Consider the following 41,452-nt stretch of genomic DNA (forward strand, 5'->3'; position numbering starts at 1 on the left):
ACTATCCGCATCAATATCGTTGATAATATCCACGCCGATATTCGCGTCGTAGAGCGCATCATAGAAACGGCGGAAAATATCGTTATAAACGTTGGTTTGCGCCTCTCCCGGCTTAAACCAGTTGAAGGCTTCCATCGCCGAATTGCTGATTAAGATAGCCACGTCGTTTTCACAGCGCAGGGCGTCGAGCGTGGCTGACAGACGGGCAAAATCAGCGCCGATGGTTTTTGCCTCCAGATAGGTGGGATTCGCCGAGAAATCATGGCTTAACAGCCCTTTCCAGTAGGTCTCAAACGAATTATGAATCGAATGCCAGTGCCAGTACGACACCATTTTGGCCCCGAAGGCAATATGGCTGAAGGCCTGCAAACGCAGCTGGCCGGGGAACGGCGTCCACTGAGCAAAACCCTGCGCCTGAGTTTCCAGCACCAGGTAGTTTGCCCCCTGTTTTAGCCCGCGCGTCACATCGCCGCCAAAGGCGATCTCCCGGCCGGTCAGCTGCTGCTGGGAGGGATGATAGATATCCACCCCGGCAATGGTCAGTGCCTCAGCCGCAGCAAAATGATCAACCCGTGGTTGAATGCCGTACGAGTAACCGCGCCACTCAAAATCAAAGTTGTGGGTGATAAACTGCTCTGGCTGCTTATATTCAGCGACAATCCGGCTTTGCCAGGCCAGATAATCCGTCACTTTCTGACGCTGGAATGCCGCAAAGGCACTGCCCAGACTGGCGTTGATGGTGCTCTCTGGCGGCGGGAAATCCTGCCAGTTATCAATACGATTGCTCCAGTAGTCCAGCCCGAAGTCGGCATTCATCTGGCGAATATCCGGGTAGCGCTGTTGCAGGCTGAGAATAAACTGCTGCCGCATCTCCGGGCCGACGTTATCGTAATGTTTGGTTTCGTTATCCAGCTGGTAACCGATAATGGCAGGATGATGCTGCACATGGCCCAGCAGCACACGGATGATGTTTTCGGCATAACGCAGAAACACCGGGCTGACGATATCCATAATCTGGCGGCGACCATATTTCTGCTGCCCGGAGGCGGTGGTGACCATCACCTCCGGGTATTTTTGTGCCAGCCAGGCGGGAATGGCGTAAGTCGGGGTGCCGATAATCACATGGATCCCGGCCTGATGCATGGCATCCAGCACACGATCAATGTGCCAGAAGTTGTATTCCCCTTCCTGCGGCTCCAGCGTGCTCCATGTCGACTCCGCGATACGTACCACGTTAATGCCGGCATCGAGCATCATGGCGATATCTTTTTCCAGCCGCTCCTCCGGCATATATTCGTCGTAGTAAGCCACTCCGTAATAGAGCTGAGACATCTTCTCCCCCTTATTCAGTAATAATATGATTGCGGCGGGCAAACAGCCGCGTGCCTTCCAGCGTGAAGAATGAAATAGCGGTAAACACCAGTGCAACGCTGCCAAGAATGATATAGCTCTCGGCAAAGCCCATATTTTTGTACATATGACCAATAGCACTGGAGAGGAAAATTTCGCTGAAGCGTTTAGAGAACTGGAATCCAATAAGATAGACGGTAGCGGACAGCCAGGGATTAAAGTTGGCGATAATATATTTTAATCCTGCTACCAGAAACACCGAACTTTCGAAACCATGCAGCATTTTCACGGCGCTGATCGACACCGGGCCAACCGCATAAGCGGAGCCGATAATACGCAGGCTCATAATCAGACCACAGTAAATCAGCGCATTTTTAGAGCCTATTTTATTGACGAACCAGGGCGCAAAGAACATCACCACCGCATCGAGGAATATTTGCGCGGTATACAGATAGCCAAACACTTCAGCACCCCGCGCTTTCGACGAGAAGAAATGGCTGTAGTAGATGGCAAACTGCTGGTCGTAGGTTTCATACACTGCGCCGACGCCGACCATATAGAGGCAGAAGAACCAGAATTTACGCAGTTTTAGCAGGTTGCGCACATCCTGCAACGTCACGGGGGTGCGGGGTGCGGCGGCTGCATTGGCAACACCAGCCACCTTCGGATCGGTTTTCCAGACAATCAGCATCAGGGCGATACCGCCTGCACTGGCCATCCAGAAAATATAATCCTGATTAATCCCGTAAAGTTCACCCGCCAGGAATGTCCCAATTGCGGCACCAATGCCGCCAAACATACGGGCACGGCCAAACTCAAAGCCGGTCATACGACTGACTTTATCAATATAGGCTTCGCAGACTCCACATCCGGCACCAAATGCCAGGCCGATATAGACACCACCGGCAAACGCACCGAGGATCACATTATATTTTAACAGCGGAGCAAAGACCCAAATCCAGTAAGGAGCAAAAAGCGTAATAATCACCGCCAGCATCCACATCAGATGCTTACGAAATACCAGACGGTCAGCAACAAAACCAAATATCGGTTGCACGCAGACAGAGACAATAGCGGTAAAGGAATAAACCAGCCCCACATCCGCATAATCAATGCCGATGGTATCGGTCAGCCATAATGAAAGATACGGATAACAACTGCCCCAGCCAATAAAGAAAAACAAAAAAAACAGGCAACACATCAAATAATTTTTTTCAATCTTAAACATGATGCACCTCTTCCATATGACGGCCTGATTACCGTTTTGAGATGCGCTAACTTAACGCCAATTAATTCGACAAAGCAGGAGTGACACGCTGGCAACATAGAAAAATCTGCTGCTACGGAAAGGTTTGTGAGGTAACTCACGTCGGGGGAGAGGCAAAACGTGTGGGAAAGCACGCTGACGCGCTGGCATGATGCCAGCGCGTCAGCAAAGACTCAGAAGTCGTAACGCAGACGGACCACGTTCATATCACCCAGATCGTCAGTGCTGGAGGTGAATACGTGTTCATAATCAATACGGAAACCGTAATCCAGTTTGAGGGTCACACCCACACCGTTATCAATACGGTGGTAATCACGCCCCGTCACATACTGCATGCGGTCACCCATCACGTACGGCATCACGGATTTCAGTCCATAAGCACCGACCGGCACGGTATAACCGGCAAGGTATTCAATCCCCCACGCGTTACCAGAGAAGTAGTTATTCACATCCGCTTTTTTGGTCGTGAGGAAGTTATCGTACCAGCCACCACCGGCGGTGAAGGTCCAGTTATCTGGCGTCCAGCTCAGCGCCGTACCGATAATGTTCTGGTCGTAGCTCTTCTCATCGTCGTTACCCGGATTACGCATCTCTGCGCGAACGTAGTTCCACGCCCCACCCCACGTCAGGTCTTTGGTGATGTGGTAATCCACACCCAGAGAACCGCCGCCTTCACGTTTATATCGCAGACCGTTACCTGGCAAGTAATCGCTGTCAGAGAACAGATAGGAGGCGTACACATCGGCATCGCCAAAGGTGTTTTTGTACTTCAGCATTTTACGACCGCGATAAGAACTATCGTAATCACCGTTAATGCCGTTACCCGGTGCCTGGGCGAGCATATCGTAATCCCAGATATCGGTTTTCACCCCCACGACATCGTAATAAACGCTGTTCTGCTGGCCAAAGGTCAGCTGGCCCCAGGTATTACTTTTCAGGCCGGTATATAACATACGGCGCGAGGTATTATTTGCCCCATTAGCATGATGGTTATCCCAGCTAAAGACGGCCGGAATATTCACGCCCAATTCGTAATAACTGATCCAGCTAACATCATCGAACAGATAATAGTCAGCGGCGAAACGGAAACGGGTACCGCCATCAAAACCATTTCTTTTATAGGAACCTTTATCGCCATCGCCGGTCATATTATTGAACTGAGGACGAATACTGCCGCCCACGGTAAAGTTCAGACGGCTTAACGGATCACCGGCCTGCGGGTCCTGTTTCAGAAGGGTAATCTCAGCGTGTGCAGCAAATGGGGTACTGCCGACAATCAGCCCCAGACCAATGGCCTGAGTGATAACTCGCATCTTTGTTAACATTTTTATTCCTGCGTAATATAGTCAAATAAATAGCACAAAAATATTATCCTGAACCGCATTAAAAAATACTCACCGACGTTACTGTTTTGTGCTGCTTGCGCAGCAAAGAGATTAAGAAAAAGCTTCAAAAGGTAAATTACGTTATAATTACAGTCATGTTGTGCTGTATTTTATAAAACTGGTAAATATATATGACTAACACCGAAAAACAGGTAACCCAATTTATTGTGCTGATATTTTTTGTACACCGTTATTTTTACGCTCCACCAACACAGGTTTGCTAAGAGGTCACCTGACCAGAAAGTCGAAGCCCCTCCGTCAGCACACCCTGCTGATCCATTATTCGGATTTCCGCACGCTAACTTAAACGAAGGCTAAACCACAGTGATCCAGCGGCCTGCATCACCACATTTTCCTGTCCCCTCCGAATGTTGCCAGGGATAATTTGATGCGTTAAATTAATTCGTTACATTTTTGATTCATCACTTCGCAGGCACCTGACAAGGATTGCGTCACAGACAGGGTAAAAATCGATCTCATGGTTTCAGAATGGTTATCGCTACTCTTTTTTATTGCATCAGCTTCTCTCTACGCATGGAAGGCAGGGCGTCATAAGCTGTGGTTTTCTGCGGTGCTGGCGCTGCTCGGCATCTATATCGTTCTTAATGCCTCCCTGTTAGCCAGTAACTATTTTACCGGTGAAGGCATTAATGACGCGGTTATTTATACCATCACCAGCAGTCTGAGCGGTGCCGGATTGCAGAAGTACATCCTTCCAGGTGTCGGGCTATTAATCAGTTTATTCCTGCTTTTTTTATTATTATCCTGGGTATTACGACTGCGAAAAAGCCACAACTACAGTCAACTTTATAGCGTGCTGGCACTGCTGCTGGCGCTGGCCTCAATCAAAACCACCCCGGCCTATCAACAGGTGACCGCGCTGATTAAGTCGCAGGTCAGTAAGGGGGATTCGGATTTTTACACCCACTATCAGGTGCCGGGGAAAACCCTGCGCGGCGACCACCCGAATCTGGTCTATATCTACGCAGAGAGTCTGGAACGCACTTATTTTGATGACAATGCCTTCCCGAAACTCGCCCCAGAACTGAATGACATCAAAAACAGCTCGGTAGATTTCAGCAACACCGAACAGCTCCCCGGCACGGAATACACCATTGCCGGTATGGTGGCATCACAGTGCGGTATTCCGCTGTTTGCACCGTTTGACGGCAACGCCTCCAGCTCGCTTTCCGCGTTCTATCCGCAGAATGTCTGCCTCGGCGATATCCTTAAATCATCAGGCTATGAGAACTATTTTTATCAGGGTGCCAGCCTGAGCTTTGCGGGTAAGGACCTGTTCCTCTCTTCCCACGGCTTTGATCACCTGTACGGTTTTAACGAACTGAAAGGGGTGGTGAAAGACCCTAAATACCGTAACGACTGGGGCTGGTATGACGACACCGTGCTCGACGTGGTGTTTGAGAAGTACCTCGAACTGGCGCAAAAAAACCAGCCGTTCTCGTTGTTTGCCCTGACCGTGGATACTCACCATCCTGACGGGTTTATCTCACGAAGCTGCCAGCGCAAGTCGTATCCGTTTGAAGGCAAAGAGAACAAATCCTTCGCTGCCGTGGCCTGCGGCCAGGAACATATCGCCAAACTTATCGCGAAAATTCGTGCCACGCCGTACTTTAAAAACACCATCATTGTTGTCAGCTCCGATCATCTGGCAATGAACAACACCGCGTTTAAATACCTTAATCAGCACGATCGCCGCGATCTGTTCTTTATGCTGCGCGGTGATGATGTCAGCAGCCAGGTGATTAACGTTAAGCGCAACACGCTGGATAACGGTGCCACGGTGCTGGATGCCATGGGCGGCGACAACTTTATCGGCCTCGGCCGCAGCAGCCTGTCATCAACGTCGCTTTCCACTACCTATCTCAATATCAAAGAGAAGATTAACCAGTGGAAACCGGACGTGATCCAGCTGTGGAACTTCCCGAAAACCATCTCTGATTACAAAATTGATACGGAGAAAAATACCTTTAGTTTCTCCGGTTCCCACTTCAAGCTGCCGCTGCTGCTCTCCGTGATGCCCGGAAAAATTGAGCCGAAGCTCGATGTCTGGCTTGCCACGCCGCTGAAACAGCAGTTGGCAAAATTCGCGCCGGATGAAAAGTTTGTCTGGATTGATCGCTGCTACAAGATCGGCAGCGTATGGAATGAGAAACTGGCGATGAACAACGGCCTGTGTGTGGCGAACGGCACGCTGAATACCGCCCCGACGATCTCAGAAGTTCAGACGGGCAGCACACTGGGTAAGATTACCTTCCCGGCGAAAACCGTGCCGGGCGATGAACAGTATCAACGCAGCGTCACGCAATTACAGATTGCTGATGTCGACCTGAAGTATCGTTCTGACCGCATTCTGTTTAACCTGCCAGGCCTGCCGCAACAGGTACAGAAAGTCTCGGGCCTCTCCTGGGTTGAGTCCTGGGGGCGCTGGTCTGATGCCAATCTGCTGCCACAGGTTACCGTGCAGTATCTGGAGCCGTTACCCGCCAATTTCACGCTGACGCTGACCGCGCGCGCCTTTGGCGAGAATGCCCTGCGGCCGATCACCATCAAGGTGGGCGAGTGGCAGCAGCAGGTGACGTTTGGTGAGCAGGACAGCACGCTAACGCTTCAGGTCAATAATCCCGGTAACGTGCGCAACATCGTCATCATACCGCCCGCGCCGGTAGAGTCCGACGTGGGTATCATTGATGGCTTTGCTGCCCGGAAACTGGGCATTGGCCTTGTCAGCCTGCGGGTGACCCCGCAGCCCTGACAGGGCACGTTTTCCCCACAGGAAAGACTTGCAGATAAAATCAGAAAATCTACTATAAGGCGTTATCCATTTACTGACAGGGATGCACGCCTTTTGAAATCATCGCTTTATGCTTTTCTGCTGCTCCCTGCACTGGCCCTGCCACTGCAAAGCCAGGCACAATCTAAGCCCGATCCGCTGCTGGCGTCGCAGACGGTCGAACGCTACGCCGACAATATTTTCTACAACACCAAAGCCAGCGGCATGGCAATGGTGGCGATTGATGCCAACCAGCGGATATTTGTCAGTCGTGGAGCCACACGTCCCGGCAGCGCGCAACGGCCACAAAAAGATTCACTGGTGCGTATTGCCTCGCTCAGCAAGCTGATGACCAGCGAAGTGATGGTCAAACTGGCCGAAGAGGGTCGGCTCCAGCTTAACGATCCTCTGAGTAAATACGCCCCGCCCGGCAGTTATGTGCCCAGCTTTAACGGCCAGCCGATCCGCCTGATTAACCTGGCCACCCACACCAGCGCCTTGCCGCGAGAACAACCCGGCGGAAAAGCGAACCGTGCCGTGTTTACCTGGCCGACCAACAGTCAGCGCTGGAACTGGCTGCGCACCTCACAGCTCAAGTTTGCACCGGGTGAGCGTGCAGCTTACTCCAACCTCGGCTTCGACCTGCTGGGTGATGCACTGGCCCGCGCCGGGGGCAAACCCTATCCCGCCCTGTTGCAGGAAAAAGTCACCCGCCCTCTGGGTATGAAGGACACCACGTTTACGCCTTCCCCTGAGCAGTGCGGACGTCTGATGATCCCGGCCAAAAGCCCGAGTCCGTGTAATAACTCACTGGCGGCCATCGGCAGCGGCGGCGTTTACTCCACACCGGATGACATGGGGCGCTGGATGCAGCAGTTCCTCGCCTCTGACGTTAACAGCCGTAGCCCGCAGGCAGACCGCCTGCAAACCATGATTTATCAGCGCAGTCAGCTAACCAAAGTGGACGGGATGGATGTGCCAGGCCGCGCCGATGCACTGGGCATGGGTTGGGTATATATGGCACCGCGCGACGGCCGCCCGGGCATTATTGAAAAAACCGGCGGCGGCGGCGGTTTCATCACCTATATGGCGATGGTGCCGCAGTACAGTGTCGGCGTGTTTGTCGTGGTCGCCCGCTCACCGGAGACCCGCTTTACGCCAATGAGTGATGGCGTGAATAACCTGCTGACCGAACTGATCGGCAATACGTCGGGCAGCGCCCAGCTGGCCGCCAGCATTATGGCGAACTGATCGGGTCCCCGCGACAGACGCTGTCACAGCTGCGTCTGTCGCGAACCCTCTTGCACATGGCGAGACGCTTACTCCTGGCTGAGCTTACCTTCGGGTACTGGCTGAGGCTGGCAGAGATCCTCCACTTGTAACGATGTAACGCGAGATCGGCGTGGGTTTCGCAACAGTTGTTCACGCGCCAGAAGCCGCCCACGGTTGTCATAATACCGACTGGGCCATATCTCCGACGGATGCATTCCCAGTGCGGCCGCAATAATGAACTCGCCTTTTGGCCAGGGTCTTTTCAGGGCATTGGCCAGTGTGCCCGAACTTAATCCCACCTTGCGTGATAACTCTGCCAGCGATGTCTGCCGTTTCTTTATTGCCGCGACGATATCGGCGGGGTGCATATCAGTTTTTTTCTTCATGCCTTCCTCTGCTTGTCAGTCAACTCCTGTTATCTTCCAAATCTGATACTAAGTAATACTTAGTACATTTTACATGAGCAGCTAAGAGAATCCAGTGAGTTATTTAGACGTCAGGATCGACATGCTGCCACATCGTTTGAAAGAAGCCCGGGTAAGGAAAGGGATATCACAACAGAAGCTTGGCGTCTTAGCGGGGATTGACGAAGCTACCGCCAGCGCACGGATGAATCAATATGAGCGCGGTATTCACGTACCCGACTTCGAGCTGGTGTGCCGCCTGGCTGACGCCCTTGATGTACCGTCCTGTTATTTTTACGCCGTTGAAGATGAGCTGGCCGAACAGGTGCGTCTGTGGCATCCTGAGACCAAAAAACCTTAATCCCGTGCCCGCCCTGGCTTACAATTTCTGGTTATAACCCCGCCCTTTTTATCATAAGCCACAACATTGACTCCGCGCCCCGTTTGCGGTTGTTTGTTACGCCTTCAGCTTATTGAAATTAAGGAAAATAATGTGAATCTTACTCTGAGCCGTACTGTCAAAACCGCCGCGCTGATGCTGGCCATTCTGCTCGCAGGCTGTGACCAGAAAAATGACGATGCGCACTCTATTAAAGTCGGTGTGATCAATGGCGCTGAACAGGACGTGGCCGAAGTGGCAAAAAAAGTGGCAAAAGAGAAGTACGGTCTGGAGGTGGAGCTGGTGGGGTTCAGCGGTTCGCTGCTGCCGAATGACCCAACGGCACACGGCGATCTCGATGCCAACGTGTTCCAGCATCGTCCGTTCCTGGAACAGGACAATAAAGCCAAAGGCACCACCCTGGTCGCCGTCGGCAATACGTTTATTTTCCCGATGGCGGGCTACTCGAAAAAGATTAAGCAGATTAGCGAGCTGAAAGACGGTGACACCATCGCTATTCCGAACGACCCGACCAACCTCGGGCGCGCGCTGCTGCTGTTGCAAAAAGAGAAGCTGGTGACGCTGAAAGCGGATACCGGACTGCTGCCAACGGCGGTGGATATTACGGCCAATCCGCTGCATCTGAAGATTATGGAAATCGAGGGTGCGCAGCTGCCGCGCGTGCTGGATGACGCTCAGGTGACCGTGGCGATTATCAGCACCACCTACCTGCAACAAACCGGCCTGAACCCGGTACGCGACAGCGTGTTTATCGAAGATAAACAGTCGCCATACGTCAATATCATCGTGACCCGTGAAGACAATAAAGACGCGCCAAACGTGCGTGACTTTATCAAATCCTGGCAGTCGCCTGAAGTGGCGGCCGCAGCGGATAAGATCTTTAACGGTGGTGCGGTAGCAGGCTGGTAACCGGACAGCGTCAGCCACGCAGTAAGGCGCGTGGCTGACATGTGGCTTAGTGCAATAACCACTTGGCATGCAGGCTGATGGCCGCCGTGCGAATAGCCTCAATGCTCTGCTCGTAGGCTTCCGGCGTCAGCGTTTCCAGCTGGGAGAGGTTTTCTTCCTCGCCGTGCAGGGCAATCGCCGCCAGCGCAGGCTGTAAGGTGGCCGGCAGTGATGACCAGTCGCCCAGCGCCACACCTTTCAGATAACCGCAGCACCAGTCTTCCACCACGACAAACTCCTGATCGTCCACCGTGTTCAGGCCAAACAGCGGCTCAAACTGGTCAGGATATTCATTGAGGCGATCCGCGATATCGTTCATATGCTGGGCAATGAGGTCCATAAACTGCTCGAACTCTTCATCCGATTCCCATTCCGGGTCGTTCTCTTCGCCCCCCCAGATCAACGGCAGCCAGACCTGCGGCTCAATCAGCACCGGACCGGAGAGAATAGCGGTGAACAGGCCATCCAGTTCAGAGGCATCCACCACCGACTCGTCGCTGCCATATTTCAGTAAGATATCGTCCAGAAATTCCAGCTCTTCTTCCGTCAATGGTCCTTGTTGCATGATGTTACCTCGCTACGCATATCGATTTTCACCCGGCATTTACCGGTTTATGAGGGGTATTCTGGTTGCCAGGCAGGGAAAAAGCCACCGTCATCACGTTATATTTGCTGTCAGCCAGGTTGAGCGCCCACCCTGCCCGATGGCGGCCAGGCTGAGGCCGTGCGTTTTTACTGGATCTGTGCGGCAGTTCGCGCTATTAAAATCCGGTAAAAACATTCCAATGGATACACCATGAGACGGATAGCGTTACTGTGCTTCACTCTTTCCCTGGGCGCCCATGCGGCGAGTTTTGACTGCACCAAAGCCAGCAGCGTCAGTGAGAAGCTGATCTGCACCACGCCTGCCCTGTCCCAGGCGGACGAACAGCTGGCAAAAGTGTACCGCGAGGCCAAAACCGCCAGCGGCGACAGCCGTGAATTCCGGCAGATGACGAAAGAGAACTGGACACTGCGCGAGCAGTGCCAGACCGCCGCCTGCCTGAGCGACTGGTACCGTCGTTCACAGCAAAAATATCAGATGCTGACCACCGCGCCCCCCACCGCCTGCCCGGATGAAGGCACGGAGGTGACGATGACCGGTAAGCTGCTGCGCATCACCTACCCCGGCCCGCCTAACTACGAGAGCGTTGAGCAAGGGGATGAAGCCGAAGTCTACTGGGTATTGCAGGCGGATAAGCCCGTGTGCGCGGATGATGCCGCCAACTGGGGAGACCAGGCGCAGATGCAGCTGTTGGTGCAGGCTGGCATGTATAAAACCCATCGCCACCTGATCGGCCAGCGCGTGCGCATTAACGGTTCACTGCTGTTTGCCGAGACGGGCCATCACCATACGCCCATGATGATTGGGGTGGGGAAACTGGAGGCGGAATAACGGACAAAAACCTCCCCTGCACGGGGAGGCTGAAGATCAGTGCTTAACACTGTCGATAAAGGTTTTACGTGCCGTTTTCGACCCCAAACGCTCCGCTTCATCCAGCAGTTTCAATGCTTTATCAACATCACCCGCTTTCACCGCCTTCTTAATCGCGTCGTTAAAGTAGCTTTCAGAATCGTCGAGCATCGGCGCATCGGGTTTCGTCACGGCGGGTGCCGCTGCCGGAGTGGTACTGCCCACCATCACCGGTGCCGCCGCTGGCGCGGATGACGGGAAGACCTGACCAATCATCACGTTGCCGCTCTTCTGCTCGGCAGACACTTTCAGGCTCAACATACCGGTCGGGGTATGGCGGGCAATCGGGTCCGGGATATCCGGCACGGCATTACCTACGCCCGCCGCATAGGCTTTCGCCGGGTTCACCATCTGCGTTGTCTCTGCCAGATCCTGACGCGTGGTGTACACCAGCAGATAAATTTGTTTTTGACCCAGTGCTGGCGTCAGTTTCAGTGTGCCCTCCAGACGATCGCTGGAAACAATGCCCGGCTGCTGATACGGGAAGTAGCTGGAGGGATAGAAAGCCGCCGGACGCATCTGTTCATCCAGCACTAAGACATTCGGCGCATACACCGTTTTACCCGTCGCAATACTGCTGAGGGTGATTTCAAGCGAGCCACGGTCGGCAGGCAGGGCAAAGGCGGCAACAGCGCCCTGAATATCCCCCTGATTAAGGGTGGCGCTGGCAGTGCCGAGCGTCACATCCTGCGTCACTGGTGGCACCAGCGGCGTCCATGAAAGCGTGTGTAAGGTCTGGCTGGCGATCGCCGGTGCGCTACTGGCATCCTGCTGCGCGGCAACCCCCGCGGCAGGTACCAGCGCCATCAGACTCAGCGATAAACACAGTGACAGCAGATTTTTTCTCATCGTTATTTCCTTTTGATCACCTGAAGGCTGGCGGCTATCCAGCGATATACCGCCAGCCAGCACTTTCTATAGCCAATGTATTACTCAGCTTTTTCCAAACTGTTTCGTGTTGCTGGAAGGCGGCAAGCGGCCAAGTCCCCGGGAGCGTAGATCACTACGTGACCGGGGCGAGGCCGCGCAGCCAACGCATCAGCAGCGCGAAACAGGAAGGAAAAAGTTACCACCAGATTTCCATTTGCGCACCGAAGGTGACTTCATCGTCGTTACCACGGCTAAAGGTGCGCGCACTGGTGTCATTCATCGCCAGACCATTGCTGGTGCCGGTATCCGTGTCATAGCCCCATTTCTCATCCCAGTTAGCATAGGTGGCGAACACGCGGATGGCCGGACGTGACCAGATGCTGTTACCCGCCTGCCATTGCTGGGCCAGGGTGACTTTATACTGACCGTTTTTATCCCCGGTACGCTGGGACTTCACGTTGTCGTAACCGACTTCCAGCAGGGTGCTCATGATCGGCGTCCATTTGTACATTGGGCGCACGCCCACGGTGTACCAGGTGGTGCCGTTGTTGTTATCACGATCAACGTCCTGATACATACCCACATACATCAGGCTCCAGGTGTCATTGAAATCAATGGCACCGTGGTCGAGCACGCGCAGCATGCTGCCGTTGTTGTTGATGGCCGAGCCGTTAGAGTGGCCGTTTGCCGCACCCTGGCCAGGATCGGTCATGGAGTCTGCGGCATACTGCACAACAAACTTGTTGAAGCCGTTATAGATACTCTGCGTGTGTTCCGCCGTCAGCAACCAGCCGTCTTTGGTGGCATCGTTCGCCAGGGAGTAGCCATCACGGGCATTAGCACGTCCGTAATCCACGCCCAGCTCCAGCACGCCGCCTGGGTTAGTATTCAGCCCGGCAATACGCACGTCGAACACGTCATTCGAGGTGGCAACTTCATTACGCTGGTCGGCGATATAGCCGAACGACCCGCCGCTTTCCGTGTTACGCGTCGCTGCCAGAGACAACTTACCAAAACCGAGATCGATATCTTCCAGACCCGCACCCGGGCCTGAAATATCCCAGTAGTAGAAGTCGATCATGTGGACGTCATGACGCTGATAAAAGCGCTTACCGGCCCACATGGTAGAACCTGGCAACCATTCGATCAGGTTTTTCCCTTTCACATTCGCTTCGCGGAAAGCCGGATCGGTTGACTCCCAGTCATTCTGTTGTGATACGGAATAGGCCACGTTGGTATCGAAGTAGAAACTCTTGTCCCCTTCTTTCCACACTTCCTGACCCAGTTTTAGTTCGGCATAGGTTTCGCACTCGTTACCCAGACGGTATTTGCTGTCTGCCCCGGTTGCTTTGAAACATTGCTGCTCGCCACCGCTGCCGGACCAGCCAATGCCCGAACGCGCATAACCGGTAAAATCAACCGCCATCGCTTGTGTAGAAAGGATACCAGCAGCCACTGCCAGCGACAGGGAAGCAATACGCATTGTTCTCATCATTTTCTCCTGTAGGGGATCGCGTGCTTTAAACGCCGGCTTCCGGGTGTAACCGACGACAAGCTGTTCCATCTTCGCGGAACAGATGACAACGGTGTGGCGGCAAACCAATGGCGAATGTTGCACCTTCTTCTACCAGCACCACGTCATTCTGGCGGTACACCAGGTTCTGACGAATTGCCGGAATTTGGATATGAATCTGTGTTTCGTTACCCAGTTGCTCAACCACCTGGACCTCACCCGACAGCGTCACTTCGGCCACGTCACTGGGCAGCAGATGTTCAGGACGGATCCCCAGCGACAGATTGCTGCCGACGATCACCTCCGTGCCGTCCACGGATAGCCAGACCTGCTGGCGATTGGGCAGCTCAACCTGCACACGCGTGGGTTCCGCTCCGGTGACTTTGACCGGCAGGAAATTCATCTTGGGTGAGCCGATAAACCCGGCGACAAAGCGGTTAGCGGGGTAGTGATACAGCTCAAGGGGCTTACCGACCTGGGCGATATGCCCGGCATCGAGCACCACGATCTTGTCGGCCAGCGTCATCGCTTCGACCTGATCGTGCGTCACGTAAATCATGGTGCGCTTGAGGCGCTTATGCAGGCGGGAAATCTCGATACGCATCTGGACGCGCAGCGCGGCATCCAGATTAGACAGCGGTTCATCCAGCAGAAACACCGTCGGTTCCGCCACCAGCGTCCGGCCAATCGCCACGCGCTGCCGCTGCCCACCGGACAGGGCTTTGGGGCGGCGTTCCAGCAAATGGGCCAGCTGGAGCACCTCAGAAACCTGGTTGACCCGCTGATTGATTTCATCTTTCTTTGCCCCGGCCAGCTTCAGGCCGAAAGACATGTTCTCTGCCACCGACAGGTGTGGATATAACGCGTAGGACTGAAAGACCATGCCAATACCACGCTCTGAGGGTGGCACGTCGTTCATGCGTTTATCGCCGATCTTCAACTCACCAAAGGTGATGTCCTCAAGGCCAGCAATCATGCGCAGAAGCGTTGATTTTCCGCAGCCGGAAGGCCCGACAAACACCACAAACTCGCCTTCTTGTATGTCCAGGTTGATATCACTGGAAATCACGGTTTTGCCAAACGCTTTGTACACACTGTTAAGGGAAACGCTCGCCATCCTGAACTCCTGTACTTGAAGCATGCGAGAAAACTCGATGCATCAAAGAGTGAAGGAGTTACAAGTAAACGTAATCACCCGTAACAATGTTTTTCATGGGGGAGGCGCAGGGAGGACGATCAATTCATGGCAACGGCTAAAAGTTCACCGCCCCATGCAAATTCGTGATCGAGGTAGCAAAAAATGAAGTCACATTTTGTGTCTTTAACCACATAACGTCTGAGAGTGTCGGCGGGATCACACTCTGAGAGCCGGGGGCGTAGAGGGGGGGATGATGAAGGCTGAACGGGTTGAATCCACACTGGCGCCGTACCCTGTCATCCCTTCATGTGACACGAGCAATACCGACTCCTAACAGGATAAAAAAGGATTGGATTATGACCCTCAGCATCAAGGTTCCTTTCGTTAAAAAAGTCGTTAAACAGACCCTGGCCCTCACCGCGCTCGCCACGCTGATCCTCTCTTCTTCTGCGTTTGCCAAAATAGAAGAAGGCAGGCTGGTCATCTGGATCAACGGTGACAAGGGCTATAACGGCCTGGCGGAAGTCGGTAAGAAATTTGAAAAAGACACCGGCATTAAAGTCACCGTCGAACACCCGGATAAGCTGGAAGAAAAATACCCACAGGTGGCGGCGACCGGCGGCGGCCCTGACATCATTTTCTGGGCGCACGATCGCTTCGGCGGTTACGCACAGTCTGGCCTGCTGGCTGAGATCAACCCGGATGCGGCCTTTAAAGAGAAGATTTTCCCGTTCACCTGGGATGCCGTCACCTTCAACGGCAAGCTGATCGGTTACCCGGTCGCGGTAGAGGCGTTGTCGCTGATTTATAACAAAGACCTGATCAAAGAAGCACCGAAAACCTGGGAAGAGATCCCGGCACTGGACACCTCGCTGCGGGCGAAAGGCAAAAGCGCCATCATGTGGAACCTGCAGGAACCCTACTTCACCTGGCCCGTCATCGCGGCGGACGGCGGTTATGCCTATAAATATGAGCACGGCAAATACAACATCAAAGACACTGGCGTGAACAATGACGGTGCCAAAGCGGGCTTACAGTTCATCATTGACTTAGTGAAAAACAAACACATCAACGCCGACACCGACTACTCCATCGCCGAAGCCGCCTTTAATAAAGGCCAGACCGCCATGACCATCGACGGTCCGTGGGCGTGGTCGAATCTCGACAAGAGTAAAATCAACTATGGCGTGGCCCTGCTGCCCACCTTCCACGGCAAAGCGTCTAAGCCGTTCGTGGGCGTGCTGACCGCCGGTATCAATGCCGCCAGCCCGAATAAAGAACTGGCGAAAGAGTTCCTGGAAAACTACCTGATCACCAACGATGGCCTGAGCGCTGTCAATAAAGACAAACCGCTGGGCGCAGTGGCGCTGAAATCCTATCAGGCGCAGCTGGAGAAAGATCCGCGCATCGCCGCCACCATGGCGAACTCAAAAAATGGCGAAATCATGCCAAATATCCCGCAGATGAGCGCGTTCTGGTATGCCGAGCGTAGCGCCATCATTAACGCAGTCAATGGCCGTCAGACCGTTGAGCAGGCGCTGAAGGACGTCGAGACACGCATTACCAAGTAATGCCTGATGCCGTTGAGGTAATGAAATAAACGGCACGGAGCAAGCCAGCTCCCTGCCGTTACTACAAGGATAGCCCCTATGCCAGTAGCCCAAACCGGTCTGACCGCTGAAAAAAATTGGCCGTTGCGTCAGGTGATAAAATGGCTGGCCGTTGGCCTGCTCGCCTGCTTAACCGGTTATCTGATCGTGCTGATGTATGCGCAGGGTGAATATCTCTTTGCCGTTCTGGCGCTGATCCTCTCCAGTACCGGCCTGTACATTTACGCTAACCGCCGCGCGTATTCGTGGCGCTACGTCTATCCTGGCCTGGCCGGGATGGCGTTATTTGTGCTGTTCCCGCTGGTCTGCACCATTGCGATTGCGTTTACCAACTACAGCAGCACCAACCAGCTGACGTTTGAACGTGCGCAGTCAGTTCTGATGGAACGTGAATTCCAGGGCGGAAAAGCACTGAACTTTGCCCTCTATCCGGCCGGAGAACAGTGGCAGCTGGCCCTGACGTCCCCGGACAGCGGTGAGGTGCTGGTCTCTCCGCCTTTCGCCTTTAACGCGTCGGCACCGCAAACACTGGCGATGACGCCACAGGCTGCGCCAACGGGTGAAAAAGCCGGGCTACGCGTGGTGACCCAAAACCGTCAGGCGCTCGGCCAGTTAAGCGCCAGATTGCCCGATGACACCACCCTGCGCATGAGCTCCCTGCGCCAGTTCTCCGGTACGCAGCCACTCTACCGGCTGAATACAGAGAACCAGCAGCTGACGGATGCGCAGTCCGGCGTGGTCTATCAGCCGAACCGGGAAACCGGGTTTTATCAGGCGGTGAACGCCCAGGGCGAATGGCAGGCTGAAAAACTCAGCCCCGGCTTTACCGTCGGCATCGGCTGGGGCAACTTCCTGCGCGTGCTGCATGATGACGGCATCCAGAAGCCTTTCCTGTCGATCTTTGTCTGGACAGTGATTTTCGCGCTGCTCACCGTGGTGCTGACCGTGGCCGTCGGCATGGTGCTGGCCTGCGTGGTGCAGTGGGAGGAGCTGAAAGGCAAAGCGGTGTACCGCATCCTGCTGATCCTGCCTTATGCGGTTCCGGCGTTTATCTCCATTCTGATTTTCAAAGGGCTGTTTAATCAGAGCTTCGGGGAAATCAACCTGATGCTGAACGCGCTGTTTGGCATTAAACCGGCGTGGTTCAGCGATCCCTGGACCGCGAAAAGCATGATCATCATCGTCAATACCTGGCTGGGGTATCCGTACATGATGATCCTGTGTATGGGCCTGCTGAAAGCCATCCCGGACGATCTTTACGAGGCCTCAGCGATGGACGGCGCAACGCCGATGCAGAACTTCTTCCGCATCACGCTGCCGCTGCTGATCAAACCCCTGACGCCGTTGATGATCGCCAGTTTCGCCTTTAACTTTAATAACTTCGTGCTGATCCAACTGCTGACCAACGGCGGACCGGATATGCTCGGCACCACCACCCCGGCCGGGCATACCGACCTGCTGGTGAGCTACACCTACCGCATTGCCTTTGAAGGCGGCGGCGGGCAGGACTTCGGGCTGGCTGCGGCCATTGCCACGCTGATCTTCCTGCTGGTGGGCGCGCTGGCTATCGTTAACCTCAAAGCGTCACGCATGAAATTCGACTAAGGAGAAACAGACAATGGCAATGGTAAAACCGAGGTCGCAAAAAGTCAGGCTGCTGGTCACGCATCTGTTACTGCTGAGCTTTCTGGCGCTGATCCTGTTCCCGCTGCTGATGGTGTTTACCATCTCGCTGCGCCCGGGCAACTTTGCGACGGGCAGCCTGATCCCGGATCAGGTCTCGTGGGATCACTGGAAGCTGGCGCTGGGGATCACCGTGACGAACAGTGATGGCAGCCTGACGCCGCCACCGTTCCCGGTGCTGCTGTGGTTGTGGAACTCGATCAAAATCGCCGGGATCACGGCGGTAGGGATCGTCGCGCTCTCCACCACCTGCGCTTACGCCTTTGCCCGCATGAAGTTTCGTGGCAAAAGTTCGCTGCTCAAAGGCATGCTGATCTTCCAGATGTTTCCGGCGGTGCTGTCGCTGGTGGCCTTGTACGCCCTGTTTGATCGCCTGGGCATTTACATTCCGTTCCTCGGGCTGAACACGCATGGCGGGGTGATCTTCGCTTATATGGGCGGCATCGCCCTGCATGTGTGGACGATCAAAGGCTATTTCGAAACCATCGACAGCTCGCTGGAGGAAGCCGCCGCCCTGGACGGTGCCTCACCGTGGCAGGCGTTCCGCCTGGTGCTGCTTCCGCTGTCGGTACCGATTCTGGCGGTGGTGTTTATTCTGTCGTTTATCGCCGCCATTACCGAAGTGCCGGTGGCCTCTCTGCTGCTGCGTGATGTAAACAGCTACACGCTGGCGGTGGGGATGCAGCAGTACCTCAACCCGCAAAACTACCTGTGGGGCGATTTCGCAGCAGCGGCCATTCTTTCCGCCATCCCGATTACGGCAGTGTTCCTGATTGCCCAGCGCTGGCTGGTAGGTGGCTTAACGGCGGGCGGGGTGAAAGGTTAACGGATGTAAGAACGTATGCGCTTAATCCCAGCAATGGGTGTATGACTTGTTTGAATCCCTGTGTCTTGGGCGGCTGAATAAGCCGCCTTTTTTTGTGCTTATAAAATAGATAATTTGATCTACATATAGACCACAAGACCTCTTTGTGATTTATATATAGATCACTTAATTGACAAGGACAGCGATTAAGCATAGCGTATTTCTGTATGAATTACGTACGAAGTGACGGCATTTCCCACAAGGCATCAAGACACTATGACCCATGCAAGAGTTCGTACTTATTCCCGATACACCCGTGAAGCAGTTTCATTACTCAGCGGATTGGTTCGCACAGCCCGCCTGGAAAAAAAACTGACAACACTGGAAGTGGCAGAGCGTGTGGGGATCTCCAGAGGCCTTCTGCAACGCATCGAGAAAGGCGATCTGAGATGTGAAATCGGTGTATTTTTTGAAGTCGCGGCCATTGTCGGCGTCAGATTGTTCGATGCTGACGAAAACTCGCTCACACGTCATCTCCGACATACGGAAGACAAACTGGCATTGATGCCGAAATCGGTTCGCAAAAAACATAAGGAAATAGATGATGACTTCTAGAGGTAAGGATACTGAGGCTTTTGTCTGGATTTGGCTTCCGGGTGATATACATCCCATCGTCGCAGGCAAGCTCGTAGCGGATGGAAAAGATATCGAGTTCAATTACGGCAGAAGCTACCTGGAACGCCAACATGATCACCAGGCGTCAATATCGATTTATGAACCAGAGCTTCCTTTAAAAAAAGGCATTATTTCGCGACCCACAGGGCTTAATTTTTTTGGCTGTTTACGGGATGCGGCCCCAGATGCATGGGGGCGAAGGGTGATTATCAATAAAAAGTTAGGGAAAAAAGGAGCCCAGACTGACACCAATAGCTTAGATGAGCTGACTTATTTACTGGAATCTGGCTCGGACCGAATTGGTGCACTGGATTTTCAGCGTTCGCCGACCGAATATGTGCCTCGTTCAGTCAATAACGTCAGAATTGAGGAGTTACTTGAGTCCGCAGAGCGTGTTGAAAGAGGAATAGCATTGACTCCTGATTTGGATCAGGCGCTTTTTCACGGCAGTTCGATTGGCGGTGCTCGCCCTAAAGCGTTGATAGAAGACGGGGGATGTAAATACGTCGCGAAATTTTCATCGGGAACAGACCTCTACAGCGTAGTCAAAGCCGAATTTATCGCTATGCGCCTTGCAACACGGGTTGGGCTGAATGCCGCCCCAGTAAAAATGGTCCAGGCATCCGGTAAAGATGTACTGCTTATCGAGCGATTCGACCGGGTGAATCATGGTGAGGGCTGGACTCGAAAATGTATGGTTTCCGCACTCACATTATTTGGTCTTGATGACATGATGGCGCGTTATGCCAGCTACGAAGAGTTCGCCGAGATTATTCGCCGACGTTTTAACAAACCGACAGCCACCTTAAAAGAACTGTTTTCCAGACTGGTCTTTAACATTCTCTGTGGCAACACGGATGATCACGCGCGAAACCATGCTGCTTTTTGGGATGGCAAAACGCTGAGTCTGACCCCGGCCTATGATATTTGCCCACAGGGCAGAGCCGATAACGAGGCATCTCAGGCGATGCTCATTTCAGGAAATAATAACCTCAGCCGTCTGAAAACCTGCCTTGCCGCTTCACAGGCTTTTTTATTAACGCAAAAAGAAGCCCGGAATATTTTTGAACAACAAATCAGTATTATCGAAGATAACTGGCATTCCGTTTGCGATGAAGCTCATCTGAGCGACGTGGACCGTAGCCTGTTATGGGGCAGGCAATTTATGAATCCTTTCTCACTTGAAGTGGAATAGATATTTTTTTCACAACAAAAAAGGGTTCCCCCACCCGCAGGAACCCTCTTTTTACGGCACTAACCTCAGCTCACCGACACCTTACGCCGCCGTTTATCCAGGTCTTTAATCAGCTTATTGACCTGGTCATCCGCAAACATTTCCTCCAGCGTATGGGAGAGCTTACGCCGCCAGTTGGGATACTCATTGCTGGTGCCCGGCACGTTCACCGGCGTCGCCATATCCAGCCAGTCCTCCGGCTGCAAGCCCAGCAGCGCACTGGCGCTGTCGGCCACATAGCGCTGTAACCCACGGTTAATCACCGGTGTCATCGCCATCAGTTCTGCATGGCGCCCGGTTTTCTTCGGAATGCAGTCGTAGTGATGCAGCCCGTCGAGCAGCCCCTGACGCGCCCGCGCCCGGTCGAGATACAGCTCCTGCAACACGCTCTCATCGCGATACAGCCCGAGGGATTTCCCCAGCGCCAGATCGTCAGCCTGCCAGTAACCGCGCAGCGTCGGCAGATCGTGCGTGGTGATGGTCGCCATCGCCTGCACCGGATACGACTGCGGCGCACGGAAGTTGTTCTCTTCATCGCGCTCGAAATAGAGCACCTTGTAGGAGTAAACCCCGCCTTCACGCAGCTTGCTGACGATCTCCACCGGCACCGTCCCCAGATCTTCGCCAATCACCATACAGCGATGGCGCTGGCTCTCCAGCGCGAGGATCGCCAGCAGATCGTCAACCGGATAGTGAACATACGCCCCTTTATCTGCCATCTCGCCCGCCGGGATCCACCACAGACGCAGCAGCGCCATCACATGATCAATACGCAATGCGCCGCAGTGGGTCATATTGGCACGCAGCAGATCGATGAACGGCTGATAGCCACGATTGACCATCACATGCGGATCCATCGGGCGCAGATCCCAGTTCTGGCCCAGCGGGCCAAGGATATCCGGCGGCGCCCCCACCGAGGCCTTCAGGCAATACAACTCGCCATCGCTCCAGGTTTCAGACCCGCCGCCCACCACGCCGACCGCCAGATCGCGATACAGCCCCATCGACATCTGCTGCTGCTGGCTGGTGTGATAGCACTGTGCGAACTGGGTTTCCGCCAGCCACTGTAACCACAGATAAAATTCCACCTCCTGCGCGTGCTGCTCGCAGAACGCCCGCACGGCCGGGCCGCGCGCATCATGATACTGTTCGGGCCAGTGGTTCCACCCGAGTGCCACCCCGTTCTCTTTCACCAGGTGCGCATACAAGGCATCAAAGGCTGCCTGTAACCAGAGGCTCTCCCCGCCCTGGCGGGTAAAGTGTGCCAGCGCTTTGACCTGCGCATCCTGCGGCTTGCGCCCGAGGAAATGTGCGTACGCCAGGCGCAGACCTTCCAGCTTGAGCGGCATCACTCCCGTGTAATCCACCTCGCGACTGGCACGCGCCGCCGTGACGCGCTGCTGCGTTGCGGGCAACTGCCACCAGCGCTGTGCCGCCTCGCTCTGTCTGAAATCGTCCACCGCGCTGACGTCGATATACATCACGTTCAGCCAGCGACGTGACGACGGACTGTAAGGGCTGGCCGCCGCCGGATTGGCCGGATAAAGCGCATGGATCGGGTTCAGCCCGACAAAGGCACCGCCGCGTTCGGCAATCTTTTTCAGCAGCAGATTTAAATCGCCGAAATCGCCAATGCCCCAGTTATTGTCCGAGCGCAACGTGTAAAGCTGCACACACGCTCCCCACAGTTTTTTTCCGGCCAGCAACGCATCCGGTTCATAGCAGCGCTTCGGGGCGACAATCACCCGGCAATCCCACGTCTGTGCATCCTGCGTCAGGGTCAGCTGGTGATAGCCGGGCGGAATTTTCCCCGCCAGCGCCAGCGTCATTTTGCCGCTAATCCGGCCGCGCTGGGTGGCACCACTCTCCAGTTGCAGTGTCCAGAGGTATTCACCGTCGCCCTCCACTGGCAGCGCCAGACGCTGACCCGCGACGAAGACTTTCACCCCCGGCACCGGCGTAGCAACCTGATGGCGGTCCCCCGTCCAGCCCATCGCACTTAACAGCTCGCGCTTGGTTTCCGCTGCAATTGCCTGCTGCTGGCCATGCGCATTGATAAAACCGGAGGAGATCCCCGCGTCCCTGGCAGCCTGCTCCAGTGTGTTGTGCTCCATGGGAACTCCTTAGCGTTTCGCCTGCCAGATGCGCTGCTGATAATCGCGGATCGAACGGTCTGAACTGAACATTCCAACGCGGGCGGTATTGAGGATGGTTTTGCGCGTCCATTCGTCGCGGTTGCGATACAGGGCATCCACTTTCTGCTGCGCGGCACAATAATCCGCGAAGTCGGCCAGCACCAGATACGGGTCACCACCGTCCAGAAGGCTGTCGAGCATCAGGCTGAACGCCTGCTTATCGCCATTGCTGAAGAAGCCGTTTTCCAGCTCTTTCAGGATGCTGTCCAGATGCTTATCTTTTTTGCGGATCGCCAGCGGATCGTAGCCGCTGGCCTGCAAGGCTTTGACCTGATCGACCGTATTGCCAAAGATAAAGATATTCTCTTCGCCCACCTGTTCGGCGATCTCCACGTTGGCGCCGTCAAGGGTGCCGACGGTCAGCGCGCCATTGAGCGCCAGCTTCATATTGCCGGTGCCGGACGCCTCTTTGCCTGCGGTGGAGATCTGCTCGGAGACATCCGCCGCCGGGATCATCAGCTCCGCCACCGAGACGCGGTAATCCGGGATAAACACCACTTTCAGGCGATCGCGCACCAGCGGATCGTGATTGATCTTCTCTGCCACCTGATTGATGGCGTAGATAATGTTTTTCGCCAGAAAATAGCCCGGTGCCGCTTTGGCGCCAAACAGGAAGACGCGCGGTGCCAGGTCCATTTCCGGGTTATCGCGCAGCTGGCGGTAGAGCGACAGGATGTGCAGCAGGTTAAGATGCTGACGTTTGTACTCATGCAGACGTTTGATCTGCACGTCGAAAATCGCCTCCGCATTGAGTGCAATCCCGGTGACCTGCTTCACGTATGCAGCCAGTTTGATTTTGTTTTCACGCTTAATCTGCTGATAACGCTGGCAGAATGCCGCATCATCGGCGAAAGGCTCCAGCCCTTTCAGCGCATCAAGATCATTCACCCATTCGGTTTTCAGCGTGTCATCGATCAGCGAGGAGAGCGCCGGGTTACACTGTTTTAACCAGCGACGCGGGGTGATGCCGTTAGTGACGTTATGGAATTTATTCGGCCACAGCTGGTGATATTCCGGGAACAGATCTTTCACCACCAGCTCAGAGTGCAGTGCCGCCACGCCGTTCACCGCAAAGCCGCTGACCACGCACAGGTTAGCCATGCGCACCTGACGGTTCTGGTGTACCGAGAGTTTTTCCCACACCGCCTTGTCGCCCGGCCACTGTTTTGCCACCACTTTTTTAAAGTGGGCGTTGATGGTTTTGATCAGCGAGAAGTGGCGCGGCAGCAGGCTGCGTACCAGTTTTTCATCCCAGCACTCCAGCGCTTCCGGCATCAGGGTATGGTTGGTGTAGGCGAAGGTTTTCTGGACGATCGCCCAGGCCGCCTCCCACTCCAGCTGGTGCTCGTCAAGCAGGATGCGCAGCAGCTCCGGGATGGCAATCGTCGGGTGGGTGTCGTTCAGCTGGATCACTTCATACGCGGGCAGATCCTGGATTTTGCGCCCGAGGAAGTGATGACGGCGCAGAATGTCGGCCACCGAACAGGCGCACTGGAAATACTGCTGCATCAGGCGCAGGCGTTTCCCGGCATCGTGGTTATCATTCGGATACAGCACTTTCGTGAGTTTCGCGGCGTCGATACCTTTCTGTTCCGCCTTCAGGAACGCACCGTCGTTAAACAGCGTCAGATCGAACGGATGTACGTCGGTGGCCTGCCACAGACGCAGCGGCTGGGTCACCCCATTTTGATACCCCACCACCGGCAGATCCCAGGCTTCGCCGCGCAGCGTAAACGCGGGCTGCCACTGTTCTGCGCCCTGCGCATCCTTCACCAGCTTGCCGCCGAAGGCCACATCGACGGACAGTGTGCTGTTGTGGCTGAACCACGGATAGCTTTCGCGATGCCAGTTATCCGGCGCTTCCTGCTGCTGGCCTTCCTTAAAGGACTGGCGGAACAGGCCGTACTGATAATTCAGGCCGTAGCCGGTCGCGGGCTGCCCGACGGTGGCCATTGAATCGAGGAAACAGGCAGCCAGACGCCCCAGCCCGCCGTTACCCAGCGCCGGATCGGTTTCCTGCTCCAGCACATCGGCCAGCGCTACGCCCTGCTCTTTCAGCACCTGGCTGACCGTGTCATACCAGCCGAGGTTAATCAGGTTGTTGGCCGTCAGACGGCCAATCAGAAATTCCATCGAAATGTAGTTCACATGGCGCTGCGGCTGTTCCGTCCGTGCTGGCGCAGGCTGCGCGTTCAGCTGTTCTGATAATGCTGCGCTGGTCGCCTGCCACCACTGATGGGGCGTCATATCCTGCGCCTGCTGTAAACCGAAGCCCTGCCACTGGCGTTTCAGCGCGGCGGTAAATTGCGTTTTATCTAAGGTCACCTGCATGACATGCCTCTTTATTCGGGAATTTGGCGGAAAGTAGAGTGTTAGAGCCTATCCCAGTAGGCGTCATTGTCGCGGCCAGTTTGGACACGGACAGCGCGGAAAAACCGTAGCGTACACGCAGTACGTGAGGATTTTGAGCACTGCCCAGGGCCAAAATGGCAAGTAAAATAGCCTAATGGGATAAGCTCTTAAATCCCTATGCTGAAGCCTTCAACGCGTTGCAACATCCTCCCGCCAGCGATTAGGCAGGGAGGAGAAACGGGGCGTAGCCGTAGGGGATGCAAGGTCAGAGGGAGTGGCGCAAAATTTGTCTTTAGAAGTGTGATGCAGAGCAAGTTAACAGCATGTAAATACGTAACATTGTTGCATTCGATGTTTCAAAGGAGGACTTTAGAAAAAGTGATTAATTACACGCTGCGAAATAATTATTACGCCCTCTGACTACCGTCAAAAGAATCGAAAAAAAATGCTGATCCCATCAAAATTGAGCCGCCCGGTGCGGCAGCAAAATACCGTGGTGCGCGACCGACTGCTGACACGGCTTTCGGCAGCGCCGCATTATCGTCTGACCCTCGTCGGCAGTCCGGCGGGTTATGGAAAGACGACGCTGGTCGCACACTGGGCGGCAGGTAAGAGCGATCTTGGCTGGTATTCTCTTGATGAAAGCGACAACCTGCCGGAGCGTTTTGCCAGCTATCTGATTGCCGCCATCCAGCAGGCCTGCGGCGGCCATTGCGGCAAAAGTGAAGCACTGAGCCTGAAGCATCAGTACGCCAGTCTGCCAGCGTTGTTCGCCCAGCTGTTCGTCGAGCTATCCGGCTGGCATCGCCCGCTGTTGCTGGTGATCGATGATTATCATCTGATCACCAACGATGCGATCCATGAAGGGATGCGTTTCTTTTTGCGTCATCAGCCGGAGAACCTCTCGCTGGTGGTGCTTTCACGTACCCTGCCGCCGCTGGGTATCGCCAATCTGCGCGTGCGTGAACAGCTCCTGGAACTGAATGCCACGCATCTGGCCTTTACCCACCCCGAGACACAGCAATTTTTCGACAACCGCCTCAACGATCCCATTGACCAGGCCGACAGCAGCCGTCTGTGTGATGACGTCGCGGGCTGGGCCACCGCTTTGCAGCTGATCGCCCTCTCGGCGCGCCAGTCCAACACGCCTTCACGGCAGTCTACGCAACAGTCGGCACGTAAGCTGGCAGGACTGAACGCCAGCCACCTTTCCGACTATCTGGTGGATGAAGTGCTGGACCGCGTGGATGCCTCGACGCGTGATTTTCTGCTGCGCTGCTCGCTGCTGCGCTCGATGAACGATGCCCTGATTGTCCGCCTGACCGGGGGGGATAATGGCCAGCAGCGTCTGGAAGAGTTAGAGCGTCAGGGCCTGTTTATTCACCGCATGGATGACAGCGGCGAGTGGTTCAGCTTCCATCCTTTATTCGCCACCTTCCTGCGCCAGCGCTGCCAGTGGGAGCTGACGAGTGAGCTGCCGGCTATCCACCGTGCCGCCGCCGATGGCTGGCTGGCGCAGGGTTTTCCGGCGGAAGCGATCCATCATGCGCTGGCGGCCGATGACATCGATATGCTGCGCGATATTATGCTGCAACACGCCTGGGCGCTGTTTAATCAGAGCGAGCTGGCGCTGCTGGAAGAGTGCCTGGCCGCCCTGCCTTATGACCGCCTGATCCAAAACCCTAAGCTGGTACTGTTGCAGGCATGGCTGGCGCAGAGCCAGCATCGTTACGCGGAAGTCGATACCCTGCTGGCGCAGGCGGAAAGCGAGATGGTGAAGCACGATATCGTGATGGATCAGGACCTGAATGCGGAGTTCAATGCGCTGCGTGCGCAGGTCGCCATCAATGATGGACGCCAGGATGAGGCAGAACAGCTGGCCGCCGAGGCGCTGCGTTTTCTGCCGTATGAGAGCTTCTACAGCCGGATTGTTGCCACCTCCGTGACCGGGGAGATCCAGCACTGCAAAGGCGACCTGGCCCGCGCTTTGCCGCTGATGCAGCAGACGGAACAAATTGCCCGCCGCTACGAAGCCTATCACTACGCGCTGTGGGCACTGATACAGCAGAGCGAAATCCTTATCGCTCAGGGATTTTTACAGGCCGCATTTGAGATGCAGGATCGCGCTTTCGAACTGGTGCGCGAGCAGCATCTTGAACAGCTACCGATGCACGAGTTTTTACTGCGTCTGCGTTCGCAGCTGTTGTGGTCGTGGGCACGCCTTGACGATGCCGAAGACGCTGCACGCCAGGGGCTGGAGATACTGACCAACTTCCACCCACAGCAGCAGTTACAGTGCCTGGCCATGCTGGCGAAGTGCTCGCTGGCACGCGGTCAGCTGGATAATGCCCATCATCATTTGCAACGCTGCGAAGCGCTGCTGAAAAGCGGTCACTATCATATCGACTGGCTGACCAACACCGATAAGCCGCGCGTTATCTACTGGCAGATGGTGGGTGATAAAGCCGCCGCCCGCCAGTGGCTGCAACAGGCGCGTAAACCCGATATGGCCGATAACCATTTCCAGCAGGGTCAGTGGCGTAATATCGCCCGCGTGCAGATCCTGCTGGAGAAGTTTGATGAAGCTGAAGTGGTGCTGGATGAACTGAACCAGAATGCGCGCCAGCTGCGCCTGACCAGCGACCTCAATCGCAATCTGCTGCTGAGTAACCTGCTTTACTGGCACACCGGACGCAAAGGGGAAGCGCAGCGTGCGCTGATTGAAGCGCTGGGGCTGGCGAACCGCACCGGGTTTATCAGCCACTTTGTGATTGAAGGGGAGATGATGGCGCAGCAGCTGCGTCAGCTGATCCAGCTGAATCTGTTGCCCGATCTGGAGCAGCGCCGTGCGCAGCTGATTTTACGCGAGATTAACCAGCATCATCGCCATAAGTTTGCGCATTTCGACGAAGGTTTTGTCAATAAACTCCTGACGCATCCGCAGGTGCCGGAGTTAATCCGCACCAGCCCGCTCACCCAGCGTGAATGGCAGGTACTGGGGCTGATTTACTCCGGCTACAGCAACGACCAGATCGCCGGGGAGCTGGATGTGGCCTCCACCACCATCAAAACCCATATCCGTAATTTGTATCAGAAACTGGGTGTGGCGCACCGCCAGGAAGCGGTGCAGCAGGCACAGCATCTGCTGCAGGTGATGGGATACGGGGCGTAAGCCCGATCCCGGCTTTGGAGGCGGACCTTTTTTCCGGTCCGCCTGCACGCGCGCGGAACGGTAAAGCTTCGCAGCCGATGTTACCCTGAACGAGCCGCAGACAACGCGATCATGCTGCGCATGTTTTTCATTCCCTTCCCTGCGAGTATCGTCTTATCGAACCGCCTTATTTTTAACAGGATGATTCATCATCACTGACAACAACATCAATAATAATATTATTCTGAGCGTTAGAATGAGGATGAGTTAAATATCTGACTGAGAATATTAGCGACATAACACGCTCCCTGACATTAATCATTCCTGTTAGAGGATAATTAACCCACCAACGAAAAAACACCTTAAATAATGGAATCAACACTCATCACGCTCACCATTATTACAGGAACTCATAATAGAATGCTGACACCTTAACGCCAGGCCGATTATTTAAATACAGGCGTGATGAACATCTCACTTTATGTATTTCGACTGGACAGGAAGATTACCCGCATGTTAGTAATTAACCACGCAGGAGAAAGCGTTTATATTGAACGATATAAACCCCTCTCATCAGGCGAAAAAATTAATCGTTAATGATTTGGGTAACTGAATCATTACCATCAGGGTACGTGAATTGAACGCCCTCAAAGACATCTGTCTTTGAGGGCTTTTTTTTATTTTTTACTGAGGAGTCAATCAATGTATAAACAGCGTCGCCTCTCAAGGATTTTTGCAAAAGATGGCAAGTCCGTCACGCTGGCACTGGATGGTTACCATTTTTCAATAAAAACCGAGGGCATTGATAACACACTCAATCAGATCCCGACTCTGGTTGAAAAAGGCCTGGATTGCGCACTGGTGACTTATGGCATGCTGAAGAATTTTCGTGATGCACTTTCTACGGTTCCCGTTGTTTTACGTGTCGACAGCACGGTGAGTATTTTTGATCACAGCGTGCCTGATACCGCCCCGGTGTTCTCTATTGAAGATGCCCTGAAAGTCGCCGCAGAGGGTGTGGTCTGCATGACCTTCCCCGGCGCGTTCAACGAGGAGAAAACCCACCTCATGGCGATGCAGCTGGCCCAGGCGGCGGATCGCTGGAATATGCCCTTAATTGTTGAATCCCTCCCTTACGGGTATGCCGTCACGAGTGATGATTCAAACAACCCCGCTATCATTGCCGCTTCGGCAAGGGCAGCGGTGGAGCTGGGTGCTGACGTGATCAAAACACGCTTCACGGGAACAGCAGATGACCACCTGATTGTCGAAGCTGCAGGCGTCCCCGTTCTTGCACTCGGTGGCCCCAAAACCGACATCAACGGTTACTTCTCGTTCGTTCAACACTGTATGCAGGCCGGGGCAAAAGGGGTGGCCGTAGGCCGCAATATCACTCAGGATCCGCAGCCTGAAAAAGTGGTTGCCGGTCTCAATGCCATTATTCACGAAAATGCCACGGCGGAAGATGCATACAGCCTGTACAGGGCTAAATAACTTCGGATATGACTATGTTTTCAAATAACACCATCATACCCTCTGTAAGAAAATACAAGAATTTCGACAAGGCGCTGTCCTGTGCATCGGAATATGTTCTGCTGTCGGAAGCGAATATCGGCAATCTGCAATCACTGATAGGAAAATGTCATCAGGGAGGCAAGAAGGTATTAATCCATCTTGACCTGCTGGGTGGATTTAAACCGGATCTGGCAGGGATCAATCTGCTGAAAACATACTACAAAGTAGATGGTGTGATCTCCTCAAATCTTTCGGCCCTGCGCCATGCCAAAAAGGAGGGGCTACTGACTATATTTCGGGTGTTACTTATCGATTCGCGTTCACTGGATCAGTCACTCGATATTGTTAAGCATAACGTCCCTGACGCCATCGAAATATTACCGGCCGAATATGCCTGCCAGTGCCTTGAGTTGATTAGCCGGAGTCTTAAAGGCTGTGAGGTGATATTTATTGCCGGTGGATTTGTAAAACGGAAATACCTTGTTGATAAAATATTCCATGCCGGATTTACAGGGATAACGACCAGTGAACCTGGCCTGTGGTAACCACGAAGGAGTCCACGAAAATGAATAATGAATACGTTATGGGTATAGATAATGGCGGCACCGTGACCAAAGCAGCCATTTACGATCGCAGCGGAAAAGCCATCGCCAGCGCGGCAATCTCGACGCAGATGTTAACCCCCAGGCCACACCACACAGAGCGCGATATTAACGAACTGTGGGCAGCGAATATTGAGGTGATCAAACAAACCATTGAGCAATCGGGTATCGATGCCCGGCAGATCAAGGGGGTGGCCGTTACCGGTCATGGAAACGGGCTTTATCTGGTCGATGAAGGCGGTCACCCGGTGCGTCATGGCATTATCTCTACCGATAGTCGGGCAAAGGAGTACGTGGAAAAATGGCAGAACTCGCCTGAGTTTATTTCCCATATTCTGCCAAAGACAATGCAGTCTATCTGGGCCGGGCAGCCCATCGCGCTGCTGGCATGGCTGAAAGAGCATGAACCCGAGTCACTCCTCAAAACACACACTATTTTTATGGTGAAAGACCTGATCCGTTTTTACCTGACCGGGGAAACCTTTCTTGAGCTTACCGATCTCTCGGGGACCAACCTGATCAACGTGCGTGAGCACGATTATGATGACGAGCTGCTGGCATGGTGGGGTCTGGCTGAACTGCGCAACAAATTACCCCCGATTAAGCGCTCCACCGACTGCTGCGGCACCATCACCGATGACGTGGCCCGCCTCACAGGGCTGCGCGCAGGGACGCCCGTTTCCGGTGGCGTATTTGATATTTCAGCCTCCGCTGTCGCCTGCGGGATCAACAGCCTGAATAAGCTGGCCATCATCACCGGTACATGGAGCATTAACGAGTATGTTACCGATCGTCCGGTTATCGATAGCGCGCTGTTTATGGCGTCTATCTACCCGATTGAAGGAAAATGGCTGATCACTGAGGCCAGCCCAACCTCGGCCAGCAACCTTGAGTGGTTTATCAATAACTTTATGGAGAGCGAACGCGAAAAAGCGTCATCAGAAGGGCTATCGGTATACGATCGTTGCAACTCCCTTTTCGCCTCCACCACCCCCGAGGAAAGCCACCTGCTGTTCTTCCCCTTCGTGTTTGGTTCCAACACCATTGCCGATGCATCAGCAGGCTTTATCGGCGTGAACAGCTTCCATAACAAAGCCCATTTCCTGCGGGCGATTTATGAAGGCATCGCGTTTAGTCACCTCTATCACACTGAACGTTTACGCCATCTCAACCCGGCGTTGAGCGGCACCATCCGTATCGCCGGCGGGGTAACCCACTCCCCTGTCTGGCTCCAGCTGTTCGCCGATGTTTTCCAGTCCACGCTGGAGATTGTGGATGTCAAAGAGCACGGCACATTAGGCACCGCCATGACCGCTGCCGTGATGATCGGTTGGTTTGATGACGTGTTTGCCGCCTCCAATGAGATGGTCCATGTCTCGCGTACCGTGACACCGGACCCTGCCCGTCGACAGGTCTACCACGACAAATATCAGCTGTACAAAAAACTGTTATCCGAGATGCAGTCTCCGTGGAAAAGCTGCAGCAGTTACATCACGCATTAAGCGAGGAAAGAATGGATCTTAACTTAAAGGATCGCACAGCTATCGTCACCGGTGGTGCATCCGGGCTGGGCAAAGAACTGGTTCTGTCGCTGGCCAATGAAGGGGTCAATATCTGTTTTACCTGGCAGCGCCACGAATCACATGCGCAGCAGTTGATTGACACCGTGAAGGCGACAACCTCTGTGAAGATCATCGCAGTGAGAACCGATCTCTCCGATGAACAAAGCCGTCATCAGCTCTTTACTACCTGCATCGAAAAACTGGGTAATGCCGACATTCTGGTGAACAACGCCGGGATCTGGTTAAGCGGCTATGTCAGCGAATTAACGCAGTATGACTGGGACCGGGTTATGAACGTGAATCTGAAAGCCGTTTTCCATTTAAGCCAGCTGTTTATTAACCACTGTCGGGAGCAGGACCAGGCAGGCAGCATTCTGAACATTACTTCGCAGGCAGCCTTCCACGGTTCGACCACGGGCCATGCTCATTATGCGGCCAGTAAAGCCGGTCTGGTGGCCTTTTCGATTTCGCTGGCGCGCGAAGTCGCCAGACAGAAAATCAATGTGAACAACATTGCCGTCGGCATTATGGCGACCGGAATGATGCAGAGCAACATTGAACAGAATCCCGACTATTACCTCAACCGCATTCCTCTGGGCCGGGTTGCTCAACCCGATGAAATTGCCGACATCGGCGTCTTTATGGTTTCTCCTAAAACCCGTTATATGACAGGAGCAACGATAGATGTCACTGGCGGTATGTTGATGCGTTAATCTGTGGAGACGCTCTATGAAATGTCTGGCGATAGCCGATCTTTTGATTAATACCCCGATGATGGAAGCCGGGTTACAAGCGCTTCGTGATCGCGGGCTTGGGGTAGCGGTGCGCGAATGGTCGCATCCGTCTGTGGAAAAGTTGCAGCAGGATAATCTGCAGGTGGAACAGCACGGTGCAGAAGCGGTGACGTTACCTGATGCGTTGCTGCAAGGGGCAGAAGATATCGATGTCCTCATCGTTCAGTTTGCTCCGGTCAACGCGGCAGTACTGAATAAGCTGCCAAAGCTGAAATACATTGGCGTGCTGCGCGGAGGCACGGAAAACGTCAACCTGGATGCCGCCAAAGCTCGCGGCATTGAGATCATCAATACACCAGGGCGCAATGCGCGTAGCGTGGCAGAGTTTACCGTCGGCATGATACTCGCGGAAATGAGGAATATAGCCCGATCATACGATGCACTACGCGATAAATGCTGGCGCGCGGATACTCCTAATCATCACACCATTCCAGAGCTGGGAGGTAAAGTGATAGGCCTTGTCGGGCTGGGTCATATTGCCCAACTGGTGGCCGGTTTTCTCAGCGGCTTTGGCACGGAGATTATTTTCTATGATAAATACGTTGCCCGCCATGATCGCTATAAAAAGGTGAATTCACTGGATGAACTGGTAACACGCGCTGATGTTATCTCTCTGCATGCACGTTTAACACCCGAAACCAGGCATCTGATCAATGCACACCATTTTGAATTAATGAAACGTCACGCAATTATAGTGAATACTGCGCGCTCGGGTTTAATCAATGAAGAGGATCTTATTGCTGCCTTACAGACCGGGAAAATCAGGGGCGCCGCACTGGATACCTTTGATCATGAACCGCTGCCTGATGACAGTGCTTTTTATTCGCTGAATAATGTCACGATAACACCGCATATTGCGGGCAGCACGCTTGATGCCTTCCGCCACTCACCGGTGTTATTTTCTGATATTTTGCTTAAGAAAATAACGTAATATTCAGAAAATTATTCACTCTTTATATGTCCTGTCGGGCACAGCAACACGCGTGCCCAATCCGGCCTCTGATTAAGGAATTATGATGGATATGATTAATAGCATCATTAATCTGGGGGCATCAGTCATGATGCCCATCATATTTTTTATTATTGCCCTGTGTTTTGGGGTTAAGTCTGGCACCGCCTTTAAAGCCGGGATGCTGGTCGGTATCGGCTTTGAAGGCGTCGGGTTGGTGATTGGCCTGCTTCTGACCAATATTGGCCCCGCCTCACAGGCAATGGTGGAGCGGATTGGCCTGACGCTGACCGTGGTCGACACGGGATGGCCAACCGCATCAACTATTGGTTGGGGATCTCCGTTGATGTTACCCGTCGTGATCGGTTTTATTATTATTAACCTGGCTATGCTGTTACTGAAATTAACCAAAACCGTCAATATTGATATTTTCAACTACTGGATATTCTTGATTATGGGTTCCGTGGTTTATGCCGGAACCGGAAACTACTGGCTTTCAGTAGGGATCACCTTTGGCATCTTTATCCTGACGCTGCTGGCGGCAGATTTAACCGCACCCTACTTACAAAAAAACTATCACCTTAACGGAATTTCATTCCCCCACCTTACCTGTATTGCTTACGTTCCTTTTGGCATCGCCTGTAATTATCTCATCGATAAAATTCCGCTCATCAATAAGATCAATGTTAACCCGGAGAGTATTAACAAAAAATTTGGCATATTCGGTGAACCGCTCACACTGGGATTTGTACTGGGCCTCATGCTGGCGTTCCTTGCCGGATATGATATCTCAGCGGCCGTTTCACTGGCGATTAAGGTTTCTGCCGCCATGCTGTTGCTGCCAAAAATGATCGAGATTCTGGTGCAGGGGCTGCTGATTGTCCGCGATGCCGCAGAAGCAAAACTGAAAGCAAAATTTCCCGGTCGTGACTTCTATATCGGTATGGATACCGCACTACTGATTGGTGAACCCTCGGTGCTGGCAACCGGCCTGCTGTTGATTCCGATGACCGTCGTGCTGTCAATTATCCTGCCGGGTAACCGGGTGCTGCCGTTTGTCGATCTCGCTTCACTGATGTTCCTGCTGGCCATGGTTACCCCATTCTGTCAGCGAAACATGTTCCGCATGTTTATCACCGGCATGCTGATCGTCACCTGTACGTTGTACGTTGGCACGGACATTTCGCGGGAGTACACGCAGGCCGCCGTGAACTCCCATATTCCTGTGCCTGAAGGAATGTCTGAAATGACCAATATCGTCGGCGGCGCAACCACCCCGATTGGCTGGCTGGCGGTGAAGTTCGGCGAGTTTTTTAGCACGGCACCTTAACGATAACACTCTGCCTGGTAACAGGCAGATTCCCCCGACGACGGGCTAATACGCAGCCAGTCACCCACCGATGCGCCGTTAACCCAACGCTGACGGGTAAGCTTAGATGCTCAAAATGTGATCGCTTGTGGGGTCGGCGAACACTTCAGCTTGCTCATCAAGGCACTGTTGCCTGACAATACAAAATGACAAATTGTACTGTTGTAAGGGCATCATAGCCGGGCATATTGATAAGAAGTCACCGGAAGCAGCTATCCCTCTCTTTCGCGTCTCCCTGGTTGCCTTACCCCCACGAAAATCGACAGGAAAAACCATGGAAAAGCTTAAAATGCACAGCACCAATCGGGTGGAACAGAATATAGAAAAACTGGCTTCTCTCTTCCCCAACTGTGTCACCGAATCTCAAGGCGCTGATGGCAAACTCCAACAAACTATCGATTTCGATCTCCTCAAACAAGAGCTATCCCGCCATATTGTTGAGGGCCCTCAGGAACGCTATCAGCTAAACTGGCCAGGTAAACGCGAAGCGCTGCTCACGGCGAATGCCCCCATAGCGAAAACCCTTCGCCCCTGTCGGGAAGAGAGTGTTCATTTCGATACTACCCAGAACCTTTTTATCGAAGGCGATAATCTGGAAGCACTGAAATTATTGCAAGAAACGTATCTGGGTAAAGTCAAGTTGATATATATCGACCCGCCCTATAATACCGGCAACGATTTTATTTATAATGATGATTTTGCGGATGATGTGGGTTCTTATGCTGAACGTTCCAATCAAAAGGATGAGCAGGGAAACCGTTTAGTTGCCAATACAGAGTCAAATGGGCGCTTTCACTCTGACTGGTTGAGCATGATGTATTCCCGGCTTAAACTGGCGTTTAATTTACTCGCTGACGATGGCGCCATCTTTATCAGTATCGATGACAATGAAGTTCATAATTTAATAACAATAGCATCCGAAGTTTTTGGTGAGCAAAACTTTGTTGCTCAATTGTCTGTCCAGCTCAATCCTCGCGGTAGAAATTTAGATCGATTCGTTGCAAAAACACATGAGAGCATTGTTGTTTTTGTTAAGGACTATCTCAATGAGCAATCTATTTCTGGCGTAGAAAAAGAAGGCCGGATGATTGATGAGTACAATAAGAAAGACCAGGAGGGTCCCTATCGACTGACTGGACTGAGAAACAGAAACCAGGCTTTCAACCCTCAAACGCGTCCAAAATTATATTATCCCCTTTATGTGGACCCTGTCAGCGCGCGGATTTCACTGTCAAAAAATGAAACATTCACGGATGAAGTCTGGCCTGACGCACCGAATAATATTAAAACATGCTGGACATGGGGCGTTGATAAAGTTCAAAAAGAAAACAACCTGCTTGTGGCTGAAAAAAGTGGCGATGAGTGGAGGATTTACCGTAAGGACTATCTCTATGGCCAGGATGGCACAGTAGCCACGACGTTAGTCAAAAGCATATGGCTTGAGAGTGAATTAAATAATGATGTTGGCCGAAAAGCCATAAAAGAATTATTTGGGGAATCCATTATGAGTTTCCCTAAGTCAGTTGATCTCATTAAAAAAATAATAAAAATAGGTTCTAAAAAAGACGATCTTATTTTGGACTTTTTTGCTGGCTCATCCACAACCGCCCACGCCATTATGGAATTAAATAGCGCAGAGAAGAGCAATCGTAAATTCATCATGGTGCAAATTGATGAACCTTGTGATACTTCATCAGCAGCCTATAAATCTGGATTTAAGAAAATATCTGACATCAGTAAACAACGCATTCGTTTAGCGGGTGAAAAAATAAATCACCTGAGTGCAGATGTTGGGTTCCGTGTATTAAAACTGGATACATCCAATATGGCCGAGGTCTACTACAACCCGGATGCCATCGTGCAGAACGATCTCTTCAGCCACGTAGAGAACGTCAAGGACGATCGCACCGAAGAAGATCTGCTGTTCCAGGTGATGCTGGACTGGGGCGTTGACCTGTCACTGCCGATTCAGCGGCAATCTATTGACGACAAAACCGTATTCTTTGTCGATGCCCGGCCTGACAATACCCAGGGGGCGTTAGTGGCCTGCTTTGATAAAACAGGCGGGATCAATGACGCCTTTATCAGGCAGCTGGCGGCCTTTAGCCCGCGACGACTCGTCTTCCGGGATGCCGGGTTCAGCTCCGATGCAGCCAGGATCAATGTGGAGCAGTTGTTAAAACAGCTCAGCGCCTCTACTGATGTCAAAACCCTCTAAGGGGCCTGCATGAAACTGAAATTTAAACACCAGGCTTACCAGGCCAACTCAGTACAGGCAATCGTCGATTGCTTTAAGGGGCAGCTCCCCAATGACTCAGCTCACCGTTACAAAATGGACTCAGGCACCGATGCCAGAGGGCTGATTGGTTCAACCGTTGATCTGGGAGAAGGCTTTAAAAACGCGGAGATACAGCTCAACGCGGCTCAGCTGCTCACCAATATTCAGGCCGTGCAGACACGCCAGAATCTCCCGCTCTCCAGCAAGCTGGCCGTTACCAAAGCCAGCCCGTTGAACCTCGACATTGAAATGGAAACCGGGACGGGTAAAACATATTGCTACATCAAGACGATCTTTGAGCTAAACAAACAGTATGGCTGGAGTAAATTCATCATTGTGGTGCCGAGTATTGCCATCCGTGAGGGCGTTTATAAATCGCTGCAGATCACGGCAGAGCATTTCCAGGAGGATTACCACAAGCAGGCACGTTTCTTTATCTACAACTCCAGGCAGCTGCATCAGTTAGAGAGCTTCTCGTCCGATGGTGGCATCAATGTGATGGTTATCAACGTGCAGGCCTTTAATGCCCGTGGTGCCGATGCGCGCAGGATCTATGGTCAGGAACGCATCCTCGCGAACGGCGAGCGTGTTATAGAAGGTCTTGATAGTTTTCAATCCAGAAAACCTATCGACATCATCAAAGCTAACCGCCCGGTTATGATCCTGGATGAACCGCAGAAAATGGAGGGAGCCAAGACTCTCGATTCGTTTGCCGAATTCAATCCCTTGTTTATGTTGCGCTATTCCGCTACGCACAAGACAGAGTACAACAAAGTCTTTCGTCTTGATGCGCTGGATGCCTACAACCAAAAATTGGTCAAAAAAATAGCGGTGCGGGGGATTACGACCAAAGGACTCGCGGGCACCCATGCTTATCTTTATCTGGAAAGCATTGAGATCTCGGCCAGCAAGCCCCCCGTAGCGCGTCTCGAGTTCGAACGTCAGCTTGCCAGTGGCACGATTAAACGCGAGATCCGCAAGGTCAATAAGGGCGATAACCTGTTCGAACAGTCCAATCGGTTGGCGCAATATCAGGGCTTCGTTGTCGCCGATATCAATGCCAATACTGACACGATCAGTTTTACCAATGGCGTCACACTGACGGCCGGCGATGCGTGTGGTGATGTCAGTGAGTCAGCACTTCGCCGGATGCAAATCCGTGAGGCTGTTCAGGTACACTTTGAAAAAGAACGGCAACTCTTCCCCCTGGGTATCAAGGTACTGAGCTTGTTTTTCATCGATGAAGTGGCTAAGTACCGCGACTACAACGCCGCCGATGAGAAAGGCGAATATGCACGGATCTTTGAAGAGGAATACCAACAAGAGCGGGACAACCATCCAGAGCTGCTGAGTGGTGAATATCAATCCTACTTGCGCGATATCTCTGTTGAGCAAACGCATAATGGCTATTTCTCTATCGATAAAAAATCCAGGCGCCTGATCGATCCGGCGGTCGGTAAGAAATCCACCGAAACTGATGATGTCGATGCCTATGATCTGATACTCAAAGACAAAGAAAAACTGCTCAGCTTTGCCGAACCCACCCGCTTTATCTTTTCACATTCGGCTCTGCGTGAAGGTTGGGATAATCCGAACGTTTTCGTGATTTGCACGCTTAAGCACAGCGACAACACCATTTCTCGCCGCCAGGAAGTCGGTCGTGGTTTGCGCCTGGCCGTTAATCAGCATGGCGATCGCATGGATGATCCCCTCACTGTCCATGACATCAACCGGCTGACCGTTGTCGCCAGCGAAAGCTATCAGGATTTTGTTACCGCGCTTCAAAAAGATATCAGTGACTCGCTCTCTGCCAGACCGCAAAAAGCCGACGCAACATATTTTGTTGGCAAGGTGCTGCATACCGAACACGGCGATCTCAAAATCAATGAAGAGATGGCCAGGCGTATTGAGCGCTATCTGGTGAGAAATAATTACACTGACGATCAGGATCGAATAACTGATGTCTATCTGAAGGCGAAACAGGAAGGGACGCTCGCGTCCTTACCTGTTGAGCTGCAACCCTATGCTGAGCAGATCATCGCGATTATTGATGCGGTATACAGTGATAATGACCTTCCTGAGGTTTCTGATGACCGCAAAGGCAAAGTTAACCCACTCAATAGTAATTTTGATAAAAAAGAATTCCAGGATTTGTGGGCCAGGATCAACCACAAAGCGATATACCAGGTTGAATTTGATTCCGAAGAGTTAATTGGTAAAGCAATCAACACACTGGATGCCAATTTACGTGTGGAAAAACTGCATTTTAATATCGTGCGGGGAGAGCAGATCGCAGCGGCCACCTATGATCAAATAAAGACCGGTCAGGGTTTCTCTGTTTCTGAAACGGAGCGGGCAGAGTATAAAAACTCGATTCACTCATCGGTAAAATATGATCTGCTGGGTAAGATTAGCGAGCTGACAAAACTCAAGCGCAGCACCGTTGCGGCAGTACTTAAGCAGACAGAACCACTGATATTTGCCCAATTTAAACACAACCCTGAAGACTTTATCAGTAAGGCTGCGTCCCTCATTAACGAGCAAAAAGCAACCATGATGGTGGAGCATCTGACTTACAACTTGCTGGAAGAGACGTTTGATGCCCATATTTTCACCGCAGGCCAGATCAAACAGGATTTTACCAATACGGGGGATCCATTGAAAAAACACATCTATGATTACCTGGTAACGGATTCAGATATCGAGAAAAAATTCGTATTTGGCGATCCTGCATCCGATGATCAGGGTGGGCTTGAGTTCGCTAAAGAAGTCAGCGTTTATGCCAAATTGCCAAAAGGATTTTTTATTCCCACGCCAGTCGGCAACTACAACCCGGACTGGGCTATCGCCTTTGAAGAAGGGAGCGTTAAGCATGTCTACTTCGTCGCTGAGACCAAAGGGTCAATGTCATCATTGCAGCTAAAAGGCATGGAAGAAGCAAAAATTGCCTGTGCCAGACGTTTCTTCGATACGTTGAACACGGAAAGGGTGGCTAAAAATGTGACCTACAATGTGGTGGACAACTTCAAGAGCTTAATGAATATCGTTCGCTAGTGTGTATTCGCTTATAGCGGGGCTGGCGGTCAGTCATTTTAAGATCCAAAAAGACATTCAGCCGTTATTACGGCTGAATGTCTACTCTGCTTGACTGAATGAATGTTAAATGTCTGGAAGAAGCGGGTTTTGCCACAGGCACTAAAGTGGATATCCGCGTGATGAAGGGTTGCCTGGTGATCGCCGCCCGCGCTCCCGAAGGGCAGGATAAATGCATCACTACGTTCACCTTGACCGAGCCGCATACAACTCTATAGACGGGATGATATCCTCACCGTCAGAGGTATAGAATACGGAATTAGTGAAATCATAAATTCTTCCGGTCATCCTGACCGTCACGCGATTGCCCACTTTGGTGATACTCGCGTTATCACTGTCGGCAGTGAGAAAAGGAGCGGTATTTCCCAATACCTTTACTATGTCCTTTTGTATTTCACCCGCCAGATAGTAGCGGTAAACCTCCGATACCGTTGCCCCGCCGCCCTGATATTTCGTCACGTATAGCCAGGTATCCTCACTGAGCTGCTGGGTTTTAAAGAGGGCATCATTATAGGGAGGACCAACGTAATAGCGGTAAGCGACATTGCCGATAACCAGCAGTAATAATACTGTTGTGAGAAAGCGGTGTAGCCATTTCATCACCGTGCTGCCTTGCATAGTCGATTCCTTGATTAATCCATCTTTGGTCTGTTGGCATGTTTTTACCCACACTTCGGAACCTTGCTTCATTCAAATTCTTCCGAAGAATATCTGAAGTGGTTTACTGAATTTGG

31 protein-coding genes (1 of these 31 only partly in view) are annotated in these 41,452 nt (G+C 52.9%); 20 read left to right on the forward strand and 11 right to left on the reverse strand.

Annotated elements, in window-relative coordinates:
* The 3 genes from ACFL9S_RS22410 to ACFL9S_RS22420 form a co-directional block, all read right to left on the reverse strand.
* On the reverse strand, positions 1 to 1,332 hold the 5' portion of the coding sequence (locus tag ACFL9S_RS22410; protein ID WP_405264075.1) for a beta-galactosidase. It extends 675 nt beyond the left edge of the window; only the first 1,332 of its 2,007 coding nucleotides appear in the window; its start codon is at positions 1,330 to 1,332; its stop codon lies off the left edge, out of view.
* A 10-nt stretch (positions 1,333 to 1,342) separates the two neighbouring features.
* A complete protein-coding gene (locus tag ACFL9S_RS22415; protein ID WP_405264076.1) occupies positions 1,343 to 2,578 on the reverse strand; it encodes an oligosaccharide MFS transporter in 1,236 nt (411 codons plus the stop codon).
* A gap of 212 nt (positions 2,579 to 2,790) precedes the next feature.
* On the reverse strand, positions 2,791 to 3,942 hold the full coding sequence (locus ACFL9S_RS22420) for a porin (protein ID WP_405264077.1): 1,152 nt from the start codon (positions 3,940 to 3,942) through the stop codon (positions 2,791 to 2,793).
* Positions 3,943 to 4,480: 538 nt separating this feature from the next.
* Between ACFL9S_RS22420 and opgB the strand changes: the two genes are divergently transcribed.
* A complete protein-coding gene (opgB, locus tag ACFL9S_RS22425) occupies positions 4,481 to 6,775 on the forward strand; it encodes a phosphatidylglycerol--membrane-oligosaccharide glycerophosphotransferase (RefSeq protein ID WP_405264078.1) in 2,295 nt (764 codons plus the stop codon).
* Positions 6,776 to 6,868: 93 nt separating this feature from the next.
* On the forward strand, positions 6,869 to 8,044 hold the full coding sequence (gene ampH / locus ACFL9S_RS22430; RefSeq protein WP_405264079.1) for a D-alanyl-D-alanine-carboxypeptidase/endopeptidase AmpH: 1,176 nt from the start codon (positions 6,869 to 6,871) through the stop codon (positions 8,042 to 8,044).
* Between the two features lie 68 nt (positions 8,045 to 8,112).
* Here the strand turns inward: ampH and ACFL9S_RS22435 are convergent, their stop codons facing one another.
* Entirely contained in the window at positions 8,113 to 8,451 is a 339-nt protein-coding gene (locus ACFL9S_RS22435) for a helix-turn-helix domain-containing protein (protein WP_405264080.1), read from the reverse strand.
* A gap of 121 nt (positions 8,452 to 8,572) precedes the next feature.
* On the opposite strand from ACFL9S_RS22435, the gene ACFL9S_RS22440 reads away from it, so the two are divergent.
* Both ACFL9S_RS22440 and nlpA read left to right on the forward strand, forming a co-directional pair.
* On the forward strand, positions 8,573 to 8,830 hold the full coding sequence (locus ACFL9S_RS22440; RefSeq protein ID WP_405264081.1) for a helix-turn-helix domain-containing protein: 258 nt from the start codon (positions 8,573 to 8,575) through the stop codon (positions 8,828 to 8,830).
* A 144-nt stretch (positions 8,831 to 8,974) separates the two neighbouring features.
* Positions 8,975 to 9,778: a lipoprotein NlpA gene (gene nlpA / locus ACFL9S_RS22445; protein ID WP_405264109.1), complete on the forward strand. Its 804-nt coding sequence runs from the start codon at positions 8,975 to 8,977 to the stop codon at positions 9,776 to 9,778.
* A gap of 46 nt (positions 9,779 to 9,824) precedes the next feature.
* On the opposite strand, the gene ACFL9S_RS22450 is transcribed toward nlpA, so the two are convergent.
* Positions 9,825 to 10,382 carry a YecA family protein gene (locus ACFL9S_RS22450; RefSeq protein ID WP_405264082.1) on the reverse strand — a complete coding sequence of 186 codons (558 nt, stop codon included), beginning with the start codon at positions 10,380 to 10,382 and terminating at the stop codon, positions 9,825 to 9,827.
* A 231-nt stretch (positions 10,383 to 10,613) separates the two neighbouring features.
* Here ACFL9S_RS22450 and ACFL9S_RS22455 point away from each other — a divergent pair, with 231 nt between their 5' ends.
* Positions 10,614 to 11,252 (forward strand): DUF4431 domain-containing protein, encoded by a 639-nt coding sequence (locus tag ACFL9S_RS22455; RefSeq protein WP_405264083.1) that lies wholly within the window; start codon positions 10,614 to 10,616, stop codon positions 11,250 to 11,252.
* 36 nt (positions 11,253 to 11,288) lie between these two features.
* On the opposite strand, the gene malM is transcribed toward ACFL9S_RS22455, so the two are convergent.
* The 3 genes from malM to malK form a co-directional block, all read right to left on the reverse strand.
* Positions 11,289 to 12,179 (reverse strand): maltose operon protein MalM, encoded by an 891-nt coding sequence (gene malM / locus ACFL9S_RS22460; RefSeq protein WP_405264084.1) that lies wholly within the window; start codon positions 12,177 to 12,179, stop codon positions 11,289 to 11,291.
* 217 nt (positions 12,180 to 12,396) lie between these two features.
* Positions 12,397 to 13,695, reverse strand: a complete 1,299-nt coding sequence (locus ACFL9S_RS22465) for a maltoporin (RefSeq protein ID WP_405264085.1) — start codon at positions 13,693 to 13,695, stop codon at positions 12,397 to 12,399.
* A 25-nt stretch (positions 13,696 to 13,720) separates the two neighbouring features.
* On the reverse strand, positions 13,721 to 14,830 hold the full coding sequence (gene malK, locus ACFL9S_RS22470) for a maltose/maltodextrin ABC transporter ATP-binding protein MalK (RefSeq protein WP_405264086.1): 1,110 nt from the start codon (positions 14,828 to 14,830) through the stop codon (positions 13,721 to 13,723).
* Between the two features lie 377 nt (positions 14,831 to 15,207).
* Between malK and malE the strand changes: the two genes are divergently transcribed.
* From malE to ACFL9S_RS22495, 5 genes are all read left to right on the forward strand, one after another.
* Positions 15,208 to 16,422 carry a maltose/maltodextrin ABC transporter substrate-binding protein MalE gene (malE, locus tag ACFL9S_RS22475; RefSeq protein WP_405264088.1) on the forward strand — a complete coding sequence of 405 codons (1,215 nt, stop codon included), beginning with the start codon at positions 15,208 to 15,210 and terminating at the stop codon, positions 16,420 to 16,422.
* A gap of 78 nt (positions 16,423 to 16,500) precedes the next feature.
* Entirely contained in the window at positions 16,501 to 18,066 is a 1,566-nt protein-coding gene (gene malF / locus ACFL9S_RS22480; RefSeq protein ID WP_405264089.1) for a maltose ABC transporter permease MalF, read from the forward strand.
* A 13-nt stretch (positions 18,067 to 18,079) separates the two neighbouring features.
* Positions 18,080 to 18,970: a maltose ABC transporter permease MalG gene (gene malG, locus ACFL9S_RS22485; RefSeq protein WP_405264090.1), complete on the forward strand. Its 891-nt coding sequence runs from the start codon at positions 18,080 to 18,082 to the stop codon at positions 18,968 to 18,970.
* Positions 18,971 to 19,225: 255 nt separating this feature from the next.
* Positions 19,226 to 19,564 carry a helix-turn-helix transcriptional regulator gene (locus ACFL9S_RS22490; protein WP_405264091.1) on the forward strand — a complete coding sequence of 113 codons (339 nt, stop codon included), beginning with the start codon at positions 19,226 to 19,228 and terminating at the stop codon, positions 19,562 to 19,564.
* Positions 19,551 to 20,819, forward strand: coding sequence for a type II toxin-antitoxin system HipA family toxin (locus ACFL9S_RS22495; RefSeq protein WP_405264092.1), 1,269 nt, complete (start codon positions 19,551 to 19,553; stop codon positions 20,817 to 20,819). Before ACFL9S_RS22490 ends, ACFL9S_RS22495 begins: the two co-directional genes overlap by 14 nt.
* Positions 20,820 to 20,884: 65 nt before the next feature.
* Here ACFL9S_RS22495 and malQ read toward each other — a convergent pair whose 3' ends face one another.
* Together malQ and malP are read right to left on the reverse strand one after the other, a co-directional pair.
* On the reverse strand, positions 20,885 to 22,972 hold the full coding sequence (gene malQ / locus ACFL9S_RS22500) for a 4-alpha-glucanotransferase (RefSeq protein ID WP_405264094.1): 2,088 nt from the start codon (positions 22,970 to 22,972) through the stop codon (positions 20,885 to 20,887).
* Positions 22,973 to 22,981: 9 nt separating this feature from the next.
* Positions 22,982 to 25,384 carry a maltodextrin phosphorylase gene (malP, locus tag ACFL9S_RS22505; RefSeq protein ID WP_405264095.1) on the reverse strand — a complete coding sequence of 801 codons (2,403 nt, stop codon included), beginning with the start codon at positions 25,382 to 25,384 and terminating at the stop codon, positions 22,982 to 22,984.
* A 466-nt stretch (positions 25,385 to 25,850) separates the two neighbouring features.
* Between malP and malT the strand changes: the two genes are divergently transcribed.
* The 10 genes from malT (at position 25,851) to ACFL9S_RS22555 (ending at position 40,936) form a co-directional block, all read left to right on the forward strand.
* Positions 25,851 to 28,577, forward strand: coding sequence for an HTH-type transcriptional regulator MalT (malT, locus tag ACFL9S_RS22510; RefSeq protein WP_405264096.1), 2,727 nt, complete (start codon positions 25,851 to 25,853; stop codon positions 28,575 to 28,577).
* A gap of 681 nt (positions 28,578 to 29,258) precedes the next feature.
* Positions 29,259 to 30,050 carry a class I fructose-bisphosphate aldolase gene (locus tag ACFL9S_RS22515; RefSeq protein WP_405264097.1) on the forward strand — a complete coding sequence of 264 codons (792 nt, stop codon included), beginning with the start codon at positions 29,259 to 29,261 and terminating at the stop codon, positions 30,048 to 30,050.
* A 14-nt stretch (positions 30,051 to 30,064) separates the two neighbouring features.
* Positions 30,065 to 30,616, forward strand: coding sequence for a glycerol-3-phosphate responsive antiterminator (locus ACFL9S_RS22520; RefSeq protein WP_405264098.1), 552 nt, complete (start codon positions 30,065 to 30,067; stop codon positions 30,614 to 30,616).
* A 20-nt stretch (positions 30,617 to 30,636) separates the two neighbouring features.
* A complete protein-coding gene (locus ACFL9S_RS22525; protein ID WP_405264099.1) occupies positions 30,637 to 32,175 on the forward strand; it encodes an FGGY-family carbohydrate kinase in 1,539 nt (512 codons plus the stop codon).
* 11 nt (positions 32,176 to 32,186) lie between these two features.
* The gene (locus ACFL9S_RS22530) at positions 32,187 to 32,948 is read left to right on the forward strand and encodes an SDR family NAD(P)-dependent oxidoreductase (protein WP_405264100.1); all 762 of its coding nucleotides are present in this window, start codon (positions 32,187 to 32,189) and stop codon (positions 32,946 to 32,948) included.
* A 16-nt stretch (positions 32,949 to 32,964) separates the two neighbouring features.
* On the forward strand, positions 32,965 to 33,960 hold the full coding sequence (locus ACFL9S_RS22535) for a 2-hydroxyacid dehydrogenase (protein ID WP_405264101.1): 996 nt from the start codon (positions 32,965 to 32,967) through the stop codon (positions 33,958 to 33,960).
* 85 nt (positions 33,961 to 34,045) lie between these two features.
* Positions 34,046 to 35,308: a PTS galactitol transporter subunit IIC gene (locus tag ACFL9S_RS22540; RefSeq protein WP_405264102.1), complete on the forward strand. Its 1,263-nt coding sequence runs from the start codon at positions 34,046 to 34,048 to the stop codon at positions 35,306 to 35,308.
* Positions 35,309 to 35,621: 313 nt separating this feature from the next.
* Positions 35,622 to 37,565, forward strand: a complete 1,944-nt coding sequence (locus ACFL9S_RS22545; protein WP_405264103.1) for a site-specific DNA-methyltransferase — start codon at positions 35,622 to 35,624, stop codon at positions 37,563 to 37,565.
* Between the two features lie 9 nt (positions 37,566 to 37,574).
* Positions 37,575 to 40,679 (forward strand): type III restriction-modification system endonuclease, encoded by a 3,105-nt coding sequence (locus ACFL9S_RS22550; RefSeq protein ID WP_405264104.1) that lies wholly within the window; start codon positions 37,575 to 37,577, stop codon positions 40,677 to 40,679.
* A gap of 98 nt (positions 40,680 to 40,777) precedes the next feature.
* The gene (locus ACFL9S_RS22555; protein WP_405264105.1) at positions 40,778 to 40,936 is read left to right on the forward strand and encodes a SymE family type I addiction module toxin; all 159 of its coding nucleotides are present in this window, start codon (positions 40,778 to 40,780) and stop codon (positions 40,934 to 40,936) included.
* On the opposite strand, the gene ACFL9S_RS22560 is transcribed toward ACFL9S_RS22555, so the two are convergent.
* On the reverse strand, positions 40,905 to 41,408 hold the full coding sequence (locus tag ACFL9S_RS22560) for a hypothetical protein (RefSeq protein ID WP_405264106.1): 504 nt from the start codon (positions 41,406 to 41,408) through the stop codon (positions 40,905 to 40,907). The genes ACFL9S_RS22555 and ACFL9S_RS22560 overlap by 32 nt on opposite strands.
* Between the last annotated feature and the right edge of the window lie 44 nt (positions 41,409 to 41,452).

The sequence above is a fragment of the Erwinia sp. AnSW2-5 genome, from assembly GCF_045107195.1.
Classification (GTDB): Bacteria; Pseudomonadota; Gammaproteobacteria; order Enterobacterales; family Enterobacteriaceae; genus Erwinia.

Excerpts from the sequence above, each read along its gene's own strand:
- ACFL9S_RS22555 (WP_405264105.1), top strand. The coding sequence starts at position 40,778 with ATGAATGTTAAATGTCTGGAAGAAGCGGGTTTTGCCACAGGCACTAAA.
- malM (WP_405264084.1), bottom strand. The coding sequence starts at position 12,179 with ATGAGAAAAAATCTGCTGTCACTGTGTTTATCGCTGAGTCTGATGGCG.
- malT (WP_405264096.1), top strand. The coding sequence starts at position 25,851 with ATGCTGATCCCATCAAAATTGAGCCGCCCGGTGCGGCAGCAAAATACC.
- ACFL9S_RS22490 (WP_405264091.1), top strand. The coding sequence starts at position 19,226 with ATGACCCATGCAAGAGTTCGTACTTATTCCCGATACACCCGTGAAGCA.
- ACFL9S_RS22560 (WP_405264106.1), bottom strand. The coding sequence starts at position 41,408 with ATGAAGCAAGGTTCCGAAGTGTGGGTAAAAACATGCCAACAGACCAAA.
- ACFL9S_RS22465 (WP_405264085.1), bottom strand. The coding sequence starts at position 13,695 with ATGATGAGAACAATGCGTATTGCTTCCCTGTCGCTGGCAGTGGCTGCT.
- opgB (WP_405264078.1), top strand. The coding sequence starts at position 4,481 with ATGGTTTCAGAATGGTTATCGCTACTCTTTTTTATTGCATCAGCTTCT.
- malQ (WP_405264094.1), bottom strand. The coding sequence starts at position 22,972 with ATGGAGCACAACACACTGGAGCAGGCTGCCAGGGACGCGGGGATCTCC.
- ACFL9S_RS22495 (WP_405264092.1), top strand. The coding sequence starts at position 19,551 with ATGATGACTTCTAGAGGTAAGGATACTGAGGCTTTTGTCTGGATTTGG.
- ACFL9S_RS22530 (WP_405264100.1), top strand. The coding sequence starts at position 32,187 with ATGGATCTTAACTTAAAGGATCGCACAGCTATCGTCACCGGTGGTGCA.
- malK (WP_405264086.1), bottom strand. The coding sequence starts at position 14,830 with ATGGCGAGCGTTTCCCTTAACAGTGTGTACAAAGCGTTTGGCAAAACC.
- malG (WP_405264090.1), top strand. The coding sequence starts at position 18,080 with ATGGCAATGGTAAAACCGAGGTCGCAAAAAGTCAGGCTGCTGGTCACG.
- ACFL9S_RS22545 (WP_405264103.1), top strand. The coding sequence starts at position 35,622 with ATGGAAAAGCTTAAAATGCACAGCACCAATCGGGTGGAACAGAATATA.
- ACFL9S_RS22415 (WP_405264076.1), bottom strand. The coding sequence starts at position 2,578 with ATGTTTAAGATTGAAAAAAATTATTTGATGTGTTGCCTGTTTTTTTTG.
- ACFL9S_RS22525 (WP_405264099.1), top strand. The coding sequence starts at position 30,637 with ATGAATAATGAATACGTTATGGGTATAGATAATGGCGGCACCGTGACC.
- ACFL9S_RS22520 (WP_405264098.1), top strand. The coding sequence starts at position 30,065 with ATGTTTTCAAATAACACCATCATACCCTCTGTAAGAAAATACAAGAAT.
- ACFL9S_RS22440 (WP_405264081.1), top strand. The coding sequence starts at position 8,573 with ATGCTGCCACATCGTTTGAAAGAAGCCCGGGTAAGGAAAGGGATATCA.
- ACFL9S_RS22515 (WP_405264097.1), top strand. The coding sequence starts at position 29,259 with ATGTATAAACAGCGTCGCCTCTCAAGGATTTTTGCAAAAGATGGCAAG.
- ACFL9S_RS22540 (WP_405264102.1), top strand. The coding sequence starts at position 34,046 with ATGGATATGATTAATAGCATCATTAATCTGGGGGCATCAGTCATGATG.
- ACFL9S_RS22435 (WP_405264080.1), bottom strand. The coding sequence starts at position 8,451 with ATGAAGAAAAAAACTGATATGCACCCCGCCGATATCGTCGCGGCAATA.
- malF (WP_405264089.1), top strand. The coding sequence starts at position 16,501 with ATGCCAGTAGCCCAAACCGGTCTGACCGCTGAAAAAAATTGGCCGTTG.
- ACFL9S_RS22455 (WP_405264083.1), top strand. The coding sequence starts at position 10,614 with ATGAGACGGATAGCGTTACTGTGCTTCACTCTTTCCCTGGGCGCCCAT.
- ACFL9S_RS22535 (WP_405264101.1), top strand. The coding sequence starts at position 32,965 with ATGAAATGTCTGGCGATAGCCGATCTTTTGATTAATACCCCGATGATG.
- ACFL9S_RS22450 (WP_405264082.1), bottom strand. The coding sequence starts at position 10,382 with ATGCAACAAGGACCATTGACGGAAGAAGAGCTGGAATTTCTGGACGAT.
- malP (WP_405264095.1), bottom strand. The coding sequence starts at position 25,384 with ATGCAGGTGACCTTAGATAAAACGCAATTTACCGCCGCGCTGAAACGC.
- malE (WP_405264088.1), top strand. The coding sequence starts at position 15,208 with ATGACCCTCAGCATCAAGGTTCCTTTCGTTAAAAAAGTCGTTAAACAG.
- ACFL9S_RS22420 (WP_405264077.1), bottom strand. The coding sequence starts at position 3,942 with ATGTTAACAAAGATGCGAGTTATCACTCAGGCCATTGGTCTGGGGCTG.
- ACFL9S_RS22550 (WP_405264104.1), top strand. The coding sequence starts at position 37,575 with ATGAAACTGAAATTTAAACACCAGGCTTACCAGGCCAACTCAGTACAG.